The organism is Pararhizobium sp. (genome assembly GCF_965279435.1).
In the GTDB taxonomy this organism is placed as follows: Bacteria; Pseudomonadota; Alphaproteobacteria; order Rhizobiales; family Rhizobiaceae; genus Pararhizobium.
This window is the reverse complement of sequence record NZ_CBDIHY010000003.1, coordinates 1,595,834-1,653,504: the sequence shown is the minus strand read 5'-3', so window position 1 is coordinate 1,653,504 and position 57,671 is coordinate 1,595,834. Positions and strand designations below refer to the sequence as shown.

Sequence of the window (57,671 nt, the reverse complement as noted above, 5' to 3'; positions counted from 1 at the left end):
GTTCCGGATGAACAGCTGTCGCTGGCCATCGGCCGCCGCGGCCAGAACGTCCGCCTCGCATCGCAGCTGACCGGCTGGGATATCGACATCATGACGGAAGCGGAAGAATCCGAGCGCCGCCAGAAGGAATTCAACGAACGCACCGCGCTGTTCATGGAAGCCCTCGACGTCGACGAAATGGTTGGCCAGGTTCTCGCATCGGAAGGTTTTGCCGCCGTTGAAGAGCTTGCCTATGTCGAGCTTGACGAAATCGCTTCGATCGAAGGCTTCGACGAGGACACAGCCAGCGAGCTGCAGACCCGCGCCCGCGAATATCTCGATCGCCTGGAAGCCGAAATGGACGCCAAGCGCGTTACCCTCGGCGTCTCCGATGAGCTGCGCACGATCAACGGCATGACCAGCCAGATGCTGGTCGCGCTCGGCGAAGACGGCATCAAGACGATGGAAGACTTTGCAGGCTGCGCCGCTGACGATCTCGTCGGCTGGTCGGAACGCAAGGACGGCGAGACGAAGAAATTTGAAGGCTTGTTCTCCAAGCTCGAAATCTCCCGCGTCGATGCCGAACGCATGATCCTGCAGGCGCGTCTTGCCGCCGGCTGGATCACTGAAGAAGATCTGGCGCGTGAAGAAGAAGCGCTCGTAGTCGTGGAAGGCGCGGAACAGGACGCCTGACAAGGCGTTGCTGACCGTGATCCAAGCTGATGCTGCTTGAATTATCGCCATGTTGATTGAAGACAAGGACCCTGCCGGGGAAATCGATGGTGAAGCAGTGAACGGCCGCATGTGCATCGTGACACGGCAGAGCGGGACGCCGGAAACGCTGATCCGCTTTGTCGCCGGGCCTGATGGCCGGGTGGTGCCCGACCTGAAGAAGCAGCTGCCCGGCCGGGGCTGCTGGGTCAGTGCGGAACGGGCGGTCGTCGAAAAGGCGATTGCCAAGAAGTTGTTTGCCCGCGGACTGAAGCGGGCGGATGTGACGGCTGGGCCGGAGCTTGCCGATGAGGTGGACCGGCTTCTGTCGATGCAACTGGGCGGCATGATGAACCTGGCGCGCAAGGCCGCGCAGTTCATCAGCGGCGCCTCGAAAGTCGAGCAGGCCGTCCGTGGACTGGCGGCGCTCGCCACCTTTCATGCGGTGGATGCCGCAGCGGACGGTGTGCGCAAGATTGACCAGGCGCGCAAGGCGATGAGCTTTGTCGTCGATGACGGAAAGGAAATACCCTCCTTTCGCTTCTTTACCGAGGCGCAAATGGAAGGGCTTTTAGGCCAGAATGCTTTTATCCATGCCGCAGCGCTTGCAGGGCAGGCGGGTGAGGGTGTAGTGAAGCGCGCAAACATGCTCGAAAGATACCGGGGAACCGTCCCCGCTCGAGCCCTTGGCGCCGAATCTGGCTTGCCGACACAATGACGCGGGTCACCGGCGCAGGCCGGCACAACCGCGATTGCAAAACAGAAATTGAACGGCGGGGTCTGGTGATACGCATCCGGCCCTGATCTTAGGAACGGAACGGAATGACCGACAACAACGACGACAAGACATTCGGCGGAGCCAAGAAGACGCTGACCCTGAAGCCTTCCGGGGTGAGCCAGGGAACTGTTCGCCAGGACATGGGTCGCGGCCGGACGAAGGCTGTCGTGGTCGAGACGCGCAAGCGGCGGCCGATGCGGCCGGAAGACGAAAAGCCGGTCGTTCCGATTGCAGCAGCACCAGTTGCTCCTGTGGCGCGCGTGGTCGAACCACAGCGTCCGGCACCCGTGCAGCAGCAACAGCCTGCACGCCCGGCGCCTCAGCAACAGCAGCCGCGCCAGCAGGACAATCGCCAGGACAACAACAACCGCCCGCGGGTCGGTGTGGTTCTCAATCAGCTTTCCGCTGGTGAGATCGACGCCCGCCGCCGTGCGCTTGCCGAAGCCCAGATCCGTGACGCCGAAGACGCCAAGCGCCGCGCTGCCGAAGAGGCACGCCGCGCCGCCGAAGAGGCCGAGCGCCTGAAGGCCGAGCAGGCTGAAGCAGCCCGCCTCGCCGCCGAAGAAGCAGCCCGCACACCTGCGGAACGCGCTGCCGAAAAGGCAGCAGTCGAAGCGGCTCTTGCCGCTGAAGCTGAAGCAGCAGCCGTTGCCGTCCGCAAGGCGGAAGATCAGGCGCGCGCCGAGGCCGCGAAGCCTGCAACGACACCTTCGACAATTACCCCGGCACTCGCCGCCCGCCGCAAGGCGGAAGGCGAAGAGACAGAGGCCCGTCCGAACCGTGGCGCCACCGCACCGGTTCGCGGCAAGGTCGTTCGCCCGGAACCTGCAAAGGCCCCTGCCCGTCCGAAGACGGAAGAGGAACGCCGCAAGGGCAAGCTGACACTGACTGCCGCTCTCGACGACGACGGCAATCCGCGCGGCCGCTCGATGGCTGCCATGCGCCGCCGCCAGGAGAAATTCCGCCGCAGCCAGATGCAGGAAACCCGCGAAAAGGTCATGCGCGAAGTGATCCTGCCGGAAACCATCACCATTCAGGAACTGTCGCAGCGTATGGCCGAACGGGCCGTCGATGTGATCAAGTACCTGATGAAGGAAGGCCAGATGATGAAGCCGGGCGACGTCATTGACGCCGACCTTGCAGAACTCATCGCCGGCGAATTCGGCCATACCGTCAAGCGCGTTTCGGAATCCGACGTCGAAGAAGGCCTGTTCACCGGCAAGGACGATGGCGATTTGCAGCCGCGTCCGCCGATCGTGACCATCATGGGCCACGTCGACCACGGCAAGACATCGCTGCTCGACGCCATCCGCAAGACCCACGTCGTTTCGGGCGAAGCCGGTGGCATCACCCAGCATATCGGCGCCTACCAGGTCGAGCAGAACGGTCACAAGATCACCTTCATCGACACCCCCGGTCACGCCGCCTTTACTGCGATGCGTGCCCGTGGTGCCCAGGCAACCGACATTGCGATCCTCGTGGTTGCGGCCGACGACAGCGTGATGCCGCAGACGATCGAATCCATCAGCCACGCAAAGGCTGCCGGCGTTCCAATCATCGTGGCGATCAACAAGATCGACAAGCACGAAGCCGATCCGCAGAAGGTGCGTAACCAGCTGCTGCAGCACGAAGTGTTCGTGGAAACCATGGGCGGTGAAGTGCTCGACGTCGAAGTCTCGGCCAAGACCGGTCTCGGCATCGACAAGCTGCTCGAAGCCATCCTGCTGCAGGCCGAAATCCTCGACCTGCGCGCCGATGCAGACCGCACGGCAGAAGGTACCGTCGTTGAAGCCCAGCTTGATCGCGGCCGTGGTGCAGTTGCCACCGTCCTCGTTCATAAGGGCACATTGAAGCCGGGCCAGATCATCGTCGCCGGCGACCAGTGGGGCCGTGTGCGTGCCCTCGTCAACGACAAGGGCGAACACGTCAAGGAAGCGCCTCCGTCGATGCCGGTCGAGATCCTCGGTCTTTCCGGTACGCCGCTGGCGGGTGACAAGTTCGCCGTTGTCGAAAACGAAAGCCGTGCCCGCGAAATCTCGGAATATCGTCAGCGCCTGACCCGCGACAAGGCGGTTGCCCGTGCATCCGGCCAGCGTGGTTCGCTGGAACAGATGATGATGACGCTGCAGAACACCGGCCTCAAGGAATTCCCGCTGGTCATCAAGGGCGACGTGCAGGGCTCGATCGAAGCCATTGCCGGCGCACTCGACAAGCTGGGAACCGACGAAGTCCGTGCCCGCATCGTGCATTCGGGTGCCGGTGGTATCACCGAGTCCGACATCTCGCTGGCAGAAGCCTCGAACGCCGCCATCATCGGCTTCAACGTTCGTGCCAACGCCCAGGCCCGTACTGCCGCAGAACGCGCCGGTATAGAGATCCGCTACTACAACATCATCTACGATCTGGTGGATGACGTGAAAGCAGCGATGTCTGGTCTTCTTTCGCCGGAACGCCGCGAAACCTTCCTCGGCAATGCCGAAATCCTGGAAGTGTTCAACATCACCAAGACCGGCAAGGTCGCGGGTTGCCGCGTCATCGAAGGCAAGGTGGAGCGTGGTGCCGGTGTGCGTCTGGTTCGCGACAACGTTGTTATCCACGAAGGCAAGCTCAAGACCCTCAAGCGCTTCAAGGACGAAGTCTCCGAAGTGCCGATGGGCCAGGAATGCGGTATGGCCTTCGAGAATTACGAAGACATCCGCGCCGGCGACACGATCGAGTGCTTCCGCGTCGAACACATCACCCGCACGCTGTAAGCGTTTCCGGGCTGACAAGACACGTTTCAGAATGGCGGCTTCGGCCGCCATTTTGCTGTGCGGCACTTGGCGTCAGGCACATACCGGCATAGTTCGCAGACACGCCTGAAAATGGATATGGCGCCGGCGGCTGGAAGTACCTACGCTGCTGGAGTTCTCCCGCTCGGAAGGTTTCGCATGCTCGCTCAATTCCTCGCCATCACCCTGATCAACACGTTCACCTGGTTCGGCGGGCAAGGCTACTGCGCCTATGACTTTGCGGCTGTGGAAAGCGGCGAGGAGCTGACGGATATTTCGCTGACCCTGCGGCCGCAGTTCGATCCTGAGAACACAGCGACCGGCAGCACGGAACTGCCGGATGAAACCATCACGTTCGATGTTCTTGGCGGCTCGGCCGCTCATGCGGGAAATACGGCGAAGATCGAGACAGACTGCAATGTTGAAGGGTTCGATATTGTCGCAGCCACAGGGACGGTGAATGGCGAGGCCCAGGACCTCATCGCGGCGGGGCGTATCGAGATCGACACCTACAAGCCGCTCACCTTGAAGATCGGAGAATAGCGCCGCAACGTAAACCGCGGCGCTACGGCTTAGATCTGTTTGCCGATCTTGGCATCGACGGACTGTGAATTCGATCCGCGAATGGCAAAGTAGAAGAAAATCGCGGCCCACAGGATCGACTTTTCAGCGCCCGCCAGGCCTTCTGCCTTAACGATGCCGTGGAAATAAACGGTGACAAGCAGAACGATCATGGCGGCAAAGGACGCCGGGCGGGTGAACAGGCCGATCGCGACCAGAATGCCGCCGAAGAATTCCGTTGCCGACAGAAGCGGCGACCAGAAGACGCCGGGGTAGAAGCCCAGGCTTTCAACCATGCCGGCGGCGCCGAAGGGATTGATGATCTTGCCATAGCCGTGGGTCACGAGCAGAACGCCGGCAACCACACGTAGCAGGGTTTCGGCCGTCGTATCGAGCGGCAGATAGAACCGCTGCAGGGCGGGCAGCATGGCTGGCGGCCGGGTCGATGGTAGGTCAGTCATGTTGGCTCCTCTTGGTTTTTGCAACGCAGCATTCTGTTGCTGCGAAAATTGCGACGATCAAGGGCGGCCCCCGACAAAACATGACAAATTTAGTTGACATTTTCGTGAGGCATTCTTGATCACGCGCTGTTGCAGCCCAGTCCGCCGATGGATAACGTTCGCCAACCCGACATTGCCACGGAAGCCGACATGACAGACAAGCCGCGTATCGCCATTCTCTACTGCACCCAGTGCAACTGGCTGCTGCGCGCTGCCTGGATGGCGCAGGAACTGCTGTCCACCTTTGGCGACAGCCTGGGCGAGGTGGCCCTCATCCCCGGCACCGGTGGTAATTTTGAAATTCATGTTGGCGAAACACTGATCTGGGAGCGCAAGCGCGATGGTGGCTTTCCGGGGCCGAAGGAATTGAAGCAGCGTGTCCGCGACGTGATCGAACCCGGGCGCGATCTCGGCCACACGGATCGGACCTGACCCTTTGACCGCAGGCCTGCTTTTCGGCGTTTTCAGCGCCGCCTTCCTCTCCGCCACCTTGCTGGTCGGCCTGTCCGAGGCTGCACTGGTTCTTGCTGCCGGGCAGCCGGGCGCGCCGCTTGTGGCACTTTTTCTGGCCGCTACGGCAGGCAATGTGCTGGGCGCGGTTGTCAATTTCGTGCTTGGCCGCTTTCTTCTGCGCTTCGAAAACCGGCGATGGTTTCCGGTCAGCACGGTCAACCGGAAGCGCGCGGAAACACTGTTTGGCCGCTACGGCCAGCCCATTCTGCTGTTCTCTTGGCTGCCGATCGTCGGCGACCCGTTGACGCTGGTGGCAGGCCTGTTGCGCACACCTTTTCCCACCTTCCTCATCTATGTGACGATCGGCAAGGCGGCGCGTTATGCCGTGCTGTTATGGGCTTGGGACAAGCTGGCCGTTTGATATCCGCTGAAAATGGAAACGGCGGGGAATGTCCCCGCCGTTTTGCAGAATGACGATCCCTTAACGGTAGGGAGAGCGGCAAACCCTGTAGGCACCGCTGTTCGACAGGAAACGGTTCGTCGACGGATTGTAGGACCGGTACCGCGACAGGCACCAGCGGACATGGCGATTGTAACCGTTATAGATGACCGGGGGCGCCACGTAGATCGGCGGCCGGTAATAGGGACGGTAATGATATCCTGGACGGTAATAGGGACGCCCAGGCCGATGGTGCGGCCTATAGTTTGGTCGATGATGGGGCCTGTAGCCGGGGCGGTGATGCGGCCGGTAATGACCATGGCCGGGGCGATGGGCAACCGTCTGGACATCGGTTTTATGCGAAGCGCCGATATCCGGCACGGGCATGGCCTGTGAACCGGCAGCAGGCATCATGATGGAGGCCGTGCTCAGCACGCAGCCAATAACGAAATTTCGAAATCCCGCCATTTGTTTCCTCACTTCTCCCAAAAAGGGTTTACTCGGTTGGTGTCCCTGTTTCACATAACGGCCAGCATTTTGTTGCATTGGTGTTTTCGCGGTCATCCGACTGCAAATCTGGCGTCATTCGACGTCCAGGCCTTCACAATTGGCAGAATGCGCCAATATTGCCTGTAAGTCACTCGCCCGATTATCGAAACTCTGCCGGCGAGACGGAGGATCCATTGAGCTTGAAATTCGGTACCAGCGGTCTGCGTGGCCTTTCGACTGACCTCAACGGGCCCCCTGCCGCCGTCTACGCAACGGCGTTTGCCCACTATCTCATCTCGTCCGGACAGGCCAAACCCGGCGATCCGATCCTGCTGGGCCGGGACTTTCGTGCTTCCAGCCCCGAGATTTCGGCAATCTGCGCCGGTGCGTTGACCCGCGCCGGACTGACCGTTCTTGATTGCGGAACGATACCGACGCCGGCTCTGGCACTCTATGGATTAGAACTCGGCGCCGCTGGATTGATGATCACCGGCTCGCATATTCCCGCCGATCGCAACGGTATCAAGTTCTACCGCCCGGACGGAGAAATCTCCAAGATCGACGAGGAGGCAATCGGCGGGGAAGCCGACGCACTCATGGCCCGGTCCGTCCCCGTCGATGCGACGCCGGGACAAGCCGCCGATCATTCCCGGCAGGCCGAAGCGCTTTTCCTCGCCCGGAACGCCTCAATCCTTCCTGCTCAGGCTCTGTCCGGCCTGAAAGTCGGCGTCTACCAGCACAGCACGGTGGCGCGTGACCTGTTCGTCGAAGTGCTGACCGGATACGGCGCCGACGTCATCCCGCTCGGCCGCTCGGCCGATTTCATACCGGTCGATACCGAAGCCGTTTCGCCCGCAACCATCGGCTTGCTCAAGGCATGGGCCGCCGAGCACAGGCTCGACGCGATCGTCTCGGCCGACGGCGACGGCGACCGCCCGCTGGTCAGCGACGAAACAGGCCTGCCGTTGCGTGGCGATCTCTTGGGCCTGATCGCGGCGCAGTTTACCGGTGCTACGGTTGCCGTGACGCCGGTCACCTCCAATTCCGGCCTGGAGCGCCAGCCGGGCCTTTCCATCCTGCGCACCCGCGTCGGCTCGCCCTTTGTCATCGAGGGCATGCTGGAGGCTGTCCGCAACGGCAAAACCGGTGTCGTCGGTTTCGAGGCCAATGGCGGAACCCTGACCGCTACGGACTCTATCATCAACGGAACCACGCTCAGAGCCCTGCCGACACGCGACAGCTTTCTGCCGGCGCTTGCGGTACTTTCGCTTGCCGCACGCAGCCACAAGCCTCTCTCGGCGCTGGCAGCGGACTTCGCGCTGCCAGTGGCGCTGAGCGACCGGGTCGAAAATTTTCCATTGGAAACAAGTGCTGCGCTGATGAGCCACCTCCGCTCGGGGCCGGACAATCTGGCAAGTTTTCTCGCCCCTATCGGAAAGCCGGAGACGCTCAGCGACATCGACGGATTGCGTGTGACGCTAACCGATCGCAGTGTCGTTCACTTCCGTCCTTCGGGCAATGCGCCGGAAATGCGCTGCTATGCCGAGGCGGAAACCGTCGATCAGGCAAAGCGGGTGCTTGAACAGGGGCTCGCCTGCATCCGTGCCTTTGGCCAGCAACCGCGCACTGTGTAACCGAAAGAGATTCCGGCAAAATCGTTCGGGCGAAAATCATTGCCCTTCAACGGTTTGCTCAACTTTCCTGCGCATTTTCAAGAAAACTTCAAAAACCCTGTTGACACAAAAGCGCGAGCCCCGTACACCCCCGCTCGTCGCCCAGATGGCGGAATTGGTAGACGCGCCAGCTTCAGGTGCTGGTACTCGAAAGGGTGTGGAGGTTCGAGTCCTCTTCTGGGCACCAATTTCATATTCACAACTGTTCAGGCAGTTCTGAAGATCAAAAAAGCCCGGTTCGCCGGGCTTTTTTCGTTTTGGGAATTCGGCGTTTCCGGCAGGCATTGCAATGCAAAATATCAGCCCTTGCGCGTCAGCATGACATCGCGCGGGGTTGTGCCGAACTGGCGGCGAAATGCGGTGGAAAAATTGGCGGCCGCTGAATAGCCGGCAATGGCACTGGCTTCCTGCACCGTCACCTCGCCACTCTCCAAGGCCACGAAAGCGCGCTCCAGCCGAAGTGTGCGGACATATTCAAAGACGCTCTGGCTTTCAGAAATCCGGAACAGCCGTTGCAGACCGCTGGCGCTGACGCCGGCCGCTCGAGCGATCATATCGACATTGAGTGGAACGGCCCAGTGGACGGTGATGTAATCCTTGGCCCGCTCCAGGCAGACGGCATCCTGACGGGTGAGCAGCATGCCTCCCGGCGCACGACGGCCGGCATGGAGCACCGCCGCCATGGTTTCGGCAACAAGCTCCACAGCCCGGCTTTCGAGATAAAGGTCACGCATCGCCGGCAGAAGCGGCAATGGCGCAAAAATCTGCCGGACGAGTTCGGTCATCCGTGGCGTCAGTGTCCAGCGATGCTCGGCCAGATGCTCACGCATCAACCGTTCACCACCCTTGGTATCGGCAATCTCCTCCAGGGCATCGAGATGCAGCCACTCCGGCGTTGCCGAAACGACGAGATGCCGTAAATGCTGGCGCCCGTGCGATGCGCGCTGGAAACTCTCCGGGGTGGCGTTCATTATGGCGACGCCGCTTGCCACACCTTTCTGCGCCTGAAACGCGAAACGCCTGTCACCGATGGCAAGATCGACATTGCCGTCGAGAAAGAAAATGCAGGACAACTCTTCGCCAAGCCGTGATGTCGCGGTGAACGGCCGTTCCTCGATCGCGTCGCTGACATGCAACACCAGCCCGCGGCGGAGTTCCCGGTGCAGGAATTCACCCTTCATAAGCGTATCGTCGGGCGAGAGCTGGTCATCCGGGCTTTCCAGAACGACGCCGTCCTGACGCAGAAAGTCCCGGACCCGCAGCCGCTTGGCCGCGCCGTGCTGCCCGTAGCCGGCTTCGACATCCGGTTGGATTGTGGAGGACGTCATCGCCAAACCTTCGAAACGCATCATGTCCCCGGTTTGCACCGGGAACCTTACCACCCGCCTTGCGACCGCTGCCGGAATGAAAACTTTGGCTGCGAACAAACATATCTGCGCGGTGCGCAAAGGTCCCTTCGTTGCCGATCGTGGGACAAGTGCCCTAAAGCAATATCTTAACTTGATTTACTTGGTCAAGTTTATCAGGGATGCGATTGTGTAAGGGACGGGTTCATGAGCGGCGGGCAGAAGACAGGTTTGGGCGAACATTATCGGGCAAGGTTCATGAAAGGGACGATCGGACCCAAACGCAAAGAGATTTTGCTGGCCTCGACCATGATTTGCAGCCTGATCAGCTTTTGCGCCCCTGCGCTCGCCCAGGAAGCCGGCCTCGCCACGTCGCTCGAAAAGATCACCGTCGAAGGCGGCAAGGACAATCCGAAGGGGCCGGATCAGGGCATCGTCGCCAAGCGAACCCTGAGCGGCTCCAAGACCGACACGCCGCTCCTGGAAACGCCACAGGCCATCAGTGTCGTCACACGCGACCAGATGGATGCGCAAGGCGTCAATACCGTAGCGGAGGCTTTGCGCTACACGCCGGGCATCCTGTCGGATCCGAACGGCTACGACATCCGCTACGACTGGCTCTATATCCGCGGCTTCAACACCTATGGCACGGTCTGGCTGGACGGACTGGTCCTGCCCGGCGATCCCAGCAACTATGCGACGCCAAGCATCAATCCCTATGCGCTGGAACGCATCGACGTTATCAAGGGGCCGGCATCGGTGCTCTATGGCCGATCGATCCCCGGCGGCCTCGTCAACGAAATCCGCAAGCGTCCGCAACAGGAAAGCCGCAACGAGCTCGGTATCGGGACATCTTCGCATGGTGGCATCCAGGGCACGTTCGACTTTACCGGTCCCGTCCGCGAGGACAGCGACTGGTCCTATCGCCTGACCGGCCTTGGCAAGAACATGGGCACGCAGATCGACCGGGAACGGGAGCGTCAACTGATGCTGGCGCCGAGCCTGACCTGGGCACCGACCGACCAGACGGAACTGACGCTTTACGGCTATTACCAGAAGGACCGCCCAAAGGATTTCAACCCGCGCTTCTATCCGGCGATCGGCACCTTGATCGAAAACCCGCTCGGGAAAATCCCGCGCGACCTGTTTCTCGGCGACCCCGACGCCAGCGTCTTCGAGCGCGACTTCTACGCGCTAGGCTATGAATTCTCCCACGAATTCAACGAGACCTGGACAGTGCGCCAGAACCTGCGCTACGGCCGCTCCGACCAGAACATGTTCCTTGTGCTGGTCAACCCGGCCTTCGCCTACCAGCCAGACGGCCATACGCTAAACCGTGTCTCGGCCGTTTCCGACGACTGGGTTTCGAGCTTCAACGTCGATACCCAGCTTGAAGCCCGCTTCGATACCGGCGCCTTCGATCATACCGCTCTCTTCGGGATCGACTATCTGAGCGCCAATTCCTCCACCAATTTCGGCAACGGTTTTGCCGGCGTACCACCGCTCGACTATCTCGACCCGGTTTATGGCGCTGGCTCCATTCCGAAGCCGGCCATCCAGCGCTCGGGGCTGCAGGAACAGCGGCAGATCGGATTCTATGCCCAGGACCAGATCCGCTATGACAACTGGATCGGCACCTTCGGCCTGCGCTACGATCTCTCCGACATCGATACCCAGAACCGGATGCTGGCGGGATCGCCGACCGTTTCCAACGACGATCGCGAATTGACCTGGCGCGCGGGCCTCACCTATCTGTTCGACGATGGCATCGCTCCCTATGTCAGCTACTCCACCACCTTCCTGCCCGCACTTGGGTCCAGCCAGGCCGGCACGCCGTTCGAGGCGCAGAAGGCCGAGCAATATGAGATCGGCGTGAAATACGAACCGCCAGGCGGCAAAGGCATGATCACTGCTTCGCTGTTCGACCTGACGCTGGAAAACGGCCTGACGCCGGATCCCACCAGCGCCCTCTACAACGTCCAGGCCGGAAAGCAGCGTGTGCGCGGCCTGGAACTGGAAGCCAAATACGAAGTCACGCCGGAACTCGACGTGCTTGCAGCCTATGCCTATTCGCATTCCGAGGTACTGGAAAGCACGAGTGCCATCGCCAAGGGGCGTGAGATGCTGCGCCTGCCGGAGCATCAGGCCAGCGCCTGGGTAAACTATCGCCCGGCCGTTATCGAAGGCCTGTCGCTGAGCGCCGGCGTGCGCATGACATCGTCCTACCAGACAGACGCCAATTATCTTGAGGCGCTGCGCATTCCCGGCCGGGCCCTTGTCGATATTGGAGCCCAGTATGATTTCGGCGCCATGGACAAGACTTTTGCGGGAACGACGCTTCGCGTCAACGTCAGCAACCTCTTCGACAAGGCGTACGTCTCCCATTGCCTCAACATCACAGGCGGAAGCTGCAACTACGGCGCAGGCCGGGCCGTCACAGCGAGCCTGAAATACGTATGGTAGCCGTGCAGCCAACAATGGCCGGAAAGAGGGCCGCCAGTTTATTGGCCGCCCTCTTCCTGCTTATCGCATTCGGCGCTCTCTCGTTTATTTCAATATCGCCTGCGCACGCCGAAATCCGGTTCACCGATGCGGCCGGGCTGGAGGTGCGCCTTGCCAAACCGGCTGAGCGTATCGCCACCAATGAGAGCCTTCTCATCCTGTCGCTCGCCCTGATCGAGGCCGATCCGATCTCCCGTATCGTCGGCTGGGCAGCGCCACAGCGGATTGATCGGGGCTACTATAACGATCTCAAGCAGCGCTTCCCGGCCATCGATGCCATTCCCGTCGCTGGTGGTGTGGTGGCTTCGAAAACGTCGCCGGAAGCGATCCTTGCCGTTAGGCCGGATGTCTATGTCGTTTCCATCTGGGACCATGGCTGGACGGAGATCGCCGCGACACTGGAATCCGCCGGTGTGCCCGTCGTCTTTCTGGATGGCCCGCACAACGACGGCAGTGGACCAGCCGATACCACCATCTTTTCCCTTGAACTTCTTGGCAAAGTCATCGGCCGAGAGGCCGAGGCTAGAGCATTCGGCGCATTCCTCCGGCCGCATTATCAGCGCATCACCGAGCGTACCAAGGGGATTGCCCGCAAGTCTGTGCTGGTCGATGCCCACGCCGGCGCCATCTGTTGTTCGACGCCGGGCCGTGAAAACCGGATGACGGACTATCTGCGGCTGGCCGGCGGCGAAAGCATCGGCGCCGATATGCTAGGCTATGACGGAAGGCTCAGCGCCGAGTTCGTGCTGGAGAGGGATCCGGACGTCTACATCGCCACCGGCGGCCCGCATCTGGCCGCCCAGGGTGGCCTGGTGCTCGGCGGTGATGTCGATGCGGAGGCGGCCTCTCAGTCCTTCGCCCGTGTCGTTTCCAACGATGTGCGGGCCAACCTGACGGCTGTGCGCGAGGGCCGCGCCCATGCCCTCTCCCATCAGCTTTCGATTTCCGTTCTCAATATTCTGGTCTTCGAATGTTACGCGAAATGGATTCACCCTGAGCTCTTCGCCGACATCGACCCCAGTAAGACCCTCGCCGAGATCAACAGCCGGTTTTTGAGCGTGCCACTCAAGGGTACCTTCTGGCTCGACTTCGACGCCGCGCGTTTGCCGCAGTAAGAGGACACTTCAATGGACGGCAGAACCTACACGGCACAGGCGCTCATCGACCTCGCCGATCCGCAGGCCGTGATTGCCGAACTCTGCAATCATATGCGCGAACACAACGCCGAGATCAGCGAGGAATCCGGTGATGTCCTGCTGCGCCTTTCCGGCTGCAGCGCCCGCTTCTCGACGGAGGGGGCAATGACGCGTGTCGATATCGAAGCGCCTGACTTCGAGCACCTCTATTTCGCGCGTTTGACCATTGCATCCCATGTTCTCGAATTCGCAGGAGAGGCCGCGCCGGAGATCCGTTGGAGCGGCGACCATGGCGATATGGCGCGGCCGCCGAATTTCCAGATCCTGACGGTTACCGGCTGCCGGGACGTGACACCGCATATGCGCCGGATTACCTTCCACTGCGAGAACGCCACGCGGTTTGCCCGCCTCGACGCTTTGCACCTCAATCTGCTGATCCAGCAACCCGGCCTTGCGGAGCCGCAATGGCCCTTTGTCGGGACAAGCGGCATCATCGAGTGGGAACGGCCGGACCTAAAACCGTCGATGCGAAAATACACCGTGCGCTCGGTGGATCTTTCGACCGGTCAAGTCGATATCGATTTCGTGCTGCATACCGATGCCGGGCCGGGATCGAGATTTGCCGAAGCCGTGACCGTCGGCACGGAAGTCGGCGTGCTCGGCCCCGGCGGCGGCGGACTTGTGGATGCAAGCTGGTATCTGTTTGCCGGCGACGAGACCGCCCTTCCAGCCATCGCCCGCATGCTGGAAAACCTGTCCGCCGATGCAGCCGGCGTTGCCTATCTTGAAATTTCCGGCGCTGCCGAAATCCAGAACCTGCGCAAGCCAGCGGCCATCGATCTTCACTGGCTGATCCGCAACGGAGAGAAATTCGGCGCGCTGCTTGTCGAAGCCGTGAGCGCAACGCCACGGCCGCAGGGCGACAAAAATATCTACCTTTGGGCCGCCTGCGAATTCGCAGCCTTCAAAACCATCCGGCAGTGCGCCCGCCAAACCTGGAAACTGAAAAACGAACACCATCTCGTCGTCGCCTACTGGCGAGACGGCAAGACATTATAAAATTGGAGTTCGAATTGCCGAACCTCGAAAGTTCGTCATCGACCGTGTAAGGCGATGCCAGCGCCTTCGTATGCAGCAAATACAAATTACGTTGAGGCGACCTCAATATGAGGATTACCCCTATTGAAATCGGATTTTCGAAATCCCATTTATTTATGGCGAGCGGTGACCGATGTAATCCGGGCCGTATTCTCCCGGAACGGTTGGCCATCCAATCAAGCGGGTGCAGTTGTATTGGGGACGTGACCTCTAGCGTTAAAGCGCTGGAGAGTTTTACTATGTCTGCACTAATCATCTAGTTTTTTCAAAAGTGTGCAGTAGTATGTGCCCTCATGATGGACACACGCTTCTCTTCGGCCCTGCAGATCATTATTACAGTCGCCGTCAATGAAAAGAACAACACGCGCTCGACGAGCGATGCACTGGCAGCGAAGCTCGATGCCAGGCCCAGTCTTGTGCGTAAACTGGTAGCGCCGTTGATGCACAAGGACATCCTTGTGTCGTCGGAGGGATATCAGGGTGGTTATAGGCTTGGGCGGCCTGCGGACGCGATTTACCTGAGCGAGATTTACCTTGCCGTCATGCCGGACAAGAAAATCTGGGGGACACGCGATGACATTCCCGCCGATTGCTTCATTTCAAGCAACATGACGGAATGGTCGGCAACACTCAGCAAAAAGGCGGAGCAAGCCTTGCTGGCCCTTCTGGGGGAAAAGTCGGTAGAGGATGCCATCTCGGAACTGGCGCATATCGACGGCGGCAAGTGTCCGATGGGAAGGGCGATTGCCCCCTGAGACCGCAACTCAATGCGGCCGTGTGGGACGGCCGGAGGGAGCCGGACCGTCCCCGTCACTGATCGGAGGTCAATCAAATCCGTGACGAACCGTTGGTTAGCCGCCCCTGTAGCGCGGCTAACCGGATATCAAACGGCGACTTAGAAATCGCGCTGCAGACGTACGAAGCCGAGGACTTCGTCCTTGCCATTGTCTTCGTCGTGATACTGAAGGCTCACCTTGCTCCGCAGACCATCGGTGATCTTGTAGTCGACAGTCACGCCGCCGGTCCAGGCATCGCCACCACTGAAGGTGTTGCCGCGCAGATCGATGTTGTTGAAGTACTGAACGCCGGGCGTGATTGCGAACTTTTCGTTGACCTTCAGTTCGTACTGAGCGCCAACAGTCCACTCGGACTCTTCGTAGTAGTAGTTGGCACCGGTAGCATATGCACCGTAGATGCCGAGCTGGCCCGGGCCGAGATCGGCATAGATGATCGCGCGGACAGCGCCTTCTTCCTGGTCGGTGTCATAACCGCCAAGCAGGTAAGCGGTGACAACACCAATCGTACCGGAAACCTGACCGGTGACGCCGATGTTGTTCGGACGCGCGGTGTCTTCCAGCTCTTCAACGGCGATACCGGCCTTGAACGCGTCGGTTTCGTACTGGTAGCGAATGGCGTTGTGACGGGTCGCGTTGCTCGCGATAACGTCGGTTTCGCCGCTCAAGTCGTCATCCCACCAGTTGTACTGCATACCAACGCGCAGGCCGGCGATGTCGATGTATGCCTGATCGAGGAAGGTGTTGTTAGCCGAAGAACCGGACGAATCCCGGGCGTTCGTACGCAGGGCGATAAGGCTCGACAGCGTGCCGAATTCGGTGTCGTTCTTGGCTTCGAACTCGAGCTGGGCGCGAGTGAAGGTGTTCCAGTCAGACGTGTTGTCGGCGTTGCCGTCATTACGGCCGAAGTCGGTCTGGAAACGGATGTAACCGCCGATTTTCAGGCAGGTTTCTGTTCCCGGGATGTAGAAGTAGCCGGTGCCGAACGCGTCGCAAACGCGGACGTATTCCGCCGGCTCAGGTTCAGCAGCAACGATAGCGTCGGCGGCAAATGCGCCGTTTGCTGTGGTCAAGGCCGCAGCGGAGGCAAAAAGAATAGCCTTCATAGTCATTTCGGATCCAATCAAGTTTCGATTGGGCACAGGTTTTCGTGGCTGAAAAATCAGCGTCCCCCACCCCAGATATCGATTCAAGCCCCAATGGCAGCGGTCGCAACCGCACCCCGAGATTACATAAGCAAAGAACTGTAACAATCAAAATTACAGTCTTAATCTGTCATATTTAAAGGTTGGGATTTTGAGTGTTGCCGAAACGCAACGGCCGGAGACCCGCGATCGTGAGTACCCTCACTACCTTAAATGGGCGTCGAAGTCACTTCACACACCACAGAGGGTGTGACCGGTAACATCCGACGAGCTTCAGGTAGTGCCCCATATCCCAAACCGCAAGTCAGATGCATTGACGTTTTCGTGAAGGGCGCCAAAACGGGGCAATGCGCACGAATCTTGCGGGCGGGCCCGCTGTCGCGCAGCATTATAAGCCAACTGCTCCGGCTGGATTGTGAGGGCGCTCAGCAACGAATCACTCAGCCATCCCCGATCCAAGGGCATCCACGCCAAACGAATCGTGCTTGACACGGCACCGATGCCCGTATTTTAATCCTGCCAACAGATTAAGCACTTCCTTGACATGACCCTATGGTCGACGGGCAGTTTGGCCCCACGATGCTCCCATCTCAGATGGGCCCGGCGTCGTGGGGTTTTTGGTTTTTGGCGGATCGATGAACAACGCGGTAAAAATAGGTATCCTTTATTCCACGACCGGCCCTTATGCCGAGATCGGGCGCGACGCGCGCGACGGCGCCGATTTTGCGATCGAAGAGCTTCGCGCAATCCATGGCAATGTTATCGAGCCGGTCGTCATCGACCCCCATGCCGATATCGCCGCGTATCTTGAAGGTGCCCGTGCGATGCTGCGCGACCACGGTTGCCGTCACATCATCGGCACCATTACCTCTCTCGCCCGCAAGGAAGTCATTCCGCTTGTCGAAAAACATGACGGCCTGCTCTGGTACATGTGCCCCTATGAGGGCTTCGAAGCCAATGACAATGTCATCTATACCGGCGGCTGCCCCAACCAGCATCTCTTGCCGCTGTTCGACTATCTGATCCCGCGCTTTGGACGCCGTCCCTATCTGGTCGGTGCCAATTACGTCTGGGGCTGGGAAATGAACCGGCTTGCCCGCGAGTTGATCGAGGACGCTGGCGGCGAGGTGCTTGGGGAACGATACCTGCCGCTGGAGGAAACCGCCGTCGAGCGCATCGTGCTCGATATCGAGCAGCGCCGCCCGAGCTTCATCCTCAACAATTTCATCGGCCCGTCCAGTTACGCCTTTCTCGCCGCCATCCGCGCCCTTGGGGCGCGCAATCCGGCCTTCCTCCCGGAAAACTGCCCGGTGGTCAGCTGCGACCTGCAGGAAAGCGAACTTCCTCATATCGGTCTGGGTGTAGCGACCGGTCAGCTTTGCGCCGCCGCCTATTTCGATACGGTCGCGACACCTGAGAATGCGGTCTTCAAAGCGCAGGTTGCAGCCAAATTCGGCAGCCAGCGGCGCATTTCCAGCGTTTTTGCCAGCGCCTACGCCTCGGTCAAGCTTTGCGCCGAGGCCATCATCACCGCCGGAACGGACGATCCGATGGCGGTGTCGCGCCTTCTGTCGGCAGCGCCCCGGCCAACCGTTCTCGGTCCGATCCTGATCAATCCTGATACCCGCCATGCCGCCCTGCCCTTCCATCTCGGCCGGATCAACGATGAGGGCGGTTTCGATATCATTGCCGCACAGCCAGCCATCGCCGCCGATCCCTACCTTACCGGCCGCCGCGCGCGTCCTCCGGCACAGTTGAGGGTCGTGTCATGAGGGAAACACCGAATTTCACCGGCAGGCGCGCCACGATCCTGCACCGGGAAGACAACACTACCGAACGCCTGACCCGGCAATTGAAGCTCATCGGCTTCCAGGTGGCGGTGCAATGGCAACCGCTCGATACCACCGACCTGCCGGATTTCGTGCTTGTCGATGCCGATCAGGGCTGGGACGGCCTTTTGCCCTGGAGCGGCGGCAATGCCCCCTGTCCGCTGGTGGCACTGCTTGGTTCCGAAGCACCCGGCCGCATCGCCTGGGCGATGGAACAGGGCGTCGGCGCCATCATCGCCAAACCTCTGGCCTCCTCGGCCGTCTACCCGGCTTTGGTCATGGCGCTCGGCATTCATCGCGAACGCAAGGCGGTCATCGACAGGATGAACCATCTGGAAGAGCGCGTGCGCCTGCGGCCGCTGGTCCATGCCGCCGTCGAGCGTATCATTGCCGAGCGCAAGGTCGACGAGGAACTCGCCTATACGATCCTGCGCAATTGCGCGATGCAGCGCCGGATGCCGATGGAACAGGTCGCAGCCTCGATTCTCGGTGGCGCCGAGCCCATGCCGGAGGCCGTTTGATGCGCATTCTGAAAAGCATGATCCGTCAGCCGTCAGCGCTGTTCGGGCTGGCGATCGTCGCCCTCGTCATTTTCATGGCGGTCGCCGCCCCCTTGATCGCCCCTTACAATCCCGAAGAACAGATGTTCGACGGCCTGACGCTGGAAGGCGCGCCGATGCCACCAAGCACCCAGTTCCTGCTTGGCACCGACACGCTCGGCCGCGATCTGTTCTCCCGCCTTCTCTACGGTGCCCGCACCTCGCTCGTCATCGGCCTGGTCGCCAATGGTATCGCTGTGACGATCGGACTGCTGATCGGCATTCTATCCGGTTACATGCGCGGTTTCGTCGGCAATGCATTGATGCGCTTCACCGATCTGATGATGGCGTTTCCAGCTCTGCTTCTGGCTATCGTGCTGGCAGCGCTTTTGCGCCCGAGCCTCTGGATCGTTGCGATGGTGATCGCGCTGGTCAACTGGGTGCAGGTCGCCCGCATCGTCTATACCGAGACCCGCGGCCTGGTGGAACGCGACTTCATTCTGGCCGAACGGTCGCTCGGGGCCGGCCATGTCCGCATCCTGTTCCACCATATCCTGCCGCACCTGATGCCGACGGCGATCGTCTGGGGCACGTTGGGCATTGCCACCACCGTACTACTGGAAGCGACGCTCTCCTTCCTCGGCATCGGCGTGCAACCACCGACGCCCTCCTGGGGCAATATCATCTTTGAAAGCCAGAGCTATTTCCAGGCAGCGCCCTGGCTGGTGTTCATTCCCGGCGCCGTCATTCTTCTGACCGCGCTCTCCTTCAACCTGGTCGGCGATGCGCTGCGCGATATTCTCGACCCGACCCAGCGCGGGAGGGGTTGAGATGATCTTTCTGATCCTGCGGCGGCTCGTCCAGACGGCGCTGATCCTGTTCGGCGTCGCGGCCATCACCTTCCTGCTGCTTTACGCTTTGCCCGCCGATCCAGCCCGGATGATCGCCGGGCGCAGCGCCACGGCGCAGACGGTCGCCAATATCCGCCATGAACTCGGCCTCGATCAGCCGCTGCTGTCGCAGTTCTGGAATTACCTGAAAGGCCTCGCCGAGGGCAATCTCGGCCGCTCCTATGCGCAAAAGACCGATGTCGGCGCGCTGATCGCAGCCCGTCTCCCGGCAACGCTGATCCTGATGGCGGCTGGCATCTTCGTTGAAGTTGCCCTTGGCCTGTTGCTCGGTGTCATCGCCGCCGTGCGCCGTGGCGGCCCGGTCGATCGCTTCGTGATGATGGCCTCGTTCGTCGGCGTGTCCGCCCCGCAATTCGTCGCGGCCCTTCTGCTTCTCTATGTCTTTGCAGTGACGCTTGCCTGGTTCCCGATGAGCGGTTTCGGCACCTTCGCCCATGTCGTACTGCCGGCCACCACACTCGGTATCCTCGGCGCCGGCTGGTATGCGCGCATGGTCCGCTCGGCGATGATCGACGTGCTCAATCAGGATTATGTCCGCACCGCCCGCGCCAAAGGCCTGTCGTCTGCTCGGATCGTCTTTCGTCATGCGCTGCCGAATGCGCTTTTGCCGATCATTGCGATGATCGGCATCGATATCGGCCAGTTCATGAGCGGCGTCGTCGTGGTTGAGGCCGTCTATGGCTGGCCCGGCATCGGCCAGCTCGCGTGGCAGGCAATCCAGCAGGTCGATATCCCGATCATCATGGGCGTGACGCTGGTTTCGGCACTTGCCATCGTCATCGGCAATCTCGTCGCCGATCTGATCGCACCACTCATCGATCCGCGCATTCGTGCGCGCTAACCACATCAGCAACCAAAAAGGGGAACTCAAAAATGTTCAAACGCTGGCTTAGACACTCGACAATCGCAATGGCGCTTGCCTTCATACCGCTGCCTGCCTTCGCGCAGGACACCATCAAGCAGGGCGGCGACGTCGTCATCACCTACAAGGACGACATCGCCACGCTCGATCCGGCCGTCGGCTACGACTGGGTCAACTGGTCGATGATCAAGAGCCTCTATTCGCGGCTGATGGACTATACGCCGGGCACCCCGGACCTGATCCCGTCGCTGGCCGAGAGCTTCACCGTCTCGCCTGATGGCCTCACCTATACATTCAAGCTGCGCAAGGGCGTAAAATTCACCAACGGCCGCGAACTTGTCGCCTCCGACGTAAAATATTCGATCGAGCGCGCCGTCGATCCGAAGACGCAGGGCCCGGGCGCCGGTTTCTTCGGTGCGATCAAGGGGTTTGACGCGGTCAGCGGCGGCACCTCGACGACGCTCGAAGGTATTGCCACACCGGATGATCAGACCGTCGTCTTCACACTGTCGCGTCCCGATGCCACCTTCCTGCATGTTCTCGCCATCAACTTCGCCTCCGTCGTGCCGAAGGAAGCCGTCGAGGCAGCAGCCGGTGATTTCGGCAAGAAGCCGGTCGGTTCGGGCACGTTTGTGCTGAAGGAATGGACCGTCGGCCAGCGTCTCGTGTTCGAGCGCAACCCGGATTATTTCGTGAAAGACATGCCACATATCGACAAGTTCACCGTCGAAGTCGGCCAGGAGCCGCTGGTCGCGCTATTGCGTCTGCAGAAGGGCGAAGTCGATATCGCCGGTGACGGCGTTCCGCCGGCAAAATTCCTCGAGATCAAGAACTCGCCTGAAGGTGCCGAGATTATCGTCGATGGCGCGCAACTGCACACCGGCTACATCACACTCAACACCAAGGTCGCTCCATTCGACAATGTGAAGGTCCGCCAGGCCCTCAACATGGCCATCAACAAGGAGCGCATCACCCGCATCCTCAACGGCCGCGCCACTGCTGCCAACCAGCCGCTGCCACCGCTGATGCCGGGCTATGACAAGATCTTCACCGGTTATGCCTTCGACGTCGAGAAGGCCAAGGCGCTTTTGGCTGAAGCCGGCTTCCCGGATGGTTTCGAGACAATCCTCTACTCGACCAACACCGATCCGCAGCCGCGCATCGCCCAGGCGATCCAGCAGGATCTGGCGGCTGTCGGCGTCAAAGCCGAGGTTCGTGCCCTGGCACAGGCCAACGTGATCGCCGCTGGCGGCACCGAAGGCGAAGCGCCGATGATCTGGTCAGGCGGCATGGCCTGGATCGCCGACTTCCCAGATCCGTCCAACTTCTACGGTCCGATCCTCGGTTGCTCGGGTGCGGTTCAGGGCGGTTGGAACTGGTCGTGGTATTGCAACAAGGACCTCGACGCCCGCGCAATCGCCGCCGATTCGATGTCGGACCCGGCCAAGGCTGCCGAGCGTCAGGCCGAATGGGGCAAGATCTTCACCGACATCATGGCGGATGCACCGTGGATCCCGGTCACCAACGAACGCCGCGTCGTCGCCAAGTCGCCCCGCATGGGCGGCGACGGCGACATCTATGTCGATCCGACCCGCGTCATCAACTACGACGCGATTTTTGTGAAGGAATAAATGGCGAGCTTACAGGAAAACACAAAGGCAGTTGTTTGATGTTGCCGGAATCCATCCTCCGTCATCCTCGCCCTTGTGGCGGGGATCCAGCGACCCGACGTCCGTCGGGTCAAAGGGCCCTTCAGCCCAAAGACTTGGGCTGGCTGGATTCCTGTGACAAGCACAGGAATGACGGAGATTCTTGCCGCTCACCCTGAATCCAATAGCCCGCTCATCGACCAAGGGGCAAAGCCTAACAGTAAAAAAACCAATCCGAGGAAACACCAATGTGCGTCGCCTGCACCCATACCATTCACCGCGCCCAGCACAATTTCGGCTGGAACAAGGATTTCAAGCCGGCTCTCATCGCCAAGCCCGGTGAGACGATCCATTTCGAGTGCCTGGATTCCTCCGGCGGCCAGCTGGGTGCGGGATCGACGCTCGAAACCCTGGCGGCGCTCGATTTCAACAAGATCAATCCCGTCACCGGCCCGGTCTATGTCGAAGGCGCCAAGCCCGGCGATGCACTGAAGGTGACGATTCGCCGCTTCATTCCGTCCGGCATCGGCTGGACCGCGAATATTCCGGGTTTCGGCCTGCTGGCAGACCAGTTCAAGGAACCGGCTTTGCATATGTGGTCCTACGATCCGCACAGCATGGCGCCGTCGCTCTATGGCCCTGGCGGCAAGGTGCCGCTGAAGCCATTCGCCGGCACGATCGGCGTCGCACCGGCAGAACCCGGCCTGCATTCCGTCGTGCCGCCGCGCCGCGTCGGCGGCAATCTCGATATTCGCGACCTGACCTCGGGCGTGACACTCTACCTGCCGGTCGAAGTCGACGGCGCACTGTTTTCGATCGGCGACACCCACGCCGCCCAGGGCGACGGCGAAGTCTGCGGCACCGCGATCGAGAGCCAGATGGAAGTCGAGGCGACGATCGAGCTGGTCAAGGATGCGCGCCTGCAGAGCCCGCGCTTCACCACCACCGAACCTGTCACCCGCCATCTCGATGGCATGGGTTATGAAGTGACGACCGGCATCGGCCCGGACCTGATGACCGGCGCCCGCGAAGCGCTGATGCGGATGATTGACCTGCTCGGTTCCGAGCACGGCATGAACCCCGTCGATGCCTACCTGCTCTGCTCGGTCTGCGGTGATCTCCGGATCAGCGAGATCGTCGACATGCCCAACTGGGTCGTTTCCTTCTACTTCCCGAGGATCGTGTTCGCGTGACATCTGCTGCCCCCGTTTCCCCATCCGTCCTCACCGTCGAAAAACTCTGCGTCGATGCCCGCACGCCGGAAGGCCGCAGGCGGGTTCTCGATGATGTCAGTTTCGACCTGAAGCTTGGGGAAACGCTGTGCATCGCCGGTGAAAGCGGTTCGGGCAAATCGGTGACGTCGCTGGCCATCATGGGGCTTCTGCCGAAGGCATCCCTGCAGATCGCCTCCGGCAGCATCGCGCTGGAAGGCCGGGAATTGTCGCGGCTTTCGAACAGCGCCATGCGCAGCGTCCGCGGTGGCGATGTCGCCATGGTGTTCCAGGAGCCGATGACCTCGCTCAATCCGGTCATGTCGATCGGCGCGCAGTTGACCGAAGCCATTCGCGAGCATCAGGGATCGGAAGGTGATAGCGCCGACGCAGTCGCTCTGCGCATGCTCGATGCTGTCCACATGACCGATCCGGCCAAGCGGCTGAAACAATATCCGCACGAACTGTCCGGCGGCATGCGCCAGCGCGTGATGATCGCCATGGCACTCTCCTGCCGCCCGAAAGTGCTGATCGCAGATGAGCCGACGACGGCGCTCGACGTCACGGTGCAGGCGCAGATCCTCAAGTTGATGGACGAGTTGAAGCGCGAATTCGGTGCCTCGATCATCCTGATTACCCATGACATGGGCGTCGTCGCCCAGATGGCCGATCGCGTCGTCATCATGCAGGCCGGCCGCATCATCGAACAGGGCGACGCCCTGCCAATCTTCAACGCCCCGACACAGCGCTATACCCAGGAATTGCTGGCCGCCGTGCCCCGGCTCGGCGCCCATGCCGGCACTGATGGCCCGCCGCGCATCAGCCCGGCCACAGTGGATGCACCGCCGCTGGATCGGACGCCAGTTCTCACTGTGCGCGGACTGCACGTCACCTATGGCAAGGCGACCGGCTGGCTCTCCGGCAAGAAGCCGCCCGCTTCCGCCGTCAGCGACGTCTCCTTCGAAATCCTGCCCGGCCAGACGCTTGGCCTCGTCGGCGAAAGCGGTTCGGGCAAATCCACCACCGGCAAGGCCGTGCTCGGCCTCATTCCCTTCACCGGTGATGTCGTCATCGACGGCCAGAATATCGGCGGTCTCAGCCAGCGCCAGATGCGGCCGGTGCGCCGCAGCGCCCAGATGGTCTTTCAGGATCCCTATGCCTCGCTCGATCCGCGCATGGCCGTCGGTGCGGCAATTGCCGAGCCGCTGATCATCCACGGCCTTGCCAACAAGGGCGAACGCGACGATCGCGTCGCGGAACTCTTGCGCCGCGTCGGTCTGCAGCCGGATGCCGCCAGCCGTTACCCGCACGAATTCTCCGGCGGCCAGCGCCAGCGTATCTGCATTGCCCGCGCCTTGACGCTTGGCCCGAAACTGATCGTTGCAGACGAAAGCGTCGCAGCCCTCGACGTCTCTGTGCGCGGCCGCGTGCTCGATCTGATGCTGGAACTACAGGAAACCATGGGCCTCGCCTACCTTTTGATCTCGCACGATATGGCGGTGATCGAGCGCATGTCGCACAATGTCGCCGTCATGCGCTCCGGTCGCATCGTCGAAATGGGCTCGCGCCGCTCCGTCTTCGAAAACCCGGCCGACGCCTACACCCAGGCGCTGATGGCCGCTGTGCCGATCCCCGATCCAGCTCTGCGCAACGTGGCGTAGGATTTTGCGCGCAGCTGTCGAAGGGCTGCCGCGCGCAACAATTTTTCAGATGACGAAGAAGTCGGCATTGGTGAGGACGAGGTTGGCGGCGAGCGTGGCGAACTGGACCGAGCCACCAGCCGCATTGCCGTTGCTGTCGTAAAACAACTTGCCGGTATCGGTCTCGTAAACAATGCGGTCATTGCTGTCGCCGGCAAGGCCGGTGGTGTTCTTGACGAACTGGGCCGCCGTCAGCGTGCCGGTTCCGGAAATCGCGGTGAAGATCGCGTTCTTCAGCTGGATCGTATCATCGATAACAGCGAAATCCGTGATCCGATCGACATTCGTCGTGGCATTCAGGGCAGTGCTGAACACGAACTTGTCCGCACCGGCACCACCGGTCAAGACGTCGTTTCCAAGACTTCCATTCAACGCGTCATTGTTGGCGCCCCCGTTCAATGTGTTGATCGCGCTGTTGCCGACAAGAACATTGGCACCACCATTGCCGGTCGCGTTGATCGCGGCACTGCCGGTCAATACCAGGTTTTCAAAGGTGCCGATGACCTTGCTGCTGGCCGCCAGGCTGAAGCTGATCGCGGACTTCACCGTGTCCGTCCCGGCACCGCCATTGGCCGTTTCGTTGACGATGTCATTAATGTTGTCGACCAGATAGGTGTCGTTCCCCGCTCCACCGATCATCGTATCGGCATTTCCTCCGCCATTCAGCACGTTGTTGCCAACATTGCCCGTCAGCGTGTTGACACCGCTATTGCCCGTTGCGTTGATGGCGCCGGTGCCCATCAGCGTCAGCTTCTCCACGGTTCCGAGAACCGTGGCACTGGCAACAAGGCTGAAGGTAATCAAGGACTGCACCGTATCGAGGCCGGCGCCGCCATTGGCCGTTTCATTGACAATGTCGTTGGCGTTTTCGACCATATAAGTGTCGTTGCCTGCGCCCCCCATCATCGTATCGGCATTGGCCCCGCCATTCAGAACATTGTTGGCGGCGTTGCCGGTCAGAATGTTGGCACTGCTGTTGCCGACCGCGTTGATGGCGCCGCTGCCGACGAGCGTCAGGTTTTCGACCACACCGCCGACGCGGGCGCTCTGCACCAGACTGAAGCTGATCGAGGATTTTACGGTATCGATGCCGCTGCCGAGATCATTAAGTTCATCGACGATATCGTCGGCGTTGTCGACGAGATACGTGTCGTTTCCCGCGCCGCCGATCATCTCGTCGCCACCTGTCCCGCCGTCCAGCGTATCGTTGCCGGCCCGGCCGACGATCTGGTCGTTGCCGCCACGGGCCTTGATGACATTGGCGACGGACGATCCGAAAAGAACATCGCTGACATTCGTCCCGGTGACATTTTCTATGCTGACGAAATCCTCGATCCGGGTGTTGCCGGTATTGGCAAATCCCTGATCCAGCTGGACGGTGACGCCGCTGCCGCCGAGCACGGAGCTCTCGTCGCGCAGCTCATAACTCAGCGTATCGGTGCCTGCGCCGCCGTCGAAAAAGTTCTGCCAGCCTTCGGACACGAACGTGTCATTGTCGGCCTCACCAAAATACTGGCTGTGAAAGGTCACGACTTTCATGGTGTCGTTACCCGCCCCGCCCAAAACCCTGTCGAAGCCCTCGCTGCTCAGGGCAAATCCCTGGCCGAAATAACTATCATTATTGGCGCCGAGGCGGATATCGTTGCCTCCTTCGGTTCGGTTGTCGACAACGTCGTCACCGCTGCCTGCATCGACGAAATTGCCGCCGCCAAGATTGCCGACGAGATTGAGGACGATGACGTCATTGCCGCCGAGTGCATTGACGATGATCTCCGACCGGTTGCCCTGGATGATTTCGTTTTTGTTGTTGTCGCCTGTAATCGTCACGCCCATAATTTTTATCCTCAAATGATTGCAATATGCAGGCAGGATAACAGAGCAGACCACACGTCTGCTGTTTCGGTTGGAACAGGAGGCTGTCCATATTTGGGGTGTTTCCGGCAAACGCCTACTCCTGGCGATCACCGGACGCAGCGTCTGCCATCTTCGCCTTTAGCGGGCATGTTTCGACGGGTTGGCGGGCAACCGCATGTTCGGCTTACCGGTAATTCCGTATTGAAAAGCGCATGGACCAAGCCGGAGTCATCCCTCCCTCGTCAGTGAGGAGCGGCGAGCGAATCCCGTTCGATGAGGTTGCAGTCCATCTTGGTCAATGGATAGCTGTCCTTTCCGGACTTCCGGCCCTTGCCAAGCTGCCCGATCGCCCAGGCACCCATCGCCCGGTGCGGCAGGATCAGAGTGCTCAGCTGCGGCCGCAGGTGGCGGCAGAGTTCGTCGTCGTCATAGCCGATGACGGAGACATCCTGCGGGATCGTCAGGCCCGCGTCGCGCAGCGCGTTGTAGCAGCCGGATGCCATCTTGTCGTTCTGGCAGAAGAATGCGGTCGGCCGGTCCTTCAGCGCCAGAAAGCGCTGCGTCGCCTCGAAACCCGAGGTTGGCGACCAGTTGCCTTCGCCAACCAGGTCTGAATCATAAGCGATACCGGCCTTCGCCAGTGCCTTTTTATAACCCTTCAGCCGATCCTGCGCCGCCTGCATGAAGGGTTCGCCGATAACGGTGGCAATGCGGCGATGGCCAAGCCGGATCAACGTTTCGGTGGCGGCAAAACCGCCGGCGACTTCATCGGGAACAACCGAAGGAAAGCTGTTTTCGGCGCCGTAGCAGTTCAAAAGCACGACGGGGACCGGAAGGTCTGCAAGGAAGGCGGGTGGCGTTACCTGCCGGGTAAAGATCGTCATGTAAATCAGCCCCTCGATGCCGCTGCGCAGCATCGCCTCGACGGCCTTTTCCTCGCGGTCCGGATTGCCCATCGTCTGGGCAACGAGAATAGTGGCCCCTTCGTCCCAGCAGGCCTGCCGTGCCCCTTCGATGGCATTGACCGATTCCGGCGTCGTCGCCAGTTGGTCGCAGAGAAAGCCGATGGTGCCGCTCCCCAGATTGCCAAGCACAGGCCGATGGATCAGTGACGATGCGCCATAACCCAGCGTGCGGGCCGCCTCGATCACCTTGCCGCGCGTTTCCACTGAGATCGTCACGCCTGTCGCATTGTTCAGAACAAACGACACGGTCGCCTGCGAGCAGCCGGCAAGCCGTGCAACATCCGTCATCGTCACGCGGCGCGGCGGTTTTTCATGTTTGGTTTTCGTCAAGACTGTTTCCCCGGATCGAGTGGGAAAACCTAGCTCATTTATTCTCATAAGCATATTGACTAATAATTATTAATTGCACTAGGCTGGGAAGAACGGAGGAGACCCAATCATGAATGTACCAGCGCGATTTTCATATGACCTGCAGGACAATCTCAAGATCCTGAAGCAGGACGGCATCACCGGACTGAAGGGCGCCTTTAAGCCCGAATGGGCCGATGCGATGCGGGAGGACATGATGACCGCCTTCTGGTCGGCCATCCAGCGCCCGGGCGGCGCCGTCGGCCGTGGTCCGCGCCGTTGGTATGTGGAAATCCATCCGCAGAATTTCGGCGGCTTCGTCGATCTGATCATGCACCCATGGGTGATCGCCATGTGCGAGAATGCGCTGGGGCCGGATTACCAGATCGTCGAGATCGGCCTGGACGTGCCGTTCGAAGGTGCGCGGTACCAGCCCTGGCATCGCGACTTCCCGTCGCCTGAAGACACCTATGTGGACCGCCGCATCACGTCCCTCGCCTTCAACCTGACCGGCGTCGACGTCACGCCCGACATGGGGCCGTTCGAGATCGCCCCCGGCACACAATATGACGACGGCCGCGACTGGAAACACGAAATGTTTCCGGACAAGGCGCTCTGGGCTCCTTTTCAGGAACGCGCCACGCGCAAATTCCCGCAGCGCGGCGATATTTCCTGCCGCTCGGCTTTGACCGTTCATCGCGGCACCGAACATCTGTCCCCGATCGCCCGGCCCGTCATGGTGCTCGGCGTTGACGCACCCGGTGCTGGCCATGCCGAACTGCACGACATGATGGTGACGCAGGACTATTTCGATGCCCTACCGGAAAAGGCCAGGAAGCACCTCGTCTGCCGCGTCGTCGATGAACTCGTGCCGATCACCCAGAAGCATGACATCGAGGGCCTGGTGATGGGCGCCGATCCGGCCTGATGCAAAGCGTCTATGCACGGCCAGCGACTCGTCCTTTTGTCTAACGACCCCATGCCGGCACGATCGGAGATTTCCTTCGATCGTGTTTCCGGCTAAGCAGGAGACAAAGACGGCGGGAGGAAGCATGCGCAATATCATCGAAACCGTGGAAGCGCGCCGCGCCGAGGCGCGTCTTGGCGGCGGGCAGAAGCGCATCGACGCCCAGCATGCCAAGGGCAAGCTGACGGCGCGCGAGCGTATCGAGGTGCTGCTCGACGAAGGCTCGTTCGAAGAATACGACATGTACGTCACCCACCGCGCCGTCGATTTCGGCATGGCCGAACAGAAGGTGGCCGGCGATGGCGTCGTGACCGGCTGGGGCACGATCAACGGCCGCCAAGTCTATGTCTTCTCCCAGGATTTCACCGTGCTCGGCGGCTCGCTGTCCGAGACCCATGCGCAAAAGATTTGCAAGATCATGGACATGGCCGTGCGCAACGGTGCTCCCGTCATCGGCCTGAACGATTCGGGCGGCGCCCGCATCCAGGAAGGTGTCGCCTCGCTTGCCGGTTATGCCGAAGTGTTCCGCCGCAATGCCGAAGCATCCGGCGTCATCCCGCAGATTTCCGTGATCATGGGCCCGTGCGCCGGTGGTGCCGTCTATTCGCCGGCCATGACCGACTTCATCTTCATGGTGCGCGACTCATCCTACATGTTCGTCACCGGCCCCGACGTGGTGAAGACCGTCACCAACGAGATCGTCACGGCCGAGGAACTGGGCGGCGCCGGTACCCATACGAAGAAATCCTCGGTCGCCGACGCGGCCTATGAAAACGACATTGAGACCTTGGAGCAGGTCCGGCTGCTGTTCGATTTCCTGCCGCTCAACAACCGGGAAAAGCCGCCGGTCCGCCCCTTCCACGACGATCCGGCCCGCCTAGAAAACCGGCTGGACACGCTGATCCCCGACAGTTCGGCAAAACCCTACGACATGAAGGAGCTCATTCACGCGATCGCCGATGAAGGCGATTTCTTCGAGCTTCAGGAAGCGTTTGCCCGCAACATCATCACCGGCTTCATCCGGCTCGAGGGCCAGAGTGTCGGCGTCGTCGCCAACCAGCCGATGGTGCTGGCCGGCTGCCTCGATATCGACTCATCGCGAAAAGCCGCCCGCTTCGTGCGCTTCTGCGATGCTTTCTCGATCCCGATCCTGACGCTGGTCGATGTGCCCGGCTTCCTGCCCGGCGTGGCGCAGGAGTATGGCGGCGTCATCAAACATGGCGCCAAGCTTCTGTTCGCCTATAGCCAGGCTACCGTGCCGATGGTGACGCTGATCACGCGCAAGGCTTACGGCGGCGCCTATGACGTCATGGCGTCGAAACATATCGGCGCCGACGTCAACTATGCCTGGCCGACGGCCGAAATCGCCGTGATGGGCGCCAAGGGGGCGACGGAAATCCTCTACCGCTCCGAGCTTGGCGACCCGGAAAAGATCGCCGCCCGGACGAAGGAATACGAGGAGCGCTTCGCCAACCCCTTCGTCGCCGCCGAACGCGGTTTTATCGACGAAGTGATCATGCCTCACTCCTCCCGCCGCCGCATCGCCCGCGCCTTTGCCTCGCTGCGCGGCAAACGGCAGGAACAGCTGTGGCGCAAGCACGATACGATCCCGTTATAGCCTTGGCATGCGTTTGAACTCACGGCCGTCATCCTCGGGCTTGACCCGAGGATCCACAGATACACACTCCGCCGGAATGTTGGGCATGGATCCTCGGGTCAAGCCCGAGGATGACGGAGAAACAAAATACGCCTTGGGGAAAATTGACGATCGACACTAGCGAAAATCATGCTTCGCTTCCCATATGCCTATCGTGCTCCCCTCTCGCGCGCATCTCCCATTATCAAGGACCACACCCATGACCGAAAAAAATCCCGCCGATAACTTTCCCGCCGGTTACGAAGTCCCGAAAGTCTGGACATGGGACAAGGGCAATGGTGGCGCGTTTGCCAGTATCAACCGGCCGATCGCCGGACCGACGCAGGACAAGCCGCTGCCGGTCGGAAAACATCCGCTGCAGCTCTATTCGCTCGGCACGCCGAATGGCGTCAAGGTGACGATCATGCTGGAGGAGCTGCTCGCTGCAGGTCATACAGGTGCCGAATACGACGCCTGGCCGATCCGGATCGGCGATGGTGACCAGTTCGGCTCGGGTTTTGTCGATGTCAACCCGAACTCAAAAATCCCGGCGCTGATGGACCATGCGCCGAAGGGCGGCGGTGAGCCCGTGCGCGTTTTTGAATCCGCCTCGATCCTGCTCTATCTCGCCGAAAAATTCGGCGCCTTCCTGCCAACGGATCTGCGCGCCCGCACCGAGATGTTCAACTGGCTGTTCTGGCAGATGGGCTCGGCCCCCTTCCTCGGCGGCGGCTTTGGCCATTTCTATGCCTATGCGCCGATGCACATCAAATACGCTATCGACCGTTACGCCATGGAAGTGAAGCGCCAGCTGGACGTGCTCGACCGGCATCTGGCCGACAACCAGTTCTTGGCGGGCTCAGAGTATACCATCGCCGACATGGCCACCTGGCCCTGGTACGGCAACCTGGCGCTCGGCCAGGCCTATGGCGATGCCGGTACCTTCCTTGATGTTGCGAGCTACAAGAACGTCCAGCGCTGGACGACCGAGATCGCTGCCCGCCCGGCGGTCAAGCGCGGCCGCATGGTCAATCGCCTGAGCGGCGATCCCGCTGAACAACTGCATGAACGCCACGACGCCTCCGACTTCGATACGAAGACGCAGGACAAGATCGCCCCGGCCAGCGCGGCCAAGGCGTAAGGAGACCAAGATGGCCAAGCGGCCCGAGATGACAAAACACAGGGGCTTTCCCTCCGGCTTGCCGGGCCATGGCCATCATTTCACCATCCGGCGGGCGAACGAGAAGGGCGTGACGCCGCTCAAGGCGCTGCAACGCCTTGCCCGCCCGAACTCGATCGAACAGAAGGTCGATGCCGCCTTCCTGCATGCACTCTGGCACCAGTTTGGCACCGAGCCGTTCGAGCGCGGCAATCTCGATGCCGGACGGCTGAACCTTTTGTTCGGCCGCGAAGTCGTGCCGGCCGAGGAGCCGTTCAACGCCACATCCTATGAGGCGTTGCTGCGGATCGACGAACGGGTGGGGCGCAAGAACTTCCCGGAAGCTTTCGAAGACGTGTTCGAGGTGTGACGCCATGGCCAAGACCCCTGAAATGCCCAAGCATCGCGGCTTTCCACCCGGCCTGCTCGGAACCCAATGGCAGTTCACCCTGCGCCGGGCGAATTCCAAGGTCACCCCTTTGACGGCCTGGCCGCGGCAGCGGACCATGGATCAGACGGTGGCGCTCGCCGACATCGGCTTCGTGCAGGCGCTGTGGCAGTATTTCGGCACGACACCGTTCCAGCGCGGCAATCTGGACGGAGAGCGCCTCTGCCGCCTGTTCGGACGCGAACTGCTGCCGGCCGAACGGGGTTTCGATCCCGCGTCATACGAGGGGCTGCTGAAGTTCAACGAGGCCCTGGCCCGGAAGAATTTCCCGCAGGCTTTCGAGGATGAGAAGAAGGATGCGAGCCCGGCGCGCGTCTCCAGGAAAACTGCCGAATGAGCGAGGCCAGCCGTCCATGATCAAAAAAATCCTCATTGCCAATCGCGGCGAAATCGCCTGCCGGGTGATCAAGACGGCGCGCAGGATGGGCATTGCCACGGTTGCGGTCTATTCGGATGCGGATGCCGATGCGCTGCACGTGAAGATGGCCGACGAGGCCGTGCATATCGGCCCTTCGCCATCGAACCAATCCTATATCGTCATCGACAAAATCCTTGAGGCGATCAAAAAGACCGGGGCCGATGCGGTGCATCCGGGCTATGGCTTCCTCTCGGAAAATGCCGCCTTTGCTGAGGCGCTGGAAAAGGCAGGCGTCGCCTTCATCGGTCCGCCTGTTGGCGCCATCCAGGCGATGGGCGACAAGATCACCTCGAAGAAGCTGGCGTCTGAGGCCGGCGTCTCCACCGTGCCCGGCCATATGGGCCTGATTGCCGATGCCGAAGAAGCGGTGACGATTTCGTCCTCGATCGGCTATCCGGTGATGATCAAGGCATCGGCCGGCGGCGGCGGCAAGGGCATGCGCATCGCCTGGAACGATGCTGAAGCGCGCGAGGGCTTCCAGTCCTCAAAGAACGAGGCCAAGGCTTCGTTTGGCGACGACCGCATCTTCATCGAGAAATTCGTCACTCAGCCACGCCACATCGAAATCCAGGTGCTGGGCGACAAGCATGGCACAGTGCTTTATCTCGGCGAGCGCGAATGCTCGATCCAGCGGCGCAACCAGAAGGTCATCGAGGAAGCCCCGTCGCCGTTCCTTGATGCAGCCACCCGCCGCGCCATGGGCGAGCAGGCCGTGGCGCTGTCGAAGGCGGTCGGCTATCACTCGGCTGGTACCGTCGAATTCATCGTCGATGGTAACAGAAATTTCTACTTCCTTGAAATGAACACCCGCCTGCAGGTCGAGCATCCCGTCACCGAACTGATCACCGGCATCGATCTGGTCGAGCAGATGATCCGGGTGGCTTCCGGCGAAAAGCTGTCATTTGGCCAGGATGACGTCAAGCTCACCGGCTGGGCGATCGAAAGCCGGCTCTATGCCGAGGATCCCTATCGCAACTTCCTGCCTTCGATCGGCCGCCTGTCGCGCTACCGGCCACCCGCCGAAGGCAAGGCGCCCGATGGCATCACCGTGCGCAACGATACCGGCGTCTTCGAGGGCGGCGAGATCTCGATGTATTACGATCCGATGGTCGCCAAACTCTGCACCTGGGCGCCAGATCGCCTCACCGCCATCGATGCCATGTCGGCGGCCCTCGACGATTTCGAGGTCGAGGGCATCGGCCATAACCTGCCGTTCCTGTCGGCCGTCATGCAACACGACCGGTTCCGCTCCGGCAACATCACCACCGCCTTCATCGCCGAAGAATTCCCGGATGGTTTTAACGGTGTCGAGCCGGATGTGGCGTCGGCCAGGAGGCTCGCGGCCGTTGCGACGCTGATCCATCAGGCGCTGCAGACCCGCGCCGCGCAGATTTCCGGCACCATCGGCAATCATCGCCGGGTGATCGGCAAGGACTGGGTCGTTACTTTCGCAGACCAGGAACATGCGGTGACGCTCAACACGTCTGCGGATGGCGCCTATATCCAACTGCCGGACGGCACCGTCTTTGCGGTTGCCGGCGACTGGACGCCCGGCCGCAGCCACGCCACCTTCAATGTCGATGGCACGGCTATGGGCGTCAAGATCGATCTTTCCGGCACCGGCATCCGCCTGCGCTGGCGCGGCATCGATGTCACCGCCCATGTGCGCAGCCCGCGCGTTGCCGAGCTTGCCCGGCTGATGCCGAAAAAGCTGCCGCCGGATACCTCAAAAATGCTGCTCTGCCCGATGCCCGGCGTCATCACCACCGTCACGGTTGTTGCCGGCGAGACCGTGGAAGCTGGCCAGGCCTTAGCGACGGTGGAAGCGATGAAGATGGAAAATATTCTGCGCGCCGAACGGCGGGGTGTGGTCAAGCGGGTGGCAGTGTCGGCGGGTGTTAGTCTCGCCGTCGATGAGTTGATCATGGAGTTCGAATAGTCCGGGTGGCGGGGAAAAAGTGAGCCCCTCGCCTATAAAATCTAGCACTTAGTGAAGCTAAGTCCTGATTTTATGTCCTCTCCCGCAAGGGGAGAGGAAAGCCGCAGCGGCGGCCGCTATTTATCTCTCCCCTTGCGGGAGAGAAAGCAATTTCAACATCTTAGCTTTAGCTAAGTGTTAGAAATTGCAAGTGAGGGGATCCATCTTGGGATGGGGGTGGAGAAGGGAGCGCAAATGAGAACAGAAACATCGACGGATTTATGCCGCTTGCATTTTCCCCGCCCAAACCACCCGTGCCATACTCCTTCCATCCCGCCATCGGATACGCTGCCAGGCGTGGCAGTGAGGCGGGACCGGCGCTTGGTACAAGGGGATGACGCAGACCCTGGCATCGGGGGCCTGCGGAAAATGGTCTTCCTCCGGCGACACGGGAGAAGCGGTGAGGCAACGGATCAGCCCTCCCGCTTCGGATGCCCGAAAGAGCGCGCCGGGCGTGCCTGTGCGGCACACAGGGTGGCAGACGGAATGGTTTCGCCGGACGTGCCGAAAATCCGTCCGGTTCCTCAGGTTTTCCTCGTATTCCACACGAGGAAGAGGGATTCGGAGGCACCGGCGGCGGCCGGGTGGAGCGTTGCCGATAAATTGGTTCGGCCGGGCTCCATCAGGTCAGACGAACACCATTCTGGCGAGCCACCTCAGAGAGACCCAAGTCGCAGGCAAAAACCGCTGAACGGGGTGCTGAAAGGTGCCATCTATTCTACTCTCTCGCGGCAGCTTCCAGCGCCCCGTCCGACTATCGTTCCAGCAGACCCACGGCGCGGATCGCGCGCGTGGCTGAAGGCCGTTGAGGCAGAAGCCATGATGGAGGAACAGGTGATGCGCATCCACTCTCCGTCATCCTCGCCCTTGTGGCGGGGATCCAGCCGCGCCGCGTCTGCGGCGCGAAAGACCCCTTTCACGCGATGGACATCGCGTGGCTGGATTCCTGTGAAAAGCACAGGAATGACGGATCTGACATCTGCCACACATCCATCACTCTACCCGTTGCCTATCGAAGGGGAAGAAGCCCATGTCCGATAAAAAAACCCTCGCCGACTGGGCCACGCTTGCCGAACGCGAGCTCAAATCCTCGCCCGAGACGCTGACCTGGCAGACGCCCGAGGGCATCGCCGTCAAGCCGCTCTATACCGAGGCCGACCTTGAGGCCGCCGGTCATCTCGGCTCGCTACCCGGCCTTGCCCCGTTCACCCGTGGTCCGCGCGCCACCATGTATACCGGCCGGCCTTGGACGATCCGCCAATATGCCGGCTTCTCCACCGCCGAAGCCTCGAATGCCTTCTACCGCAAGGCGCTCGCCAGCGGCCAGCAGGGCGTCTCCGTCGCCTTCGACCTTGCCACCCATCGCGGCTATGATTCGGACCATCCGCGCGTCGTCGGTGATGTTGGCAAGGCCGGGGTGGCGATCGATTCGGTCGAGGACATGAAGATCCTGTTCGATGGCATACCGCTCGAAAAAATCTCGGTGTCGATGACCATGAACGGCGCCGTCATCCCGATCCTGGCCTCGTTCATCGTTGCCGGTGAGGAACAGGGCGTGCCACGCGCACAGCTTTCCGGCACCATTCAGAACGACATCCTCAAGGAGTTCATGGTCCGCAACACCTATATCTATCCGCCCGAACCTTCGATGCGAATCGTTGCCGATATTATCGACTATACGGCGCGCGAGATGCCAAAATTCAACTCTATCTCGATCTCCGGCTATCACATGCAGGAGGCCGGGGCGACGCTGGTGCAGGAGCTGGCCTTCACGCTCGCCGACGGCCGCGAATATGTCCGTGCCGCTATCGCCAAGGGCCTGAGCGTCGATGAGTTCGCCGGACGCCTATCGTTCTTCTTCGCCATCGGCATGAACTTCTTCATGGAAGCGGCCAAGCTGCGCGCCGCCCGCCTGCTCTGGACGCGGATCATGGAAGGCTTTCACCCGAAGAAGCAGTCTTCGCTGATGCTGCGCACCCATTGCCAGACATCCGGTGTCTCGCTCCAGGAACAGGACCCCTACAACAACATCATCCGCACCGCCTTCGAGGCGATGTCGGCGGTGCTCGGCGGTACGCAATCGCTGCACACCAATTCCTTCGACGAGGCCATCGCGCTGCCAACGGAATTCTCCTCGCGCATTGCCCGCAACACCCAGTTGATCCTGCAGCACGAGACCGGCGTCACCAAAGTCGTCGATCCCTTAGCCGGCTCCTATTATGTCGAGAGCCTGACGGCCGAGCTTGCCGACAAGGCTTGGGCGCTGATGGAAGAGGTGGAGGCTTTGGGGGGTATGACCAAGGCGGTGGCCGATGGCCTGCCCAAGCGGCTGATCGAACAGGCCGCGACCCGCCGCCAGGCCGCCGTCGACAAGGGCGAAGAGGTCATTGTCGGCGTCAACAAATACCGGCTGGAAACCGAGGACGATCTCGACATCCTCGATATCGACAATGCGGCCGTCCGCAGCGCCCAGATCAGCCGCATCGAAGAGACGCGCAAACGGCGTGACACCGCCGAAGTCACCACAGCACTCGAAGCCCTGACGCAGATTGCCCGCACCGGTGAAGGCAATATCCTCGAAGCGGCCGTCACGGCAGCGCGTGCCCGCGCAACCGTCGGCGAGATCTCCGACGCACTACGCGTCGTCTTCGGCGATCATACCGCGGTGCCGGAAGTGGTCCACGATATCTATGGCGATGCCTACAAGGACGAGCCGGAACTGGCGGTCCTGTCTGCCCGGCTTTCCGACTTTTCGCGCACCACCGGCCGCAAGCCGAAGATCATGGTCGCCAAGCTCGGCCAGGACGGCCACGACCGCGGCGCCAAGATCATCGCTTCGGCCTTTGGCGATATCGGTTTCGACGTTTTGGCCGGTCCGCTGTTCCAGACACCGGAGGAAGCGGCTGACATGGCGGTCAGTGCCAAGGTGCACGTCATCGGCATGTCGTCGCTGGCCGCCGGCCACAAGACGCTGGCGCCGCAGTTGATCGAGGCGCTCAAAGCCAAGGGTGGCGGCGACGTGATCGTCGTCGTTGGCGGCGTCGTGCCGCGCCAGGATTACCAGTTCCTGATCGACCATGGCGTCGCCGCCGTCTTCGGCCCAGGAACAAACGTCATGGAGGCTGGACGCGCCGTTCTTGACCTGCTCGAAGGCCGGTTGCGCAACGCCTGAGGCAGGTTTCACCCCCATTAATCACTGCTCAAAAATTCTGCTTTCGATTTCAAGGAAATGACGCATTCTGTTCACGTGCTCAGCTGATTCGCCTCATGTGCCTGCGTCCAGGCCGGATTGAGAGCCGAACGACAACGCTAAATGATTTAGCCGGGGGGCAGGCGCAATGCAGAAGCGCGACGACGTCGAAAACTGGGCAGTTTACAGAGCACAACAGATCCTGATGCGCGAGGGGATGGACCTCGCTTTATCGGCACGCGATTTCGACAGCGGTACGGTGAGAGCCAAGGGCAAGCTCCTTGCCATGGCTATTGCGGCCTCGCTGGTCGAAGCGTCCGCAGCCCGGGCGGATTGAGCTGCCGGAGCAGGCGATGCCGCCGGCAGTCCTGCTGCCCGGCCGCTCGTTCTCCGGCTGAATACCCCAAAATCTGGGAATTGCCAGCAGTCCTAAAAGCTCTACACTATCGCTCAAACGGGGCGCGTTTTAAACGGTAGGGTGAAGCAATGTCGTTTCCCTCGGACATGGCCTTGAACCAGAGTGATATTGAAGTCGTCTGCGGCGCGCTTGAGGAATGGTGCGAGGAAAACCGCACGCCCCTCGACAGCGACGGTGGCCGCGATGCCGCAAACGTGATGCTCGGCCTCTACAGGACCGGACACGGCACCAAGGGATCGATCCTCGAAGCGATGCGCCGGGTCAACGGCGCGTAATCCCGAGCGACTTGCAGGATGAAAGCCGAAGCTCTACATAAGAGCCATGCAGCGCCGGAACTTTGACGAAATGAATTGCCCCATCGCCCGCACCCTCGACCGGGTCGGTGAATGGTGGAGCATTCTCATCCTGCGCGACGTGTTCTTCGGCCGCACCAAATTCGACGAATTCCAGAAAAGCACCGGCATTGCCCCGAACATCCTGACCCGGAGGCTGAAATCGCTGGTCGAAGCCGGCCTTCTGGAAAAGCGCGCCTATCAGGACCGCCCGGTGCGCTACGAATATCTGCTGACCGACATGGGACGCGAACTGCAGCCGCTGCTGATCGCACTGTCGATGTTTGGCAACCGGCATTTCGCCGACCGCGGCGTCGCCATGCGGCTGACCGACACGGAGACCGGGGCTACGGCACAGCCGATCTATATCGACAGCCTGACCGGCAAGCCCATCGATCCTGAAAATTTCTCTCTGAAATCGGTTCGCCAAGCCTGAATTCGCCCGCGCTGCTGTGGTCGCCGGATGCCGGACACCGCCCAGTAACCACGCGATCCATGTCAGCGTTTGTGGTTTCCCCATTGGTGATAATCGCCAAAAGTAGTGGTGCTGGGGATAATTCCCTCGAAGACCGGATGTTCGCCGCCAGCCGCCCGTCTCGCTGTAAGGCGCGGTGGCAACAGCGGCAGGCGGACCGGTGGAACTGGAAAAGCCCTCATATCGAAGGGAACAAAAGGCCGCGCCGGGAGATTGAGTTGCATCCATTCCCGGTATCGGAGACCTTTCATGGCCAAGACGTCCAAAACGACTGCCAATGTCGCGACCATCCATGACCAGAAACTGCACCGTGGAGAAGGCGGAGAGCTTCACCAGATTGCCGAAGACGGTGCGCCCATATTGACCACGGCCCAGGGCGGCCCTGTTTCTGATGATCAGAATACGCTGCGTGTTGGACCCCGTGGCCCCGCGCTGATCGACGACTTCCATTTTCGCGAGAAGATTTTCCACTTCGACCATGAGCGCATTCCGGAACGCGTTGTTCACGCCCGGGGCTATGGCGCACATGGCTTCTTCGAGGCTTACGAGTCCCTGGCGGCCTATACCCGCGCCGATCTCTTCCAGCGCGCCGGCGAGCGAACCCCTGCCTTCGTGCGGTTTTCGACCGTCGCGGGCAGCAAGGGGTCGGCTGACCTTGCCCGGGACGTGCGCGGTTTCGCCGTGAAAATGTACACCAAGGAAGGCAACTGGGATCTGGTTGGCAACAACATTCCGGTGTTCTTCATCCAGGACGCCATCAAATTCCCGGACCTGATCCACGCTGCAAAGCCTGAACCGGACCGGGCGTTTCCCCAGGCCCAAACCGCGCATGACACGTTCTGGGACTTCATCAGCTTGACACCCGAAAGCATGAACATGGTCATGTGGACCATGTCGGACCGGACCATTCCGCGCTCGTTCCGGTTCATGGAGGGTTTCGGTGTTCACACTTTCCGGTTCGTCAATGCCAAGGACGAATCGACCTTTGTAAAGTTCCACTGGAAACCCAAGCTGGGGCTGCAGTCAGTGGCGTGGAACGAAGCGGTCAAGATCAACGGTGCAGATCCGGATTTCCATCGCCGCGATCTCTGGCAGGCGATCCAGTCAGGCAATTTTCCGGAATGGGAGCTGCAGGTTCAGCTGTTTGACCAGGCGTTTGCCGACGGTTTCGATTTCGACGTGCTCGATCCAACCAAGATCATTCCGGAGGAAATTCTGCCGCCGCAGCCCGTCGGCCGCCTGGTCCTTGACCGGATGCCCGACAACTTCTTTGCCGAGACCGAGCAGGTGGCCTTCATGACCCAGAACGTGCCGCCGGGCATCGACTTCAGCAATGACCCACTGCTGCAGGGCCGGAATTTTTCCTATCTCGACACCCAGCTGAAACGCCTTGGCGGACCGAACTTCACCCACCTGCCGATCAACGCACCGAAATGTCCCTTCGCGACGTTCCAGCAGGATGGCCATATGGCCATGCGCAATCCGACTGGCCGCGCCAACTACCAGCCGAACTCGTTTGGCGAAGGCCCAAGGGAGTCCCCCGTTCAAGGGTACCGTCATTTCCCCGCCGAGGAGCAGGGCCCGAAAGTCCGGCTGCGGCCGGAGAGTTTTGCCGACCATTATAGCCAGGCCCGGCAGTTCTTCATCAGCCAAACCCCGCCAGAGCAGCGCCATATCGCCGCCGCTCTGATCTTCGAGCTATCGAAAGTCGAAACGCCCGTCATCCGTGAACGGATGGTCTCTCACCTGATGAATATCGACGAGACGCTTGCGAGCAAGGTGGCCCATGCCCTCGGGCTCAAGTCGATGCCGAAGCCTGCCGATGCCGCCAAACCGACGCGTCAGGATCTGGAGCCGTCGCCGGCGCTCAGCATCGTCGAGCGTGGCCCAAAGCGGTTCGAAGGACGAAAGCTCGGTATCCTGGTGACCGATGGCGCCGACGTGCAGATCTTCAAGGCCCTGCTCGACAACCTGACCAAGCAAAAGGCGGCCTTTGAAGTCATTGCGCCGAAGATCGGTGGCGTAACGATGTCGGATGGAAGCTGGGTCGAAGCTCACCAGATGATCGACGGAGGCCCGTCCGTGCTTTACGACGCGATCTGTCTCGTCGTTTCCGCACAGGGCGTCGGCGATCTTCTCAAGGAAGCCACGGCGCGGGACTTCGTTGCCGATGCGTTTTCACACTGCAAATATATCGGCTATGTGGCCGATGCCCTGCCGCTGCTGGCAAAGGCCGGCATTGCCGGCGACCTTGACGAGGGTATGATCGAACTCAAGGACAAGAAAACTGTCGCGACGTTTTTCAACGAGGTCGGTAAACTTCGCGTCTGGGCCCGCGAGCCATCCGTCAAGCTTAACTGATTAGAACCTGGGCTGGGGCCACTCAAAGCTCCGCCCAGGTTTTTCGGTGAAAATGGGTGCCCCATCCATTGGGGGCACCATCTGGCCACGATGTTGGCGGCGCGTAAAGCGTCTCGTCTCAACGTCGAGGACAACGCAATCCTATTGCCGTGTCACTCCATCCTGAAGATAGCATGCAATCTCGAACGTGTTGTCGGCTCGATGACGCAATTCCGTGGCGATCTGTTCCAGCGCCAGATCCAGGCAGTAGACTGTCTGATGTGCGTCGAGAAGTGCAGCACTTTCCTTCGCAAAAACGATTAGACGGGTGATTGCGTGAAACTCCTGAATCTCGTTCTCCGATGCGTCAGGATTGTTTAAGGCAAGGGTGGCATAAGCTGCTGACATGTTCGGCTCCGCAATGATTTGCAGTGACATTAGCCTGAGCCGGGGCAAAGTTCGCGTGACACGCGCGTGACACACCTTAAGATAGATCGCCAGGATATTTCGCCGTGCAATGGTGTTTCCGCATTTCGTTCCAAAGGGTTGTGCGCTGGAATTTCCAGTCCGGTTTGGGTGTTGACCGCTGCGCGTCAAGCCGTGACATCACGGCAAGAAGTTCGAGCGCATCCGTGCGCTTTCGATTTACGTGGTGGGCCCGCAAAGCGATTGCGATTGTGTTCTTTCTCCCATCATCAGGAATGAGTGCGCGCTCGATGAGCGATCGCCATGTCCGGTCCTTGAAAAAGATCGACCCGGCCACCGCTTTCAGGTGGATGACTTCGGCTGACGAGATGATTTGCTTTTCATAAAGCAGGTCGAGTGTGGCCGTGACGTTGACCAGAGGCTCGCTCAGCGGCAGCCAGCCAAGCTCGGCGGGGCCATGGATCTGCGCCACGTCCGAATCGTCGATACGAATGCCTGCACGGTATTCCTCAAAAATACCCCCGACACCCGTCATCCCGAACGAATGGCATTCGGCAGCGCGCAAAGCACCCATGCTGGCTGCGCCAAGAACTGCTACGCCTGCACTCAGGGCGTAGAGGATTTCCTTATGCCAAACCGGCGCGGTAAATTCGAAGCCCCCGTCAACGATGCCGATAACAGTGGCCCCCTCTTCTACCGCGCGAAAGATGTCACCTTGAACCGCCGGCCCCCGAACGGTGATACCGGTGGCATAGTCTTTGGCCTCCGGTAATGTCGGCCCGACATGGAGGACCTTCATCCGAAAACCTCTTCGGCGGCGGCTTTTTGGCCGGATCTTCGGATGCTGCCACGTTCCGGATTTTCCAGTTGGTGTGCGGGGATCATTTTCCTGCCTGCTGAGGGCTAAGCCCCCCAAGCAGGCGTACAGGACAGAATATCTGCAGGGCCATCGGTTTCACAGAGGAGCGGGGGAGGTAACGCGCTCTATGTCTGCCTGCACACCGGTATCATCGGCGCTAGCCAGTGCTTTTGTCAGGGTGATGATGGATTGGCGGACCTGTTTGCTCTTGATGGATGTGAAGGCGCGGTTGAGCGAGACGCCATCCCGCGACACAAGAAACGTACCGATCTCGTCGACCTCCCTCACCAGTCCATCCGGGGCCTGAGGTTCACGGTCCTCGAAGAAGTAGCCAATGGGAACGCTCAGGACCACTGCTGCAGCTTGCAGCTTGCTTGCACTGACGCGGTTTGTGCCTTTCTCGTACTTCTGGATCTGCTGAAAGGTGATGCCCAGACGGTCGCCCAGCTTCTCCTGACTCAATCCCAAAACCAGCCGTCGCGACCTCAGGCGATTGCCGACATGAATATCGATTTGATGAGGTTCACTTTTTGCCAAGTTCCATACTCCTGTAATTGCCAAGGCTTCGTCATGCCTTGGCCGTTTGCAGCATGACAATTTTCGATCGAAATGCAACATTTGCCGCTTATTTGCCCCTGCTAATTCAGGAGTAAACGTAAACTTCCATCACTTGTCCAGGCCGGGAAGGTCAGGGTCGGCGGGTTGATCGAAGCGACGATGTGCCATCCTGCGCGCCACTGCCGATGCGGACCGGGACGAAATCACCTTCTCCTGCCGCGTCGTAAACCTCGCCATCGCCTCCAGTGAATGCAGACAGACTTGCACAATGATAGCTTTTGATCTAGTGACTTTCATATTGAAAGTCACTAGATCAAAACACACCCCCTTCCACCCGCCACCGAGAACACCGAACATGCTTTCAACGACACTCTCCAGACGGCTCGAACAACGGGACATCCACTATGGCTGGATCGTTGCCGCCACCGCCTTCCTCACCATGCTGGTCACGGCCGGCACCATCGGCGCACCTTCGGTTCTGATCCTGCCGCTGCAGAAGGAATTCGGCTGGGAGGCGACGGAAATTTCGACGGCACTTGCGATGCGCTTCATCCTGTTCGGGCTGATGGCGCCGTTTGCAGCCGCATTGATGAACCGGTTCGGCATGCGTTTAATGGCGCTAACGGCGCTGACCGTGGTTTTCATCGGCATGGGGCTGTCGCTGTTCATGCGCGAAGTCTGGCAGCTGGTCGTGCTGTGGGGTTTCGTCGTCGGCACCGGCACCGGGCTGACGGCGATGGTGATGGGTGCAACGGTGGCCACCCGCTGGTTTACGGCCCGGCGCGGCTTGGTCATCGGCCTGTTGACGGCCAGCACGGCCACCGGCCAGCTTGTCTTCATGCCGCTGATCGCGGCTTTAACCGAAGCTTATGGTTGGCGCACCGCCATTATGTTCATTCTCGGCATGCTGTTCGTCTGCGCCGTGGCCATGCTGCTGTTCATGCGCGACAGGCCGTCGGACCTTGGGCTGCGCCCCTATGGTCAGGTCGTAGACGATCCCCCAGCGGCGGCCTCGCTCAAGACCAACTCGCCGATCGACGTTTTGATCGAGGCATCGAAGACGCGGATTTTCTGGGTGCTGTTCCTGTCATTCTTCGTCTGCGGCGCTTCGACCAACGGGCTGATCCAGACGCATTTCGTCTCGCTCTGCGCCGATTACGGCATGACAGCGATCACCGCGACCGGTATTCTCGCCATCATCGGCCTGTTCGATTTCGCCGGCACGGTCGCCTCCGGCTGGCTGTCCGACCGTTACGATAACCGCTCGTTGCTGTTCTGGTATTATGGCCTGCGCGGACTATCTCTGCTGTGGCTGCCGTTCACCGGCTTCGAATTCCTCGGCTTGTCGATCTTTGCCATTTTCTACGGGCTGGATTGGGTGGCCACAGTTCCGCCGACAGTCAAACTCACAGCCCAGCATTTTGGCCGCGAGCGGGCCAACATGGTGTTCGGCTGGGTGTTTACCGGGCATCAGATCGGCGCTGCCTTCGCAGCCTTCGGCGGCGGCTTCATCCGCGATAATTACGCGAGCTACCTGCCAGCGCTGATGATCGCCGGAGCGCTCTGCCTGATGGCGGCACCGCTGGTGCTTTCGGCAGGTACGTCCAAGCTGAAGCCGGCGACCGTCAGTTGACGGTGGTCAGTTGACGCTGACGGGCTTGGAGCGCATGCGGGATACCGTCTCGCGCTCCGCCCGCTTGCAGCGCATCGGCGGCAGGTTGCGGTCCATCAGGTCCATGTCCTCCAGCACCATGTCGCCCATTTTCTTGAAGGCGCTGTCGAGCGCGCCGGCCCGGTGGGCGGAGCGGAGAAAACCCTTGAGGCTGCGAACGGGATGATCAAGCGGCAATGGCTCGTCGGGATAGACATCGCTGGCTGCCACGATATGGCCGCTTGCAACCGCCGCCATCAGCGCATCGAAATCGACGACATCGGCGCGGCTGAGCAGGATGAAGGCAGCGCCCGGACGCATGCTGGCAAAGGCCTTTGCACCGAGGAAATGCTGGTTCTCGCTGGTGACGGCAGCAACGACGAAGATGAAATCACTCTGCGTCAGCACGTCTTCCAGACTCGACGGCTTGACGCCATTGTCAATCAAGATCGAGGCCGGCATCCAGGGATCGTAGACGCGAGTATTGGTGCGGAAACCGGAGAGCACACGGTTCAGCGCCTTGCCGAGATCGCCGAAGCCGATGATGCCGACATCGGCACCGGACAGCAGCCGCGCTTTCGCATTGCCCTCGCCACCCCAGAGCTCCCGGCCTTCACGGAAATCGACATCCGCATCGACGATGCTGCGGGCGATGTTCAGCGCCATGGCCAGTCCCATCTCGGCGACCGGCTCGGCAAACACCTGACCCGTCGTCACCACATGAATGCCGCGGGCAAACAGCACCTCATAGGGCATGTTGTTGATCAGGTTGCTTTCGACATTGAGGATGCAACGAAGATTTGGCATGCGCGCCAAGGTCTCGGCGCTCAAGGGCGGTTGGCCGATGATGTAGCGGGCTTCGCCGAGAACCTCGTCACCGAGCCCGGCGATGTTTTCCGGGTCGGCCTCAACGATACGATATCTGGCTTTCAACTGCTCCAGCGCTGCCGGTGTGAAGATCAGATCGAGCGTGCGCGGTTCCGGTGCGCAGATGGCCAGAGGCCGTTGCGTTTCAGGCATGATATCGTCTCCCTCGCCGGGCGTGGGACAGGCCCGGCATTCCTCTTGGCCGAAGTTGTATTGATGATCCGCCGATTTGCAAGGCGGCCGGCCGCGAGGATGGGGCTAATAATCGAGGCCGCGCATGTAGCGGTCGATCGAGCGTGGTGTGCCGGGAGACTGGAACACCGGACCGTCGCCCTGGCGGCAATTGTTGATGGTCCGGTAGCGCGGTGCAAAGGTCGGGTGCCCCTCGCGCTCGACGACGGTCTGTTCGCAGTAGATCCGCTTGGCATCCACCGCCGCCTCCGGCGTCTTCACACCGGGCAGATCGGTGTAGACCTGGGCAAGCTGCACAGGCGCTGTGGAGAGCGGGGCAGCGACGGCCGGAAGAGCGGACAGAACCAGGGCGGTGGAGAGAAAAACAGTCTGCAGGGTCAACATCTACGTTCCAACTGGTGCCCGATCAACGCCACAGGTCTCCCCCGGGCGTGAGGAGACGGTATCGCTTCCAGCGAAGTTGCGCTATAGCCCAACGACTTGAACCAAAGCGCGGCACATCGTCCGGCTGATGTGGGGTTTTCCATGGCAAATACAATACGGCTTCACGAAGGCGACATCTCAGTTGAAGACGCTGCCCGCTACAAGGGGGCCATCGCCATCGACACCGAAACGCTTGGCCTCGTTCCGCGCCGCGACCGGCTCTGCCTCGTCCAGCTTTCGCCGGGCGACGGCTCTGCCGACGTGATCCGGATTGCCAAGGGCCAGACGCAGGCCCCAAACCTTGCCGCCATGCTGGAAGATCCCAGCCGCCAGAAGATTTTCCACTTCGGCCGCTTCGATATCGCCGTGCTGTTCCACACGTTCGGCGTGACAACGACACCGGTATTCTGCACCAAGATCGCCTCGCGACTGACGCGGACCTATACGGACCGGCATGGGCTGAAGGACAATCTGAAAGAACTGCTTGAGGTCGATATTTCCAAGCAGCAGCAGTCCTCCGACTGGGCAGCCGAAAAACTCTCGCAAGCACAGCTGGAATATGCCGCGTCCGACGTGCTTTATCTGCATGCCCTGCGCGACAAGCTGACAGCGCGCCTGATCCGCGACGGCCGCGCCGCCCATGCCGACGCCTGCTTCGCCTTTCTGCCAACCCGTTCCAAGCTTGATCTGATCGGCTGGGAAGACACGGACATTTTCGCACACAGCTGATGCAGCCCATCAAAAACCACCAGACCGGGCCTGTCCTTGAACCCGTACGGGTGTGGATCCGCCAGCAGCTGGACAGGCTGCCGCCGGGTCTCGCCGAATTCGTTCTGTTCGGACTGAAACAGGCATGGTCATGCCTGTTTGGCGCGCTTGTGCTGTTTCTGATCATCGCGACCAAGCTGATCTGGAACGAGGATTGGGTGGTCAATCGCTACGATGCGCTGTTTCTGGCGGCTTTGCTCATCCAGATCACATTCCTGCGCCTGAAGATGGAAAGTTGGGAGGAAGCCAAGGTCATCCTGATCTACCATGTCACCGGAACGTGCATGGAGATCTTCAAGGTCCGGATGGGATCATGGGTCTATCCGGAGGATGCGCTCTTCCAGATTGCCGGCGTGCCGCTTTTCTCCGGCTTCATGTACGCATCCGTCGGCAGCTACATGGCGCGCGCCATCCGCATCTTCGACATGCGGTTTACCCACTATCCAAACTTCGCCCTGACCGCCCTTCTGGCGGCCGCCATCTACATCAATTTCTACAGCCATCATTATATAATCGATATGCGCATCGGGCTGTTTGCGGCCACGCTTCTGCTTTTCGGGCGGGTGCGGATCTATTTTACCGTCGAGCGGAAAGCACGCTGGATGCCGTTGGTTCTGGCGGCCTTCCTCACCAGCATCTTTCTCTGGATTGCCGAGAATATCGGCACGGCAACAGGCATATGGCTTTATCCGGGCCAGACGGAGTGGCACATGGTATCGCTGCAGAAACTGGGCTCCTGGTACCTGCTGCTTTATGTCAGTTTCGTTCTGGTGACGATCGTCTGCAAACCCCAGCCACCCGCGCCAAAATGATGAAGTGGCCAGCCTGGCCTCCTCATGACGCATGATTGACCGCTAATACAACAACCGCGAAAATAGGTTAATCAGACATTAATGGTTGCTGGTTATTGTTAACGACATCCCACGTTGCAGACCGCGCGGAGCAGCCATGATTACGCCCCTTCAGTCCAGTGCCGGAGCCGTTACCGCCACTCTGATGCAGTCGATGATCGACCAAGCGGAAGAGAAGCGTGCCGAAGACGAAAAGAAGGCGCGCAAGGAGACGAAAGAGGACGATATCCTCAAGGCGCGCATTTCAGCAAGCAAAAGCCATGCGGCCCTGAACGACAAGGTCAACGCCCATTTCTTCGGCGCCCTGAAGAGCGACGACAATGCGATGGCGGAACTGATTTCGCGTTTTCTCAATATCCTGCGTGTGACCCGTGATGAGGGAGAATCCGACACTGATTTCGGTACCCGAGTCGAGGATACGCTGACGCTGGTCTCGATGATCGGCAAGAAGGAAGCGAACCTCCCCGGCAGTTCGCCCATCCCTGGTGGAGCACAGGAGATCACGCTGGCTCGCTTCCGGGTCAACGTTGATGACATCGATGCGGTGCTCAACGGCACCGCCGAAGAGCCGACCGAAATGACGAAGATGGCGGCTCGCTTTGTGACCCGCTACGGGCTGACCCAGAAAGAGGATGAGCACGACCTGCTCTTTAGCAAGCGCATCGGCGAAACGATGGCAAGCGTGCGCAAGACTATGCCGATCGATATCGCAGAGCTGGAAACCAAGGCCGGTTTGAGGGCACTTGGCGTGACTGCGGCCCAACTTGTCGATGCGATCAAAAACCCAACCGGCAAACAAGCGCAAATCATCCAAGAAGCTCTCGACGACGCGGCGCGCGACACCGGCACATCGACGGAAGACAAGCAGATCGCCATCCAGCGGCTGGAGGATATCGCCGATCCGAAATCGATCGAAGAACTGAAGCTTGAAAAGACACAGCAGCCCGACCCAACCCGAGTCGAGAATGCCGAAACGCGCAAGGAGCGTGAAGAGGACATTCGCAAGCTGGAGGCGGGTGAAAAACTGGAGGACGTCCAGAAGGTTCAGGATACGATCGAAAAAATCAACGATGCCATCCTCGGCGCACCCGGCCAAACCAAAACACCGGCCGCTGACGGCAAGCCGGCAGCTGAGGTCGTCCCATCGGGCGATCTGCTTCTGACCCTGGCTGCGGGCGCCGAAATGGCGGAAATAGAAGAAGAGGCGGAAAGCGCCGCTGCCAGTAGCAGCGCGGCTGGCCGGACCGATGCGATCGATACGGAAACCGGAACGACAGACACGTCCGAAGAAGCCAAGGAAGAGGCCGATGCGGCCGTTCTGCTGGCGCGTGCCGGCCCCGGAGACGCAGCAGCGCCGGTGGGCGAGGATGCGGAAGCCAGCGGCATTCTGGCCGTCAGCCTGGATGAAAACGGTATCTACGAAATCCTGAAACGCCAAGCCGAAGCGACCTTGGCACGGGCCGCGTGATCGAGGCCATAGCTTGAACGACAAGATTGCACTTTCAACCTGACGCCTCAACCAATTGGATCGATTTGACATGCTGTTTCCCACCCAGCAAGCGGCCGCCACCGGCATCACATCCCTCATGCAATCGGTTATCGATGACGCCGAAAAGCGCCGGGTCGAGGAAGACGAAAAGCTGAAAGGCAAGAAGGAGGACAAGGTCCTCAAAACACAGCTGCGTTCCGACGAGGTGCAGAGCGCTGCCAACGATAAGATCAACGCGCATTTCTTCAATACGAGCGCTCTCGATGTCAACGAGATGAAAGTCAGGCTGATTGAATCGCTCGGGGAAATGCTCGGCATCGAAAAGCAGGAAGGCCAGTCCGGTTACAGCTACGGAGTGCAGCTTGAAAAGGCCATTGCGCAACTCGATCCGCAGCAGAAATTTGCCTTGACCGACAAGCTTGGGCTCAATGAGCTCAGAATTTCCCTTGATGACCTCGTGAAGGCGATCAAGAACCCCTACGGCAAGCAGGACGACAAGCTCGAACTCGCCTTGGAAGAACACGCCACCGGCCTTTCGGGAACCACGACGTCACGGACGAAGACCCTGCAGAGGATGGAGGCTATTGCCGATCCGAAAACCCTCGAGGAACTGAAGCTTGAGCGGGCGGGAGAGATCAGCGACCCGACAAAGGTCGAGGACGAGGAAACGAAGGCTGAGCGCGAAGAGCATATTGGCGCATTGGAAGCCGGAGAAAAGCTGGAGGACGTCAAGGACCTCAACGAGACCGTTAAAAAACAGAACGAACAGGCGATCGGCAAGGGCGCTACTGAAGCCGGAGCAACCGAGGACCCGATGGCGGCCGTCGAGACGATCCAGGTTCTGGCTGCGGGCGCAGAAGCGATCGGCGAAACCGTGGACACGACCGGAGAACCTGAGGGCCTTGCCAGCGAGATGGCCGACAGAGGCCCCGCGAACGCCAATGGCAAAAACGACATTTCGTTGAGCGAACAGGACGAGGTCTACCTGATTGCGAAGAACGGCCCGGACATGACCGATGCCACCGATCCGTCAATCCTGCCGATTGCGGTCGATGAAAACGGCATATACGCGCTGCTCTTAAAGAAGGAAAAGCAAGCCGCCTGATTACGGCTCGCGCCTGACGAGGTCGAGGCACGCCATCACTTCCTTGGGCAAAAACCTATTTTGCCCGGGCGCGAATTTCCTCAAAGCTCCAGTCGCGCAGCAGATCGCCGTTTTTCCACACCGTTTCCAGATGATTGTGGCGGTCCTTGAGTTCATCGAGGCGCGCTGCTTCGAGGCCGCCAAGGCCGCTGACAACGGCTTGACGGCCAGCCTTTGACGCCTTGACGTTCATGGTCGCGGGGCGCTTGAAAACGTCATGCCATTTGCCGGTCTCATCGAGACGCGCATTGGTTTTCATGGCGAAGGAATAGGTGTCGCGGTTGACCTTCTGCAACAGGCCGCCGCCCATGCCGAAGGCGATGTTTTCAGCCGAAAATCCGAACGCTTCCAGCCGACCAAGGATCTGGCTGATATCGGCATTGGAAATGCCGTCGCCCTGGATGACCCGGACGGACTTGTCGAGCACCTTGTAGCCCTTGCCGTTCAGTGCCGAGCCGAAGTGATAATCGAGCTGCTTGATCACATGCACCGGGGTCTCGATCGGATCGCCGCTATCGGGCCGGATCACCACCGTGCCGCCACTGGCCCTGACCTTTTCGCGCAGCTGCTCGCCCCAGATTTCCGAGACGGCATAGTTGATGTCGTAGCTATCCGACACGACGGCGAACATGCCGCCACCGGCAAAGCGATCGATCATGTTGGAATAGGCTTCCACTTCCCGCTCGACGCCCCAGGCGGTCATCGTCGAGTGTTCGGACGCGGGGATCGAGAACCCGGCCATTTCGGCGCCGTAGTAGCGCCGGGCATAGAGCACGCCGGTTATGGTATCCGTGCCCATGAAATTGACGAGATGGGCGGCTCCGCCGATGCCCGCCTGTTCCAGTGCGCCAACACCGCGCGCGCCAAAATCGTGCAGGCGGAACGGCAAGGCGGCGTCCGGGTCGTCGCAGGTTTTCTCAAGGATCGGCCGGATGATCTGCTTGACCTTGCGGGCATTGCTGGCGACCGATGACGGATACCAGACGGCGCGCAACAGTGCAGTCTCGATATAGGAGGTTAGCCAAAAACTGTCCGGATCGGTATTGACCACCTGCACCATCGGCACGCCACGGCGTAGCAGAGTGCCCTCCGGCAGAGCCTGGATTTCAAGCGGAAGATAGCCGCCGAAATGATCGACGATGCGCATCCAGCCGGCGCGGTTGAACGGCAGGCCATGGGCAAGGACGATCGCTTCGGCCTCATCCACATCGGCTCGTGTTACCGGCTTGCCGAGATATTCCTTCAAAAACATCTGCAGGCCGAAGAACAGCACATCGGCCTGATCGGGATGCCCGCGCGTTTCGATATAGGCAGAGATTGCCCGCGTGCCCGGCGGATATTGCAGAAAATGGCTGAACTTGTAGCTGTCGGTGTTGAGGATCAGGTTGGTCAGGTTCATCGCATTCCCCCCGAAAGCAATTCCATGCCCACCGCGCAATGGGCGGCGACGCAGCGCCAAGATGTACGCGAGCGGCGAAAGGGCGGCAAGGGCCAACGGAAGGCTTGCAGCCCAGCATCGCCTGCCCGGTATGGTTAATATTCTGTCAATCATTCTACCCTAATATGACGAGATACAATGCTCGGCCATCTTGGTTTCGAAGCAGCCGCCGCAGTCTGGTTTGGCCGTGAACGAGCCGTCGGGCATGCGCATGAAGCGCCATTATCCCTTGAAATACGCGCGGCGACGTCCGGTCCTTAGCCGGCATACCGCACAGCCACGGAGCTTCAACCCGAGCTTGACGGAGATTGCGATGCTGATGCCCATTCTCACAGTCAAAACGCCCCTCGCGGTGGCACAGGCGGCTATCGTCGCTGAAACGGTCACGCCCAAGGAACGGACGCTGCCGGTCTCGATGCCGGGGCGAATTTCGGGGAACCAGTCGGAGGTGGTTCTCAAAATCCTGGAGACGCTGAACCGGCATCTGCTCGGAAGCGAGCCCCTGCCGAAGGATGCGCTGATCCGCCTGCTCGATACGCTGGCAAAGATCCTGAAATTTCCGCCACTGCCGCAGGAAACACTGCGCGATTTCGGCAAGCGGCTGGCCGTCTTTCTTGAAACGCTGCCGCCCGCAGCCCGGGCGGCGCTGGAAAAGCAGCTTGGGCAGCACAACCTGGCGATCTCCATCAAGATCCTCGCCGAGGTGCTGAAGATACCCTCGATCATCGATATGCCGCGATTGCTGGACAGGCCCTTCGCGCCGCCCATGGTGCCGCGTACCGGCGTTGGCCAACCCGATGGCAAACCGCTGCCAACGCAGACACAGCCGCAGGGACAGGCACCCATGCCGGGCCGTCAGGCGCCGATCCCCGCCTCGCAAACGAACATGGCCAGCCCCCCTGTCGTCCTTGCCGACCCCGGGATGTTGCAGGCCGCACTGAAAAAGGCTTTCGGTGGCGACGAAACGGCGCCCGCTATCATTGCTTTCGAAGAAAGCCTCAACGAGGACGGTCCGGCAACGACGTCGCGCGCGGAGCAGCCGGCAAAGGCCCGGACGGCGCGCGATACAGCACCGGCCAGCGGGCAACCGCAACAGGCTGCGAAGGCGAGTTCCGACACAATCCCGCTGCTGCGCGCCGCTGCAGCCTTTCTCGCTGCCGATCCAGAGGCCCTGTCGCTGGCCGCCACTATTGCGTCCGGCATGGATGACCATTTGAAGGCAGAGCTGGTGGAGGAGCTGGGGCTCGACCTTTTCGAGCCAAAAGAAGCATCCACACAGCCGGAGGATTCTGCCGGTGCGAACAAGCCCAGAGCCGACATCGATGGCGGCGATCTCAACATGCTGGAAGCGGAGCCAGATACGCGGACAGGCGCAGGAACGTCGGCTGCCCAATCAGCCGTCGCGCGCAATCTCAACGAAGTTGACGGCTTCAAGGGGCATGATCTCGGTGAGTGGGAACTGGAGACCCAGGCACAGGATCAAACGTTCACAGATGCCGAAAATATTCCTTCGCCCTTGGCCGAAGCAGAGATGGACCATCCGGACAAAAGTCTTGCCCAAACACTGAAAGCGCTGGTCGAAGCCAGCCTGCCACTGCCCGGTGCAGCCCCGGATACATCCGAGACGCTGTTTGCCATGCTGGCTGGCGATATCGCAGACATGGGTGCCGAGGTCCTGTTCGCGCAGCTGGAGTCCGCCGACAATGCCGAGATGCTGCCGGACACATCGCTGCTTACCGGCTATATCGGCGACCAGGCGGAGATGGCCGGGCTAGAACCCGATATGTGGAGCGCGATGCTCGATGCGCCCGAGGAAAAAGTAGCCGGTCGCCAGACACCGATGAATTCCGCAACAATGGAAGAGAATGCACGCGAAGCCCTGACACCCAGGCTACCGGACGCGGGCATTATCCGCGACGCCATCCCCTTTGCGATGATCCCCTACCTGCCCGCAAAGACGCAGGAAACGCGCGGTGTAGAGATCGAGGAAGAGGAGCAGTCCGCCTTCTCTGGCGAAGAGGACGACGATGATGGTCAGCACCGGCAGGAGCGCGGCGAGCAGGAAGACGACGCGCCCGCCGTGCCACAGACGGTCGTGGCAGATGATGAAGGCGAGACCGGAGATCCCTATGACCTCTACCGCCGCATGGGCGGATACGGCTGAGCCCATTCGCACGCAGATGCCGCTCAGAACCGGCCACGAAAAAGCCCGCGGAAATCGCTTTCCGCGGGCTTCTTTATTCAGACTGCAGAGGCTTATTCGCCGCCGCGGTTCTTCAGGGCTGCACCCAGGATGTCGCCGAGCGAAGCGCCACTGTCGGACGAACCGAACTGTGCGACGGCTTCCTTCTCTTCAGCGATTTCCAGAGCCTTGATCGACAGCATGACCTTGCGGTCCTTCTTGGAGAAATTGGTGACGCGGGCGTCAACAATCTGACCAACGGAAAAACGCTCCGGACGCTGTTCGTCGCGGTCACGCGACAGATCGGCACGGCGGATGAACGAGGTGAGGTCTTCGTGGTTGACGAGCTTCACTTCGATGCCACCGTCGTTGACGGCCAGGACTTCGCACGAGACAACGGCGTTCTTGCGCAGATCGCCGGATGTAGCGGCGTCGCCGACTGCATCCTTGCCGAGCTGCTTGATGCCGAGCGAGATGCGTTCCTTTTCGACGTCCACATCCAGAACGACAGCCTTAACGACGTCGCCCTTGTTGAACTCTTCGATGACCTGTTCGCCTGGACGGTTCCAGTCGAGGTCGGAGAGATGCACCATGCCGTCAACGTCGCCGTCGAGGCCAATGAACAGGCCGAATTCGGTCTTGTTCTTGACTTCGCCTTCAACTTCCGTGCCAGCCGGATGGCTGTGCGCGAATGCCTGCCACGGGTTCTCGAGCGTCTGCTTGAGGCCGAGCGAGATGCGGCGCTTGGTCGGGTCGACTTCGAGAACGACAACGTCGACTTCCTGCGTCGTGGACAGGATCTTGCCGGGGTGTACGTTCTTCTTGGTCCAGGACATTTCGGAGATGTGGATCAGGCCTTCGATGCCCGGCTCCAGCTCTACGAATGCACCGTAGTCTGTGATGTTGGTGACGGTACCGGAGATCTTCTTGCCGACCGGGTACTTGGCACCGATGCCATCCCAAGGATCCGACTCGAGCTGCTTCATGCCGAGCGAGATGCGGTGGGTTTCCTGGTTGATGCGGATGATCTGAACCTTGACCTGCTGGCCGATGTTCAGGATTTCCGACGGATGGTTGACGCGGCGCCATGCCATGTCGGTGACGTGCAGCAGGCCGTCGATGCCGCCGAGGTCAACGAACGCACCGTAATCGGTGATGTTCTTGACGACGCCGTCAACAACCTGGCCTTCTTCGAGGTTCTGGACGATTTCCGAACGCTGTTCAGCACGCGACTCTTCAAGAACCGTACGACGCGAAACAACGATGTTGCCGCGACGCTTGTCCATCTTGAGGATTTCGAAGGGCTGCGGGTTGTGCATCAGCGGAGTAACGTCGCGGATCGGACGAATGTCGACCTGGGAGCGCGGAAGGAAGGCAACGGCACCATCCAGATCGACGGTGAAACCACCCTTGACCTGGTTGAAAATGACGCCTTCGACGCGTTCGCCGGCTTCGAACTTGACTTCGAGGCGGACCCAGCTCTCTTCGCGGCGAGCCTTTTCGCGCGACAGAACAGCTTCGCCCATCGCATTTTCGATGCGCTCGACGTAAACTTCGACTTCATCGCCGACCTTCAGCGTGCCGTCCTTGGCCTTCGTGCCGAATTCCTTCAGAGCGATGCGGCCTTCGACCTTGAGGCCGACGTCAACGATTGCGACGTCCTTCTCGATAGCCGTTACAATACCCTTGGTGACGTAGCCTTCGGCAAGATCCTGCGTAGCAAAGGATTCCTGCAGCAACGCGGCAAAATCGTCGCGGGTGGGGTTAGCTTGAGACATGAATACTCCTGATGTGCCTTCATGGGGCACAGGCGCCGGGGGTTAGCGTTGACAGGTCCAAAAACCATCCGCTCCAATCATGAAGGAGCAAATCCGGCGCGGGGATGGTGGTTCGGACTATTTCGTCGCAGGCTTGACCGGAAAACCGTGAAACGCTTTTCCGAACCTGTTCAATGCTTCAATGCGGCGTCGATGAACGTCTTCGCCGTTAAGAATGCGGCTTCTATACTCATTTCGGACGTATCTAGCAAGTGCGCATCGGAAGCCGGGCGCAGCGGGCTGTCGGCGCGTCCCATGTCGCGTTCGTCGCGCTTGATAATGTCGGCAAGGATCTCCAGGAAATCGGCCGGAATGCCATTCCCGACGATCTCGTCGAACCGGCGGCGGGCGCGCACTTCGGCCGAGGCCGTCACGTAGAGTTTCACCAGCGCGTCCGGGCAGACGACGGTGCCGATATCGCGGCCATCCAGCACGGTTCCGGGCTCCCTCAGCGAAAAGGCGCGCTGCGTCTCGACAAGAGCCTGGCGCACCAGCGGCATGACGGCAATCTTCGAGGCTGCCTCGCCGATCGAATGCACCGAGAGAACGCTGCGGTCGAGCCCTGCGAGCTCCACGTCGCGCGCCATCTGCTCGGCAATCCGTTCATCGTCCAAAGGCAGTCCGGCATCCAGCAGCGCCTTGGCCGTCGCACGGTAGGTCAGCCCGGTGTCGAGATGATGGAAACCGTATTCCTCGGCGATGCGGCGGGACAACGTCCCCTTGCCCGCTGCCGCAGGTCCGTCGATGGCGATGATGAAAGTCATTTTACTACCTGAAAATGGGTATGATCGTCGTGGCGCGCTGCCCGGCAGCCCTGAAATCTCACAGTATCACTCTCCACGGCAAGCGTTTTTGCGAGATGCACCCGCCCGCTATCCGCGACATTGCGGGCTGCGTAACACCAAGTTGCGGAATGGTCATCCTTTCTTCCAAAGCAAAGCGCAGCGGGCGCTCGGAGAAGTTAAGCTTTGACAGACGGGGCCAAGACGATTATGGGGACCGGCTAATTCATTTCATCTTCAACGCCGGTATTCCGGCAGATGCCGGTAATCCCGGCCATTCAAGAGGCTTTGACCGTGGCAAAAGCGGAACTTGGAACAAAACGCGCAGATCCGGAAACGGGCCGTAAATTTTACGACCTGAACAAGGATCCGATCGTTTCTCCTTATACTGGAAAATCCTACCCGCTCTCCTTCTTCGAGGAAACATCTGTTGCCAAGGTAATGGAAAAGGCCGCCGAAGAAGACGAGGTTCAGGAAGTCGATACCGAGAACCCCGAAGTCGAGCTGGTCTCGCTCGAGGATGCCGACAGCGAAGCAGCTGGTGGCGACGACATTCCGGATCTGGGCGATGACGACGTCGAAATCGAAGGCGATGACGACGATACCTTCCTGGAAGCCGA

At 60.4% G+C, this 57,671-nt stretch carries 50 protein-coding genes and 1 tRNA gene (2 of these 51 running past the window's edge); 37 read left to right on the top strand and 14 right to left on the bottom strand.

The genetic code is table 11. The features are described 5' to 3' along the window. The 4 genes from nusA to ACQY8Q_RS13435 all read left to right on the top strand — a co-directional run. On the top strand, positions 1-672 hold the end of the coding sequence (gene nusA, locus ACQY8Q_RS13450) for a transcription termination factor NusA (RefSeq protein ID WP_428427029.1). 936 nt of this gene lie to the left of the window's left edge; 672 of the gene's 1,608 nt are visible here — the last part of the coding sequence; its start codon lies beyond the left edge, outside the window; it ends in the stop codon at positions 670-672. A 49-nt stretch (positions 673-721) separates the two neighbouring features. Beyond that, positions 722-1,408 carry an RNA-binding protein gene (locus ACQY8Q_RS13445; RefSeq protein ID WP_428427028.1) on the top strand — a complete coding sequence of 229 codons (687 nt, stop codon included), beginning with the start codon at positions 722-724 and terminating at the stop codon, positions 1,406-1,408. Positions 1,409-1,512: 104 nt separating this feature from the next. Then, positions 1,513-4,221, top strand: a complete 2,709-nt coding sequence (infB, locus tag ACQY8Q_RS13440; RefSeq protein ID WP_428427027.1) for a translation initiation factor IF-2 — start codon at positions 1,513-1,515, stop codon at positions 4,219-4,221. A gap of 177 nt (positions 4,222-4,398) precedes the next feature. Beyond that, the gene (locus ACQY8Q_RS13435) at positions 4,399-4,782 is read left to right on the top strand and encodes an IrmA family protein (protein ID WP_428427026.1); all 384 of its coding nucleotides are present in this window, start codon (positions 4,399-4,401) and stop codon (positions 4,780-4,782) included. Positions 4,783-4,811: 29 nt separating this feature from the next. Here ACQY8Q_RS13435 and ACQY8Q_RS13430 read toward each other — a convergent pair whose 3' ends face one another. After that, positions 4,812-5,261 (bottom strand): DoxX family protein, encoded by a 450-nt coding sequence (locus tag ACQY8Q_RS13430; protein WP_428427025.1) that lies wholly within the window; start codon positions 5,259-5,261, stop codon positions 4,812-4,814. Positions 5,262-5,450: 189 nt separating this feature from the next. On the opposite strand from ACQY8Q_RS13430, the gene ACQY8Q_RS13425 reads away from it, so the two are divergent. Together ACQY8Q_RS13425 and ACQY8Q_RS13420 are read left to right on the top strand one after the other, a co-directional pair. Next, positions 5,451-5,732 (top strand): SelT/SelW/SelH family protein, encoded by a 282-nt coding sequence (locus tag ACQY8Q_RS13425; protein WP_068952066.1) that lies wholly within the window; start codon positions 5,451-5,453, stop codon positions 5,730-5,732. 85 nt (positions 5,733-5,817) lie between these two features. Further along, complete coding sequence (locus tag ACQY8Q_RS13420) at positions 5,818-6,174, top strand: YqaA family protein (RefSeq protein WP_428429778.1); 357 nt, start codon at positions 5,818-5,820, stop codon at positions 6,172-6,174. 60 nt (positions 6,175-6,234) lie between these two features. Here the strand turns inward: ACQY8Q_RS13420 and ACQY8Q_RS13415 are convergent, their stop codons facing one another. Continuing rightward, positions 6,235-6,660: a BA14K family protein gene (locus ACQY8Q_RS13415; RefSeq protein WP_428427024.1), complete on the bottom strand. Its 426-nt coding sequence runs from the start codon at positions 6,658-6,660 to the stop codon at positions 6,235-6,237. Positions 6,661-6,875: 215 nt separating this feature from the next. Here ACQY8Q_RS13415 and ACQY8Q_RS13410 point away from each other — a divergent pair, with 215 nt between their 5' ends. Beyond that, complete coding sequence (locus tag ACQY8Q_RS13410) at positions 6,876-8,315, top strand: phosphomannomutase (RefSeq protein WP_428427023.1); 1,440 nt, start codon at positions 6,876-6,878, stop codon at positions 8,313-8,315. A gap of 139 nt (positions 8,316-8,454) precedes the next feature. Further along, positions 8,455-8,541, top strand: a tRNA-Leu gene (locus tag ACQY8Q_RS13405). A gap of 112 nt (positions 8,542-8,653) precedes the next feature. Here ACQY8Q_RS13405 and ACQY8Q_RS13400 read toward each other — a convergent pair. Next, the gene (locus ACQY8Q_RS13400) at positions 8,654-9,682 is read right to left on the bottom strand and encodes a helix-turn-helix transcriptional regulator (protein WP_428427022.1); all 1,029 of its coding nucleotides are present in this window, start codon (positions 9,680-9,682) and stop codon (positions 8,654-8,656) included. Positions 9,683-9,958: 276 nt separating this feature from the next. Between ACQY8Q_RS13400 and ACQY8Q_RS13395 the strand changes: the two genes are divergently transcribed. From ACQY8Q_RS13395 to ACQY8Q_RS13380, 4 genes are all read left to right on the top strand, one after another. After that, the gene (locus ACQY8Q_RS13395) at positions 9,959-12,163 is read left to right on the top strand and encodes a TonB-dependent siderophore receptor (RefSeq protein ID WP_428427021.1); all 2,205 of its coding nucleotides are present in this window, start codon (positions 9,959-9,961) and stop codon (positions 12,161-12,163) included. 14 nt (positions 12,164-12,177) lie between these two features. Continuing rightward, on the top strand, positions 12,178-13,317 hold the full coding sequence (locus ACQY8Q_RS13390) for an ABC transporter substrate-binding protein (RefSeq protein ID WP_428427020.1): 1,140 nt from the start codon (positions 12,178-12,180) through the stop codon (positions 13,315-13,317). Between the two features lie 12 nt (positions 13,318-13,329). Continuing rightward, positions 13,330-14,397 (top strand): DUF2218 domain-containing protein, encoded by a 1,068-nt coding sequence (locus ACQY8Q_RS13385; protein WP_428427019.1) that lies wholly within the window; start codon positions 13,330-13,332, stop codon positions 14,395-14,397. A gap of 332 nt (positions 14,398-14,729) precedes the next feature. Beyond that, entirely contained in the window at positions 14,730-15,191 is a 462-nt protein-coding gene (locus ACQY8Q_RS13380; RefSeq protein WP_428427018.1) for an RrF2 family transcriptional regulator, read from the top strand. A gap of 140 nt (positions 15,192-15,331) precedes the next feature. On the opposite strand, the gene ACQY8Q_RS13375 is transcribed toward ACQY8Q_RS13380, so the two are convergent. Beyond that, a complete protein-coding gene (locus ACQY8Q_RS13375) occupies positions 15,332-16,342 on the bottom strand; it encodes a porin (RefSeq protein WP_428427017.1) in 1,011 nt (336 codons plus the stop codon). Between the two features lie 668 nt (positions 16,343-17,010). On the opposite strand from ACQY8Q_RS13375, the gene ACQY8Q_RS13370 reads away from it, so the two are divergent. From ACQY8Q_RS13370 to ACQY8Q_RS13340, 7 genes are all read left to right on the top strand, one after another. Then, positions 17,011-18,147, top strand: a complete 1,137-nt coding sequence (locus ACQY8Q_RS13370; RefSeq protein ID WP_428427016.1) for a transporter substrate-binding protein — start codon at positions 17,011-17,013, stop codon at positions 18,145-18,147. After that, entirely contained in the window at positions 18,144-18,725 is a 582-nt protein-coding gene (locus tag ACQY8Q_RS13365) for an ANTAR domain-containing response regulator (protein WP_428427015.1), read from the top strand. Before ACQY8Q_RS13370 ends, ACQY8Q_RS13365 begins: the two co-directional genes overlap by 4 nt. After that, entirely contained in the window at positions 18,725-19,573 is an 849-nt protein-coding gene (locus ACQY8Q_RS13360; protein ID WP_428427014.1) for an ABC transporter permease, read from the top strand. Before ACQY8Q_RS13365 ends, ACQY8Q_RS13360 begins: the two co-directional genes overlap by 1 nt. Before the next feature lies 1 nt (position 19,574). Next, positions 19,575-20,495 carry an ABC transporter permease gene (locus ACQY8Q_RS13355; protein ID WP_428427013.1) on the top strand — a complete coding sequence of 307 codons (921 nt, stop codon included), beginning with the start codon at positions 19,575-19,577 and terminating at the stop codon, positions 20,493-20,495. A gap of 32 nt (positions 20,496-20,527) precedes the next feature. Continuing rightward, positions 20,528-22,147: an ABC transporter substrate-binding protein gene (locus ACQY8Q_RS13350; RefSeq protein WP_428427012.1), complete on the top strand. Its 1,620-nt coding sequence runs from the start codon at positions 20,528-20,530 to the stop codon at positions 22,145-22,147. A 266-nt stretch (positions 22,148-22,413) separates the two neighbouring features. Continuing rightward, entirely contained in the window at positions 22,414-23,358 is a 945-nt protein-coding gene (locus tag ACQY8Q_RS13345) for an acetamidase/formamidase family protein (protein ID WP_428427011.1), read from the top strand. Beyond that, positions 23,355-25,037, top strand: coding sequence for an ABC transporter ATP-binding protein (locus ACQY8Q_RS13340; RefSeq protein WP_428427010.1), 1,683 nt, complete (start codon positions 23,355-23,357; stop codon positions 25,035-25,037). Before ACQY8Q_RS13345 ends, ACQY8Q_RS13340 begins: the two co-directional genes overlap by 4 nt. A 45-nt stretch (positions 25,038-25,082) precedes the next feature. Here ACQY8Q_RS13340 and ACQY8Q_RS13335 read toward each other — a convergent pair whose 3' ends face one another. Next, positions 25,083-26,909, bottom strand: coding sequence for a calcium-binding protein (locus ACQY8Q_RS13335; RefSeq protein WP_428427009.1), 1,827 nt, complete (start codon positions 26,907-26,909; stop codon positions 25,083-25,085). 263 nt (positions 26,910-27,172) lie between these two features. Beyond that, on the bottom strand, positions 27,173-28,225 hold the full coding sequence (locus ACQY8Q_RS13330) for a LacI family DNA-binding transcriptional regulator (protein WP_428427008.1): 1,053 nt from the start codon (positions 28,223-28,225) through the stop codon (positions 27,173-27,175). Positions 28,226-28,334: 109 nt separating this feature from the next. Between ACQY8Q_RS13330 and ACQY8Q_RS13325 the strand changes: the two genes are divergently transcribed. The 11 genes from ACQY8Q_RS13325 to catE all read left to right on the top strand — a co-directional run bounded on the left by ACQY8Q_RS13325 (position 28,335) and on the right by catE (position 41,625). Then, a complete protein-coding gene (locus tag ACQY8Q_RS13325) occupies positions 28,335-29,171 on the top strand; it encodes a phytanoyl-CoA dioxygenase family protein (protein WP_428427007.1) in 837 nt (278 codons plus the stop codon). A gap of 124 nt (positions 29,172-29,295) precedes the next feature. Continuing rightward, entirely contained in the window at positions 29,296-30,828 is a 1,533-nt protein-coding gene (locus tag ACQY8Q_RS13320) for an acyl-CoA carboxylase subunit beta (protein ID WP_428427006.1), read from the top strand. A gap of 238 nt (positions 30,829-31,066) precedes the next feature. After that, entirely contained in the window at positions 31,067-31,987 is a 921-nt protein-coding gene (gene yghU / locus ACQY8Q_RS13315) for a glutathione-dependent disulfide-bond oxidoreductase (protein WP_428427005.1), read from the top strand. Positions 31,988-31,997: 10 nt separating this feature from the next. Next, a complete protein-coding gene (locus ACQY8Q_RS13310) occupies positions 31,998-32,375 on the top strand; it encodes a hypothetical protein (RefSeq protein WP_113246236.1) in 378 nt (125 codons plus the stop codon). Positions 32,376-32,379: 4 nt separating this feature from the next. Then, the gene (locus tag ACQY8Q_RS13305; protein ID WP_428427004.1) at positions 32,380-32,790 is read left to right on the top strand and encodes a hypothetical protein; all 411 of its coding nucleotides are present in this window, start codon (positions 32,380-32,382) and stop codon (positions 32,788-32,790) included. A 16-nt stretch (positions 32,791-32,806) separates the two neighbouring features. Then, complete coding sequence (locus ACQY8Q_RS13300; RefSeq protein ID WP_428427003.1) at positions 32,807-34,810, top strand: acetyl-CoA carboxylase biotin carboxylase subunit; 2,004 nt, start codon at positions 32,807-32,809, stop codon at positions 34,808-34,810. Positions 34,811-35,879: 1,069 nt separating this feature from the next. Next, a complete protein-coding gene (gene scpA, locus ACQY8Q_RS13295) occupies positions 35,880-38,021 on the top strand; it encodes a methylmalonyl-CoA mutase (protein ID WP_428427002.1) in 2,142 nt (713 codons plus the stop codon). A gap of 166 nt (positions 38,022-38,187) precedes the next feature. Next, entirely contained in the window at positions 38,188-38,376 is a 189-nt protein-coding gene (locus ACQY8Q_RS13290) for a hypothetical protein (protein WP_060501168.1), read from the top strand. 149 nt (positions 38,377-38,525) lie between these two features. Further along, positions 38,526-38,732, top strand: coding sequence for a hypothetical protein (locus ACQY8Q_RS13285; RefSeq protein ID WP_428427001.1), 207 nt, complete (start codon positions 38,526-38,528; stop codon positions 38,730-38,732). 70 nt (positions 38,733-38,802) lie between these two features. Beyond that, positions 38,803-39,225, top strand: a complete 423-nt coding sequence (locus ACQY8Q_RS13280) for a winged helix-turn-helix transcriptional regulator (protein WP_428427000.1) — start codon at positions 38,803-38,805, stop codon at positions 39,223-39,225. A 288-nt stretch (positions 39,226-39,513) separates the two neighbouring features. After that, positions 39,514-41,625, top strand: coding sequence for a catalase C (catE, locus tag ACQY8Q_RS13275; RefSeq protein WP_428426999.1), 2,112 nt, complete (start codon positions 39,514-39,516; stop codon positions 41,623-41,625). A 141-nt stretch (positions 41,626-41,766) separates the two neighbouring features. On the opposite strand, the gene ACQY8Q_RS13270 is transcribed toward catE, so the two are convergent. The 3 genes from ACQY8Q_RS13270 to ACQY8Q_RS13260 all read right to left on the bottom strand — a co-directional run bounded on the left by ACQY8Q_RS13270 (position 41,767) and on the right by ACQY8Q_RS13260 (position 43,426). Next, the gene (locus ACQY8Q_RS13270) at positions 41,767-42,012 is read right to left on the bottom strand and encodes a hypothetical protein (protein WP_428426998.1); all 246 of its coding nucleotides are present in this window, start codon (positions 42,010-42,012) and stop codon (positions 41,767-41,769) included. Positions 42,013-42,088: 76 nt separating this feature from the next. Next, complete coding sequence (locus tag ACQY8Q_RS13265) at positions 42,089-42,829, bottom strand: TfuA-like protein (RefSeq protein ID WP_428426997.1); 741 nt, start codon at positions 42,827-42,829, stop codon at positions 42,089-42,091. Between the two features lie 156 nt (positions 42,830-42,985). Continuing rightward, on the bottom strand, positions 42,986-43,426 hold the full coding sequence (locus tag ACQY8Q_RS13260; RefSeq protein WP_428426996.1) for a helix-turn-helix domain-containing protein: 441 nt from the start codon (positions 43,424-43,426) through the stop codon (positions 42,986-42,988). Between the two features lie 376 nt (positions 43,427-43,802). On the opposite strand from ACQY8Q_RS13260, the gene ACQY8Q_RS13255 reads away from it, so the two are divergent. After that, positions 43,803-45,080 (top strand): MFS transporter, encoded by a 1,278-nt coding sequence (locus ACQY8Q_RS13255; protein ID WP_428426995.1) that lies wholly within the window; start codon positions 43,803-43,805, stop codon positions 45,078-45,080. Between the two features lie 6 nt (positions 45,081-45,086). Here ACQY8Q_RS13255 and ACQY8Q_RS13250 read toward each other — a convergent pair whose 3' ends face one another. Beyond that, positions 45,087-46,118, bottom strand: a complete 1,032-nt coding sequence (locus tag ACQY8Q_RS13250) for a hydroxyacid dehydrogenase (protein ID WP_428426994.1) — start codon at positions 46,116-46,118, stop codon at positions 45,087-45,089. Positions 46,119-46,223: 105 nt separating this feature from the next. Beyond that, entirely contained in the window at positions 46,224-46,541 is a 318-nt protein-coding gene (locus ACQY8Q_RS13245; RefSeq protein WP_428426993.1) for a hypothetical protein, read from the bottom strand. A gap of 141 nt (positions 46,542-46,682) precedes the next feature. On the opposite strand from ACQY8Q_RS13245, the gene ACQY8Q_RS13240 reads away from it, so the two are divergent. The 4 genes from ACQY8Q_RS13240 to ACQY8Q_RS13225 all read left to right on the top strand — a co-directional run bounded on the left by ACQY8Q_RS13240 (position 46,683) and on the right by ACQY8Q_RS13225 (position 50,793). Beyond that, positions 46,683-47,309 (top strand): ribonuclease D, encoded by a 627-nt coding sequence (locus ACQY8Q_RS13240; protein WP_428426992.1) that lies wholly within the window; start codon positions 46,683-46,685, stop codon positions 47,307-47,309. Further along, positions 47,309-48,160: a DUF817 domain-containing protein gene (locus ACQY8Q_RS13235; RefSeq protein ID WP_428426991.1), complete on the top strand. Its 852-nt coding sequence runs from the start codon at positions 47,309-47,311 to the stop codon at positions 48,158-48,160. The genes ACQY8Q_RS13240 and ACQY8Q_RS13235 overlap by 1 nt, the downstream gene beginning before the upstream one ends. A gap of 136 nt (positions 48,161-48,296) precedes the next feature. Then, complete coding sequence (locus ACQY8Q_RS13230) at positions 48,297-49,667, top strand: hypothetical protein (RefSeq protein ID WP_428426990.1); 1,371 nt, start codon at positions 48,297-48,299, stop codon at positions 49,665-49,667. A 70-nt stretch (positions 49,668-49,737) separates the two neighbouring features. Further along, on the top strand, positions 49,738-50,793 hold the full coding sequence (locus tag ACQY8Q_RS13225; RefSeq protein WP_428426989.1) for a hypothetical protein: 1,056 nt from the start codon (positions 49,738-49,740) through the stop codon (positions 50,791-50,793). 55 nt (positions 50,794-50,848) lie between these two features. Here ACQY8Q_RS13225 and ACQY8Q_RS13220 read toward each other — a convergent pair whose 3' ends face one another. Beyond that, a complete protein-coding gene (locus tag ACQY8Q_RS13220; protein WP_428426988.1) occupies positions 50,849-52,231 on the bottom strand; it encodes a nicotinate phosphoribosyltransferase in 1,383 nt (460 codons plus the stop codon). 358 nt (positions 52,232-52,589) lie between these two features. Between ACQY8Q_RS13220 and ACQY8Q_RS13215 the strand changes: the two genes are divergently transcribed. Continuing rightward, positions 52,590-54,434, top strand: a complete 1,845-nt coding sequence (locus tag ACQY8Q_RS13215) for a hypothetical protein (protein ID WP_428426987.1) — start codon at positions 52,590-52,592, stop codon at positions 54,432-54,434. A gap of 92 nt (positions 54,435-54,526) precedes the next feature. Here the strand turns inward: ACQY8Q_RS13215 and rpsA are convergent, their stop codons facing one another. Beyond that, the gene (rpsA, locus tag ACQY8Q_RS13210) at positions 54,527-56,230 is read right to left on the bottom strand and encodes a 30S ribosomal protein S1 (protein WP_428426986.1); all 1,704 of its coding nucleotides are present in this window, start codon (positions 56,228-56,230) and stop codon (positions 54,527-54,529) included. A 170-nt stretch (positions 56,231-56,400) separates the two neighbouring features. Further along, positions 56,401-57,033 (bottom strand): (d)CMP kinase, encoded by a 633-nt coding sequence (gene cmk, locus ACQY8Q_RS13205; protein ID WP_428426985.1) that lies wholly within the window; start codon positions 57,031-57,033, stop codon positions 56,401-56,403. 312 nt (positions 57,034-57,345) lie between these two features. Between cmk and ACQY8Q_RS13200 the strand changes: the two genes are divergently transcribed. Further along, positions 57,346-57,671, top strand: partial view of a TIGR02300 family protein gene (locus tag ACQY8Q_RS13200; protein WP_113246277.1) — the 5' portion only. The gene runs 64 nt beyond the window's last position; 326 of the gene's 390 nt are visible here — the first part of the coding sequence; its start codon is at positions 57,346-57,348; the stop codon falls past the right edge of the window.

Coding starts and splice junctions, on each gene's coding strand:
- ACQY8Q_RS13325 (WP_428427007.1), top strand. CDS start 28,335: ATGAATGTACCAGCGCGATTTTCATATGACCTGCAGGACAATCTCAAG.
- ACQY8Q_RS13245 (WP_428426993.1), bottom strand. CDS start 46,541: ATGTTGACCCTGCAGACTGTTTTTCTCTCCACCGCCCTGGTTCTGTCC.
- scpA (WP_428427002.1), top strand. CDS start 35,880: ATGTCCGATAAAAAAACCCTCGCCGACTGGGCCACGCTTGCCGAACGC.
- ACQY8Q_RS13310 (WP_113246236.1), top strand. CDS start 31,998: ATGGCCAAGCGGCCCGAGATGACAAAACACAGGGGCTTTCCCTCCGGC.
- ACQY8Q_RS13265 (WP_428426997.1), bottom strand. CDS start 42,829: ATGAAGGTCCTCCATGTCGGGCCGACATTACCGGAGGCCAAAGACTAT.
- ACQY8Q_RS13290 (WP_060501168.1), top strand. CDS start 38,188: ATGCAGAAGCGCGACGACGTCGAAAACTGGGCAGTTTACAGAGCACAA.
- ACQY8Q_RS13400 (WP_428427022.1), bottom strand. CDS start 9,682: ATGACGTCCTCCACAATCCAACCGGATGTCGAAGCCGGCTACGGGCAG.
- ACQY8Q_RS13435 (WP_428427026.1), top strand. CDS start 4,399: ATGCTCGCTCAATTCCTCGCCATCACCCTGATCAACACGTTCACCTGG.
- ACQY8Q_RS13215 (WP_428426987.1), top strand. CDS start 52,590: ATGCCCATTCTCACAGTCAAAACGCCCCTCGCGGTGGCACAGGCGGCT.
- ACQY8Q_RS13255 (WP_428426995.1), top strand. CDS start 43,803: ATGCTTTCAACGACACTCTCCAGACGGCTCGAACAACGGGACATCCAC.
- ACQY8Q_RS13305 (WP_428427004.1), top strand. CDS start 32,380: ATGGCCAAGACCCCTGAAATGCCCAAGCATCGCGGCTTTCCACCCGGC.
- ACQY8Q_RS13425 (WP_068952066.1), top strand. CDS start 5,451: ATGACAGACAAGCCGCGTATCGCCATTCTCTACTGCACCCAGTGCAAC.
- ACQY8Q_RS13395 (WP_428427021.1), top strand. CDS start 9,959: ATGAAAGGGACGATCGGACCCAAACGCAAAGAGATTTTGCTGGCCTCG.
- ACQY8Q_RS13345 (WP_428427011.1), top strand. CDS start 22,414: ATGTGCGTCGCCTGCACCCATACCATTCACCGCGCCCAGCACAATTTC.
- ACQY8Q_RS13370 (WP_428427016.1), top strand. CDS start 17,011: ATGAACAACGCGGTAAAAATAGGTATCCTTTATTCCACGACCGGCCCT.
- ACQY8Q_RS13320 (WP_428427006.1), top strand. CDS start 29,296: ATGCGCAATATCATCGAAACCGTGGAAGCGCGCCGCGCCGAGGCGCGT.
- ACQY8Q_RS13220 (WP_428426988.1), bottom strand. CDS start 52,231: ATGAACCTGACCAACCTGATCCTCAACACCGACAGCTACAAGTTCAGC.
- ACQY8Q_RS13285 (WP_428427001.1), top strand. CDS start 38,526: ATGTCGTTTCCCTCGGACATGGCCTTGAACCAGAGTGATATTGAAGTC.
- ACQY8Q_RS13240 (WP_428426992.1), top strand. CDS start 46,683: ATGGCAAATACAATACGGCTTCACGAAGGCGACATCTCAGTTGAAGAC.
- ACQY8Q_RS13375 (WP_428427017.1), bottom strand. CDS start 16,342: ATGACTATGAAGGCTATTCTTTTTGCCTCCGCTGCGGCCTTGACCACA.
- ACQY8Q_RS13250 (WP_428426994.1), bottom strand. CDS start 46,118: ATGCCTGAAACGCAACGGCCTCTGGCCATCTGCGCACCGGAACCGCGC.
- rpsA (WP_428426986.1), bottom strand. CDS start 56,230: ATGTCTCAAGCTAACCCCACCCGCGACGATTTTGCCGCGTTGCTGCAG.
- yghU (WP_428427005.1), top strand. CDS start 31,067: ATGACCGAAAAAAATCCCGCCGATAACTTTCCCGCCGGTTACGAAGTC.
- ACQY8Q_RS13430 (WP_428427025.1), bottom strand. CDS start 5,261: ATGACTGACCTACCATCGACCCGGCCGCCAGCCATGCTGCCCGCCCTG.
- ACQY8Q_RS13270 (WP_428426998.1), bottom strand. CDS start 42,012: ATGTCAGCAGCTTATGCCACCCTTGCCTTAAACAATCCTGACGCATCG.
- ACQY8Q_RS13355 (WP_428427013.1), top strand. CDS start 19,575: ATGATCTTTCTGATCCTGCGGCGGCTCGTCCAGACGGCGCTGATCCTG.
- ACQY8Q_RS13235 (WP_428426991.1), top strand. CDS start 47,309: ATGCAGCCCATCAAAAACCACCAGACCGGGCCTGTCCTTGAACCCGTA.
- ACQY8Q_RS13360 (WP_428427014.1), top strand. CDS start 18,725: ATGCGCATTCTGAAAAGCATGATCCGTCAGCCGTCAGCGCTGTTCGGG.
- ACQY8Q_RS13390 (WP_428427020.1), top strand. CDS start 12,178: ATGGCCGGAAAGAGGGCCGCCAGTTTATTGGCCGCCCTCTTCCTGCTT.
- ACQY8Q_RS13300 (WP_428427003.1), top strand. CDS start 32,807: ATGATCAAAAAAATCCTCATTGCCAATCGCGGCGAAATCGCCTGCCGG.
- catE (WP_428426999.1), top strand. CDS start 39,514: ATGGCCAAGACGTCCAAAACGACTGCCAATGTCGCGACCATCCATGAC.
- ACQY8Q_RS13380 (WP_428427018.1), top strand. CDS start 14,730: ATGATGGACACACGCTTCTCTTCGGCCCTGCAGATCATTATTACAGTC.
- ACQY8Q_RS13225 (WP_428426989.1), top strand. CDS start 49,738: ATGCTGTTTCCCACCCAGCAAGCGGCCGCCACCGGCATCACATCCCTC.
- infB (WP_428427027.1), top strand. CDS start 1,513: ATGACCGACAACAACGACGACAAGACATTCGGCGGAGCCAAGAAGACG.
- ACQY8Q_RS13350 (WP_428427012.1), top strand. CDS start 20,528: ATGTTCAAACGCTGGCTTAGACACTCGACAATCGCAATGGCGCTTGCC.
- ACQY8Q_RS13335 (WP_428427009.1), bottom strand. CDS start 26,909: ATGGGCGTGACGATTACAGGCGACAACAACAAAAACGAAATCATCCAG.
- ACQY8Q_RS13445 (WP_428427028.1), top strand. CDS start 722: ATGTTGATTGAAGACAAGGACCCTGCCGGGGAAATCGATGGTGAAGCA.
- ACQY8Q_RS13365 (WP_428427015.1), top strand. CDS start 18,144: ATGAGGGAAACACCGAATTTCACCGGCAGGCGCGCCACGATCCTGCAC.
- ACQY8Q_RS13280 (WP_428427000.1), top strand. CDS start 38,803: ATGAATTGCCCCATCGCCCGCACCCTCGACCGGGTCGGTGAATGGTGG.
- ACQY8Q_RS13415 (WP_428427024.1), bottom strand. CDS start 6,660: ATGGCGGGATTTCGAAATTTCGTTATTGGCTGCGTGCTGAGCACGGCC.
- ACQY8Q_RS13385 (WP_428427019.1), top strand. CDS start 13,330: ATGGACGGCAGAACCTACACGGCACAGGCGCTCATCGACCTCGCCGAT.
- ACQY8Q_RS13230 (WP_428426990.1), top strand. CDS start 48,297: ATGATTACGCCCCTTCAGTCCAGTGCCGGAGCCGTTACCGCCACTCTG.
- cmk (WP_428426985.1), bottom strand. CDS start 57,033: ATGACTTTCATCATCGCCATCGACGGACCTGCGGCAGCGGGCAAGGGG.